This window comes from Cryptosporangium arvum DSM 44712 (assembly GCF_000585375.1).
Taxonomy (GTDB): Bacteria; Actinomycetota; Actinomycetes; order Mycobacteriales; family Cryptosporangiaceae; genus Cryptosporangium; species Cryptosporangium arvum.
Genome location: NZ_KK073874.1, coordinates 8,091,677 through 8,148,072 on the forward strand (window position 1 = coordinate 8,091,677; position 56,396 = coordinate 8,148,072).

At 69.7% G+C, this 56,396-nt stretch carries 55 protein-coding genes, 3 tRNA genes and 1 pseudogene (2 of these 59 running past the window's edge); 16 read left to right on the top strand and 43 right to left on the bottom strand.

Going from position 1 to position 56,396, the window contains the following annotated elements:
- The 19 genes from rpsQ to rpoB all read right to left on the bottom strand — a co-directional run.
- Positions 1 to 43 carry the 5' portion of a 30S ribosomal protein S17 gene (gene rpsQ / locus CRYAR_RS36925; RefSeq protein WP_035857818.1) on the bottom strand. 236 nt of this gene lie to the left of the window's left edge, so only the first 43 of its 279 coding nucleotides appear in the window; it begins with the start codon at positions 41 to 43; the stop codon falls past the left edge of the window.
- Positions 40 to 279: a 50S ribosomal protein L29 gene (rpmC, locus tag CRYAR_RS36930; RefSeq protein WP_035857819.1), complete on the bottom strand. Its 240-nt coding sequence runs from the start codon at positions 277 to 279 to the stop codon at positions 40 to 42. The genes rpsQ and rpmC overlap by 4 nt, the downstream gene beginning before the upstream one ends.
- The gene (gene rplP, locus CRYAR_RS36935) at positions 276 to 698 is read right to left on the bottom strand and encodes a 50S ribosomal protein L16 (protein WP_035857820.1); all 423 of its coding nucleotides are present in this window, start codon (positions 696 to 698) and stop codon (positions 276 to 278) included. Before rplP ends, rpmC begins: the two co-directional genes overlap by 4 nt.
- A gap of 3 nt (positions 699 to 701) precedes the next feature.
- Positions 702 to 1,619 carry a 30S ribosomal protein S3 gene (rpsC, locus tag CRYAR_RS36940; RefSeq protein WP_035857821.1) on the bottom strand — a complete coding sequence of 306 codons (918 nt, stop codon included), beginning with the start codon at positions 1,617 to 1,619 and terminating at the stop codon, positions 702 to 704.
- Entirely contained in the window at positions 1,619 to 2,089 is a 471-nt protein-coding gene (rplV, locus tag CRYAR_RS49935; protein ID WP_084701442.1) for a 50S ribosomal protein L22, read from the bottom strand. The genes rpsC and rplV overlap by 1 nt, the downstream gene beginning before the upstream one ends.
- A gap of 57 nt (positions 2,090 to 2,146) precedes the next feature.
- Positions 2,147 to 2,428 carry a 30S ribosomal protein S19 gene (gene rpsS, locus CRYAR_RS36950; RefSeq protein WP_035857823.1) on the bottom strand — a complete coding sequence of 94 codons (282 nt, stop codon included), beginning with the start codon at positions 2,426 to 2,428 and terminating at the stop codon, positions 2,147 to 2,149.
- A gap of 11 nt (positions 2,429 to 2,439) precedes the next feature.
- Entirely contained in the window at positions 2,440 to 3,276 is an 837-nt protein-coding gene (rplB, locus tag CRYAR_RS36955) for a 50S ribosomal protein L2 (RefSeq protein ID WP_035857824.1), read from the bottom strand.
- A 42-nt stretch (positions 3,277 to 3,318) separates the two neighbouring features.
- On the bottom strand, positions 3,319 to 3,615 hold the full coding sequence (rplW, locus tag CRYAR_RS36960; protein WP_035857825.1) for a 50S ribosomal protein L23: 297 nt from the start codon (positions 3,613 to 3,615) through the stop codon (positions 3,319 to 3,321).
- On the bottom strand, positions 3,612 to 4,301 hold the full coding sequence (gene rplD / locus CRYAR_RS36965) for a 50S ribosomal protein L4 (RefSeq protein ID WP_035857826.1): 690 nt from the start codon (positions 4,299 to 4,301) through the stop codon (positions 3,612 to 3,614). The genes rplW and rplD overlap by 4 nt, the downstream gene beginning before the upstream one ends.
- On the bottom strand, positions 4,298 to 4,966 hold the full coding sequence (rplC, locus tag CRYAR_RS36970) for a 50S ribosomal protein L3 (protein ID WP_035857827.1): 669 nt from the start codon (positions 4,964 to 4,966) through the stop codon (positions 4,298 to 4,300). The genes rplD and rplC overlap by 4 nt, the downstream gene beginning before the upstream one ends.
- Positions 4,967 to 5,094: 128 nt before the next feature.
- Positions 5,095 to 5,403, bottom strand: a complete 309-nt coding sequence (gene rpsJ, locus CRYAR_RS36975; protein WP_035857828.1) for a 30S ribosomal protein S10 — start codon at positions 5,401 to 5,403, stop codon at positions 5,095 to 5,097.
- Between the two features lie 108 nt (positions 5,404 to 5,511).
- Positions 5,512 to 6,705, bottom strand: a complete 1,194-nt coding sequence (tuf, locus tag CRYAR_RS36980; RefSeq protein WP_035857829.1) for an elongation factor Tu — start codon at positions 6,703 to 6,705, stop codon at positions 5,512 to 5,514.
- A gap of 79 nt (positions 6,706 to 6,784) precedes the next feature.
- Positions 6,785 to 8,884: an elongation factor G gene (gene fusA, locus CRYAR_RS36985; protein ID WP_035857830.1), complete on the bottom strand. Its 2,100-nt coding sequence runs from the start codon at positions 8,882 to 8,884 to the stop codon at positions 6,785 to 6,787.
- Positions 8,885 to 8,920: 36 nt separating this feature from the next.
- Complete coding sequence (rpsG, locus tag CRYAR_RS36990; protein WP_035857831.1) at positions 8,921 to 9,391, bottom strand: 30S ribosomal protein S7; 471 nt, start codon at positions 9,389 to 9,391, stop codon at positions 8,921 to 8,923.
- A 1-nt stretch (position 9,392) separates the two neighbouring features.
- Entirely contained in the window at positions 9,393 to 9,767 is a 375-nt protein-coding gene (gene rpsL, locus CRYAR_RS36995) for a 30S ribosomal protein S12 (protein ID WP_035857832.1), read from the bottom strand.
- 493 nt (positions 9,768 to 10,260) lie between these two features.
- The gene (locus tag CRYAR_RS44135) at positions 10,261 to 11,445 is read right to left on the bottom strand and encodes a DUF4190 domain-containing protein (RefSeq protein ID WP_051571426.1); all 1,185 of its coding nucleotides are present in this window, start codon (positions 11,443 to 11,445) and stop codon (positions 10,261 to 10,263) included.
- A 54-nt stretch (positions 11,446 to 11,499) separates the two neighbouring features.
- The gene (locus CRYAR_RS37005; RefSeq protein WP_211247820.1) at positions 11,500 to 11,982 is read right to left on the bottom strand and encodes a hypothetical protein; all 483 of its coding nucleotides are present in this window, start codon (positions 11,980 to 11,982) and stop codon (positions 11,500 to 11,502) included.
- A gap of 121 nt (positions 11,983 to 12,103) precedes the next feature.
- A complete protein-coding gene (locus CRYAR_RS37010; protein WP_035857833.1) occupies positions 12,104 to 16,000 on the bottom strand; it encodes a DNA-directed RNA polymerase subunit beta' in 3,897 nt (1,298 codons plus the stop codon).
- Positions 16,001 to 16,102: 102 nt separating this feature from the next.
- A complete protein-coding gene (gene rpoB, locus CRYAR_RS37015) occupies positions 16,103 to 19,534 on the bottom strand; it encodes a DNA-directed RNA polymerase subunit beta (protein WP_035857834.1) in 3,432 nt (1,143 codons plus the stop codon).
- Between the two features lie 778 nt (positions 19,535 to 20,312).
- On the opposite strand from rpoB, the pseudogene CRYAR_RS51380 reads away from it, so the two are divergent.
- Positions 20,313 to 20,480, top strand: a pseudogene (locus CRYAR_RS51380) (PRC-barrel domain-containing protein); the annotation flags it as partial.
- Between the two features lie 696 nt (positions 20,481 to 21,176).
- On the opposite strand, the gene CRYAR_RS49940 reads toward CRYAR_RS51380, so the two are convergent.
- The 3 genes from CRYAR_RS49940 to CRYAR_RS49950 form a co-directional block, all read right to left on the bottom strand.
- The gene (locus CRYAR_RS49940) at positions 21,177 to 21,509 is read right to left on the bottom strand and encodes a hypothetical protein (protein WP_051571428.1); all 333 of its coding nucleotides are present in this window, start codon (positions 21,507 to 21,509) and stop codon (positions 21,177 to 21,179) included.
- A 378-nt stretch (positions 21,510 to 21,887) separates the two neighbouring features.
- Positions 21,888 to 22,142 carry a hypothetical protein gene (locus CRYAR_RS49945; RefSeq protein WP_035857835.1) on the bottom strand — a complete coding sequence of 85 codons (255 nt, stop codon included), beginning with the start codon at positions 22,140 to 22,142 and terminating at the stop codon, positions 21,888 to 21,890.
- A 680-nt stretch (positions 22,143 to 22,822) separates the two neighbouring features.
- Positions 22,823 to 23,314, bottom strand: coding sequence for a hypothetical protein (locus CRYAR_RS49950; protein ID WP_245620754.1), 492 nt, complete (start codon positions 23,312 to 23,314; stop codon positions 22,823 to 22,825).
- 401 nt (positions 23,315 to 23,715) lie between these two features.
- Between CRYAR_RS49950 and CRYAR_RS37035 the strand changes: the two genes are divergently transcribed.
- From CRYAR_RS37035 to gmd, 4 genes are all read left to right on the top strand, one after another.
- Positions 23,716 to 24,423 (top strand): phosphocholine cytidylyltransferase family protein, encoded by a 708-nt coding sequence (locus CRYAR_RS37035; protein WP_035857837.1) that lies wholly within the window; start codon positions 23,716 to 23,718, stop codon positions 24,421 to 24,423.
- A gap of 515 nt (positions 24,424 to 24,938) precedes the next feature.
- Positions 24,939 to 25,640 (top strand): CDP-alcohol phosphatidyltransferase family protein, encoded by a 702-nt coding sequence (locus CRYAR_RS49245; RefSeq protein WP_051571429.1) that lies wholly within the window; start codon positions 24,939 to 24,941, stop codon positions 25,638 to 25,640.
- Between the two features lie 21 nt (positions 25,641 to 25,661).
- On the top strand, positions 25,662 to 26,933 hold the full coding sequence (locus CRYAR_RS37045; protein WP_035857838.1) for an MATE family efflux transporter: 1,272 nt from the start codon (positions 25,662 to 25,664) through the stop codon (positions 26,931 to 26,933).
- Positions 26,934 to 26,973: 40 nt separating this feature from the next.
- A complete protein-coding gene (gene gmd / locus CRYAR_RS37050) occupies positions 26,974 to 27,981 on the top strand; it encodes a GDP-mannose 4,6-dehydratase (protein WP_245620584.1) in 1,008 nt (335 codons plus the stop codon).
- A gap of 77 nt (positions 27,982 to 28,058) precedes the next feature.
- Here gmd and CRYAR_RS37055 read toward each other — a convergent pair whose 3' ends face one another.
- Together CRYAR_RS37055 and CRYAR_RS37060 are read right to left on the bottom strand one after the other, a co-directional pair.
- Entirely contained in the window at positions 28,059 to 29,735 is a 1,677-nt protein-coding gene (locus CRYAR_RS37055) for an O-antigen ligase family protein (RefSeq protein WP_035857840.1), read from the bottom strand.
- A 168-nt stretch (positions 29,736 to 29,903) separates the two neighbouring features.
- Positions 29,904 to 31,082, bottom strand: coding sequence for a glycosyltransferase family 4 protein (locus tag CRYAR_RS37060; RefSeq protein WP_035857841.1), 1,179 nt, complete (start codon positions 31,080 to 31,082; stop codon positions 29,904 to 29,906).
- 66 nt (positions 31,083 to 31,148) lie between these two features.
- Between CRYAR_RS37060 and CRYAR_RS37065 the strand changes: the two genes are divergently transcribed.
- Positions 31,149 to 32,099, top strand: coding sequence for a GDP-L-fucose synthase family protein (locus tag CRYAR_RS37065; RefSeq protein WP_035857842.1), 951 nt, complete (start codon positions 31,149 to 31,151; stop codon positions 32,097 to 32,099).
- 27 nt (positions 32,100 to 32,126) lie between these two features.
- Entirely contained in the window at positions 32,127 to 32,891 is a 765-nt protein-coding gene (locus CRYAR_RS37070) for a WecB/TagA/CpsF family glycosyltransferase (RefSeq protein WP_035857843.1), read from the top strand.
- 51 nt (positions 32,892 to 32,942) lie between these two features.
- Here the strand turns inward: CRYAR_RS37070 and rplL are convergent, their stop codons facing one another.
- The 7 genes from rplL to CRYAR_RS37105 form a co-directional block, all read right to left on the bottom strand.
- Positions 32,943 to 33,332, bottom strand: a complete 390-nt coding sequence (rplL, locus tag CRYAR_RS37075; protein WP_035857844.1) for a 50S ribosomal protein L7/L12 — start codon at positions 33,330 to 33,332, stop codon at positions 32,943 to 32,945.
- Positions 33,333 to 33,374: 42 nt separating this feature from the next.
- Complete coding sequence (gene rplJ, locus CRYAR_RS37080; RefSeq protein WP_035857845.1) at positions 33,375 to 33,953, bottom strand: 50S ribosomal protein L10; 579 nt, start codon at positions 33,951 to 33,953, stop codon at positions 33,375 to 33,377.
- 271 nt (positions 33,954 to 34,224) lie between these two features.
- The gene (gene rplA, locus CRYAR_RS37085) at positions 34,225 to 34,941 is read right to left on the bottom strand and encodes a 50S ribosomal protein L1 (protein WP_035857846.1); all 717 of its coding nucleotides are present in this window, start codon (positions 34,939 to 34,941) and stop codon (positions 34,225 to 34,227) included.
- A 69-nt stretch (positions 34,942 to 35,010) separates the two neighbouring features.
- Positions 35,011 to 35,445 (bottom strand): 50S ribosomal protein L11, encoded by a 435-nt coding sequence (gene rplK / locus CRYAR_RS37090; protein ID WP_035857847.1) that lies wholly within the window; start codon positions 35,443 to 35,445, stop codon positions 35,011 to 35,013.
- A gap of 53 nt (positions 35,446 to 35,498) precedes the next feature.
- On the bottom strand, positions 35,499 to 36,206 hold the full coding sequence (gene nusG / locus CRYAR_RS37095; RefSeq protein ID WP_035857848.1) for a transcription termination/antitermination protein NusG: 708 nt from the start codon (positions 36,204 to 36,206) through the stop codon (positions 35,499 to 35,501).
- 96 nt (positions 36,207 to 36,302) lie between these two features.
- Positions 36,303 to 36,656: a preprotein translocase subunit SecE gene (gene secE, locus CRYAR_RS44725; RefSeq protein ID WP_157018351.1), complete on the bottom strand. Its 354-nt coding sequence runs from the start codon at positions 36,654 to 36,656 to the stop codon at positions 36,303 to 36,305.
- A 63-nt stretch (positions 36,657 to 36,719) separates the two neighbouring features.
- Positions 36,720 to 36,792: transfer RNA gene (locus CRYAR_RS37105), tRNA-Trp, on the bottom strand.
- Between the two features lie 188 nt (positions 36,793 to 36,980).
- Between CRYAR_RS37105 and CRYAR_RS37110 the strand changes: the two genes are divergently transcribed.
- The gene (locus CRYAR_RS37110) at positions 36,981 to 38,204 is read left to right on the top strand and encodes a pyridoxal phosphate-dependent aminotransferase (RefSeq protein ID WP_035857849.1); all 1,224 of its coding nucleotides are present in this window, start codon (positions 36,981 to 36,983) and stop codon (positions 38,202 to 38,204) included.
- Positions 38,205 to 38,333: 129 nt separating this feature from the next.
- On the opposite strand, the gene CRYAR_RS37115 is transcribed toward CRYAR_RS37110, so the two are convergent.
- The 9 genes from CRYAR_RS37115 to CRYAR_RS37155 form a co-directional block, all read right to left on the bottom strand.
- Positions 38,334 to 39,758 (bottom strand): DHA2 family efflux MFS transporter permease subunit, encoded by a 1,425-nt coding sequence (locus CRYAR_RS37115; protein ID WP_035857850.1) that lies wholly within the window; start codon positions 39,756 to 39,758, stop codon positions 38,334 to 38,336.
- Positions 39,759 to 39,835: 77 nt separating this feature from the next.
- Complete coding sequence (locus CRYAR_RS37120) at positions 39,836 to 40,390, bottom strand: TetR/AcrR family transcriptional regulator (RefSeq protein ID WP_051571430.1); 555 nt, start codon at positions 40,388 to 40,390, stop codon at positions 39,836 to 39,838.
- Positions 40,391 to 40,461: 71 nt separating this feature from the next.
- Complete coding sequence (locus tag CRYAR_RS37125; protein ID WP_035857851.1) at positions 40,462 to 40,890, bottom strand: MaoC family dehydratase; 429 nt, start codon at positions 40,888 to 40,890, stop codon at positions 40,462 to 40,464.
- Positions 40,890 to 41,342 (bottom strand): MaoC family dehydratase N-terminal domain-containing protein, encoded by a 453-nt coding sequence (locus CRYAR_RS37130; protein WP_035857852.1) that lies wholly within the window; start codon positions 41,340 to 41,342, stop codon positions 40,890 to 40,892. Before CRYAR_RS37130 ends, CRYAR_RS37125 begins: the two co-directional genes overlap by 1 nt.
- Before the next feature lie 1,296 nt (positions 41,343 to 42,638).
- Positions 42,639 to 42,770 carry a 50S ribosomal protein L33 gene (gene rpmG, locus CRYAR_RS37135; protein ID WP_240746576.1) on the bottom strand — a complete coding sequence of 44 codons (132 nt, stop codon included), beginning with the start codon at positions 42,768 to 42,770 and terminating at the stop codon, positions 42,639 to 42,641.
- Positions 42,771 to 42,864: 94 nt separating this feature from the next.
- Positions 42,865 to 42,937: transfer RNA gene (locus CRYAR_RS37140), tRNA-Met, on the bottom strand.
- Between the two features lie 48 nt (positions 42,938 to 42,985).
- Positions 42,986 to 43,058, bottom strand: a tRNA-Thr gene (locus tag CRYAR_RS37145).
- Positions 43,059 to 43,147: 89 nt separating this feature from the next.
- Positions 43,148 to 45,703 (bottom strand): putative bifunctional diguanylate cyclase/phosphodiesterase, encoded by a 2,556-nt coding sequence (locus tag CRYAR_RS37150; protein WP_035869310.1) that lies wholly within the window; start codon positions 45,701 to 45,703, stop codon positions 43,148 to 43,150.
- Between the two features lie 105 nt (positions 45,704 to 45,808).
- Positions 45,809 to 46,096 carry a hypothetical protein gene (locus CRYAR_RS37155; RefSeq protein WP_157018353.1) on the bottom strand — a complete coding sequence of 96 codons (288 nt, stop codon included), beginning with the start codon at positions 46,094 to 46,096 and terminating at the stop codon, positions 45,809 to 45,811.
- A gap of 148 nt (positions 46,097 to 46,244) precedes the next feature.
- On the opposite strand from CRYAR_RS37155, the gene CRYAR_RS37160 reads away from it, so the two are divergent.
- On the top strand, positions 46,245 to 46,955 hold the full coding sequence (locus tag CRYAR_RS37160) for a M50 family metallopeptidase (RefSeq protein WP_035857855.1): 711 nt from the start codon (positions 46,245 to 46,247) through the stop codon (positions 46,953 to 46,955).
- Between the two features lie 233 nt (positions 46,956 to 47,188).
- A complete protein-coding gene (locus CRYAR_RS37165; protein ID WP_169745139.1) occupies positions 47,189 to 47,731 on the top strand; it encodes an ANTAR domain-containing protein in 543 nt (180 codons plus the stop codon).
- A gap of 12 nt (positions 47,732 to 47,743) precedes the next feature.
- On the opposite strand, the gene CRYAR_RS37170 is transcribed toward CRYAR_RS37165, so the two are convergent.
- Positions 47,744 to 49,969 carry a putative bifunctional diguanylate cyclase/phosphodiesterase gene (locus CRYAR_RS37170; RefSeq protein ID WP_169745140.1) on the bottom strand — a complete coding sequence of 742 codons (2,226 nt, stop codon included), beginning with the start codon at positions 49,967 to 49,969 and terminating at the stop codon, positions 47,744 to 47,746.
- 310 nt (positions 49,970 to 50,279) lie between these two features.
- On the opposite strand from CRYAR_RS37170, the gene CRYAR_RS37175 reads away from it, so the two are divergent.
- From CRYAR_RS37175 to CRYAR_RS37190, 4 genes are all read left to right on the top strand, one after another.
- Positions 50,280 to 50,657, top strand: coding sequence for a hypothetical protein (locus CRYAR_RS37175; protein ID WP_035857857.1), 378 nt, complete (start codon positions 50,280 to 50,282; stop codon positions 50,655 to 50,657).
- Positions 50,657 to 51,760, top strand: a complete 1,104-nt coding sequence (locus CRYAR_RS44145; RefSeq protein ID WP_051571433.1) for a hypothetical protein — start codon at positions 50,657 to 50,659, stop codon at positions 51,758 to 51,760. Before CRYAR_RS37175 ends, CRYAR_RS44145 begins: the two co-directional genes overlap by 1 nt.
- Positions 51,757 to 52,272, top strand: coding sequence for a roadblock/LC7 domain-containing protein (locus tag CRYAR_RS37185; RefSeq protein WP_245620585.1), 516 nt, complete (start codon positions 51,757 to 51,759; stop codon positions 52,270 to 52,272). The genes CRYAR_RS44145 and CRYAR_RS37185 overlap by 4 nt, the downstream gene beginning before the upstream one ends.
- A gap of 67 nt (positions 52,273 to 52,339) precedes the next feature.
- Complete coding sequence (locus tag CRYAR_RS37190) at positions 52,340 to 52,711, top strand: hypothetical protein (protein WP_035857859.1); 372 nt, start codon at positions 52,340 to 52,342, stop codon at positions 52,709 to 52,711.
- 40 nt (positions 52,712 to 52,751) lie between these two features.
- On the opposite strand, the gene CRYAR_RS37195 is transcribed toward CRYAR_RS37190, so the two are convergent.
- Positions 52,752 to 53,345 carry a TetR/AcrR family transcriptional regulator gene (locus CRYAR_RS37195; protein ID WP_035857860.1) on the bottom strand — a complete coding sequence of 198 codons (594 nt, stop codon included), beginning with the start codon at positions 53,343 to 53,345 and terminating at the stop codon, positions 52,752 to 52,754.
- A gap of 75 nt (positions 53,346 to 53,420) precedes the next feature.
- On the opposite strand from CRYAR_RS37195, the gene CRYAR_RS37200 reads away from it, so the two are divergent.
- Both CRYAR_RS37200 and CRYAR_RS37205 read left to right on the top strand, forming a co-directional pair.
- Positions 53,421 to 54,296: an SDR family oxidoreductase gene (locus CRYAR_RS37200; protein WP_035857862.1), complete on the top strand. Its 876-nt coding sequence runs from the start codon at positions 53,421 to 53,423 to the stop codon at positions 54,294 to 54,296.
- Positions 54,286 to 55,209, top strand: coding sequence for an alpha/beta hydrolase (locus CRYAR_RS37205; RefSeq protein ID WP_035857863.1), 924 nt, complete (start codon positions 54,286 to 54,288; stop codon positions 55,207 to 55,209). The genes CRYAR_RS37200 and CRYAR_RS37205 overlap by 11 nt, the downstream gene beginning before the upstream one ends.
- 3 nt (positions 55,210 to 55,212) lie before the next feature.
- Here CRYAR_RS37205 and CRYAR_RS37210 read toward each other — a convergent pair whose 3' ends face one another.
- Positions 55,213 to 56,396 carry the 3' portion of an FAD-dependent oxidoreductase gene (locus CRYAR_RS37210; RefSeq protein ID WP_084701456.1) on the bottom strand. The gene runs 316 nt beyond the window's last position, so only the last 1,184 of its 1,500 coding nucleotides appear in the window; its start codon lies off the right edge, out of view; the stop codon is at positions 55,213 to 55,215.

The window sequence follows — 56,396 nt, forward strand, 5'->3', positions numbered from 1 at the left end:
TACGGTCGCTGCGAACCTCGCTCACGGTGTCCTCACTGCTCATGCCGTCACCTCACTCGGCGCCTGCTCGATGCCGAGCTCACGCGACCGCATGATCGTGTAGATCCGGGCGATGTCCCGGCGGACGACCTGGAGTCGGCGGTTGTTGTCCAGCTGACCGGTCGCGTTCTGGAAGCGGAGGTTGAAAAGCTCCTCCTTGGCCTCCCGCAACCGGGTGACGAGCTGCTCGTCGTCGAGCTCGCGCAGCTCGGCAGCCTTGTCGTTCGGGCCGCTGCTCACGCTGCCTCACTCCCCTCGCGCTTCACGATCCGGCACTTCATCGGCAGCTTGTGGATCGCGCGGCGCATGGCCTCGCGAGCGATCTGCTCGTTCGGGTACTGGAGCTCGAAGAGCACCCGCCCCGGCTTGACGTTCGCGATCCACCACTCCGGCGAACCCTTACCGGAACCCATGCGGGTCTCGGCCGGCTTCTTGGTGAGCGGACGGTCCGGGTAGATGTTGATCCAGACCTTGCCACCACGCTTGATGTGGCGGTTGATCGCGATACGCGCCGACTCGATCTGCCGGTTGGTCACGTAGGCCGGCTCCAGAGCCTGGATGCCGTACTCGCCGAAGGTGACCGCAGTGCCGCCCTTGGACGCGCCACGACGCGTGGGGTGGTGCTGCTTACGGTGCTTGACCCTGCGGGGAATCAGCATGGGTCAGCCCTCCTGACCTGCGTTGTCCTGCGTCGGGGCAGCCTCGGGCGCCTCGACGGCCGGCGTAGCGGCCGGCTCAGTTGCTACCGGCGCCTCGACCGGAGCCTCGGTCGCCCGAGCCTCGGTCGCCACCGGGGCCTCGGCCTCGGTGCGCTCGGCACCCCGGCCGCCGCCCTGGCGCTCGCCACGGTTACGGCCACCGCCGCCACCGCCACCGGCGCCACGACGACGCTCGGGACGGTTACCGCGGTGCTGGCGCAGCGCGGCCTCGGCCGCCTCACGCTCGGCGCGGCTCTGCACGACGTCGCCCTTGTAGATCCAGACCTTGACGCCGATGCGGCCGAACGTCGTGCGGGCCTCGTAGAAGCCGTAGTCGATGTTCGCGCGGAGCGTGTGCAGCGGCACCCGGCCCTCGCGGTAGAACTCCGACCGCGACATCTCGGCACCACCGAGACGACCGGCGCACTGCACCCGGATGCCCTTGACGCCCGGCGACTTCATCGCCGACTGCATGGCCTTACGCATCGCGCGACGGAAGCTCACCCGGGAGGAGAGCTGCTCGGCGACACCCTGAGCAACCAGCTGCGCGTCGGCCTCGGGGTTCTTGACCTCGAGGATGTTCAGCTGCACCTGCTTGCCGGTCAGCTTCTCGAGCTGACCACGGATGCGGTCGGCCTCCGCACCGCGACGGCCGATGACGATGCCCGGCCGGGCGGTGTGGATGTCGACACGGACCCGGTCGCGGGTGCGCTCGATGTCGACCCGGGCGATGCCGGCGCGCTCCATACCGCGCGACATCATCTTCCGGATCGCCACGTCTTCACCGACGTAGTCCTTGTACAACTTGTCCGCGTACCAGCGGGACTTCCACTCGGTCGTGATGCCGAGTCGGAAGCCGTGCGGGTTGACCTTCTGACCCATTACTCGGCGCTTCCCTTCGTGGCTGCCGACCGGCCGCCGCTCGCCTTCTTCGGCGCCCGCTTCGGCTTCGCCGTCGGGGCCACACTCTCCACCACGACAGTGATGTGGCAGGTGCGCTTCCGGATCCGGTAAGCGCGCCCCTGGGCGCGCGGCCGGAACCGCTTCATCGTCGGGCCCTCGTCCACGAAGGCCTGCGTCACGAGCAGCGAGTCGGGGTCGAGCCGCTCGTTGTGCTCGGCGTTCGCGATCGCGCTCTCCACGACCCGGTAGACCTGCTCGCTGGCGGCCTGCGGGGCGAACTTGAGCACGGTCAGTGCCTCTTTGGCGGGGAGACCCCGGATGAGGTCGACCACCCGCCGGGTCTTCATCGCCGTCGTCCGGACGTACCGCGCCTCGGCGAATGCGCCCGGGGCGTCCCCGAGCAGCGCCACGCGTCGCGGATTCACGCGCTTGCCGTCGATCACTGCCATCTGTCTGCTCTCTCGTCTATCCGCGCGCGGCTAGCCGTGCGCAACCTGGAATCCGCGTCAGCGGCGGCGGCTCTTGCGGTCGTCCTTCTCGTGACCCTTGAACGTGCGGGTCGGCGAGAACTCGCCCAGCTTGTGCCCGACCATCGCCTCGGTGACGAACACCGGCACGTGCTTGCGTCCGTCGTGGACGCCCAGCGTGTGGCCGATCATCTCCGGCGTGACGGTCGAACGACGCGACCAGGTCTTGATGACGTTCTTGGTTCCCCGGGCGTTCTGCGCGTCCACCTTCTTGATCAGGTGGTCGTCGACGAAGTAGCCCTTCTTCAAGCTGCGGGGCATGGCCTACAACCTCAGCGCTTCTTGTTGGTCTTGCGGCGGCGGACGATGAATTTGTCGCTGGCCTTGTTGGCCCGGCGAGTACGCCCCTCGGGCTTGCCCTTGGGGTTGACCGGGTGACGACCACCAGAGGTCTTGCCCTCACCACCACCGTGCGGGTGGTCGATCGGGTTCATCGCGACACCGCGGACGGTCGGGCGCTTGCCCTTCCACCGCATACGGCCGGCCTTACCCCAGTTGATGTTCGACTGCTCGGCGTTGCCGACCTCGCCGACCGTGGCACGGCAGCGGGCGTCGACGTTGCGGATCTCACCGGACGGCATACGCAGCTGGGCGTAGGGGCCGTCCTTCGCGACGAGCTGGACGCTCGCGCCGGCGGACCGGGCGATCTTGGCGCCGCCACCGGGCCGGAGCTCGATCGCGTGCACGACCGTACCGACCGGGATGTTCCGCAGCGGCAGGTTGTTGCCCGGCTTGATGTCGGCGCCCGGACCGGTCTCGATCCGGTCGCCCTGCTTCAGCTTGTTCGGCGCGACGATGTAACGCTTCTCGCCGTCCACGAAGTGCAGCAGCGCGATGCGCGCGGTGCGGTTCGGGTCGTACTCGATGTGCGCGACCTTGGCCGGCACACCGTCCTTGTCGGCCCGGCGGAAGTCGATCAGCCGGTACGCACGCTTGTGCCCACCGCCCTGGTGGCGGGTGGTGACCCGACCGTGCGCGTTCCGGCCGCCCTTGCTGTGCAGCGGCCGGACCAGCGACTTCTCGGGGTGGTCACGGGTGATCTCGACGAAGTCGGCGACGCTCGACCCACGCCGGCCCGGCGTAGTCGGCTTGTATTTGCGGATGCCCATCTGTATCCCTCAGCTCTCGATCCTCGATGTGGTCCGGCCCCGTCAGGAGACCGGCCCCCCGAAGATCTCGATGCGGTCACCCGGCGCGAGGCTCACGATCGCGCGCTTGGTGTCCTTCCGCTTACCAGTGCCGAACTTGGTCCGCTTACGCTTCCCCTGCCGGTTCTGCGTGTTGACCGCCGTGACCTTCACGTTGAAGACCTGCTCGACCGCGATCTTGATCTGCGTCTTGTTCGCGTCGGTCCGGACGAAGAACGTGTACTTGTTCTCGTCCAGCAGGCCGTAGCTCTTCTCCGAGACGACCGGAGCGAGCAGGATGTCGCGCGGGTCGGGAATCACTTCTCGTTCTCCTCGGTGTCGAGCTCCGCCGAGCTGGCCTTCGCGGTCGCGCCGCGACCGGAGATCGGGCCCGCCACGAACTCGTCGTATGCGTCCTTGGTGAACACCACGTCGTCGCTGATCAGCACGTCGTAGGTGTTGAGCTGGTCCGGCGCCAGCACGTGCACCTCGGCGACGTTGCGCACCGACAGCCAGCTGTTGCGGTCGCCGCGGGCGACCACGACGAGCACGTGGCGGGAGGTGGAAACGTTCGCCAGCGCCTTGACGGCGTCCTTGGTGGACGGCACGTCGCCGGAGATCAGGGCGTCGAGCACGTGCACACGGCCACCGCGAGCCCGGTCGGAGAGCGCGCCCCGGAGGGCAGCAGCCTTCATCTTCTTGGGCGTCCGCTGCGAGTAGTCGCGCGGCTGCGGGCCGTGGACGACGCCACCGCCGGTGAACTGCGGCGCGCGGGTCGAGCCCTGACGGGCGCGGCCGGTGCCCTTCTGCTTGTAGGGCTTGGCCCCACCGCCGGACACCTCCCCGCGGGTCTTGGTCTTGTGCGTGCCCTGGCGGGCCGCCGCCTGCTGGGCCACCACGACCTGGTGGATCAGCGGGATGTTCGTGGTCACGTCGAAGATCTCGGCGGGCAGATCGGCGGTACCGGTCTTCTTGCCGCCGGCGTCGACGATGTCAATGGAGGTCACTTCGCCACTCCGCCCTTACCAAGCTGGGTCTTGGCGGCGGTGCGGATGAGCACCAGGCCGCCCTTGGGCCCGGGCACAGCGCCCTTGACCAGGATCAGGCCCTTCTCAGCGTCGACGCGGTGCACGCTGAGGTTCATCGTCGTGGTGCGGACGCCACCCATGCGGCCGGCCATGCGCAGGCCCTTGAAGACACGACCCGGGGTCGCGCAGCCGCCGATCGAACCCGGCGCGCGGTGCTTGCGCTGGGTGCCGTGGCCGGCGCCGAGGCCCTTGAAGCCGTGACGCTTCATGACACCCGCGTAGCCCTTGCCCTTGCTGGTGCCGACCACGTCGACCTTGATGCCCTGCTCGAAGATCTCCGCGGAGACCTCCTGACCGACCTCGTACTCAGCCGCGTCAGTGGTGCGGATCTCGACCAGGTGACGCCGCGGGGTGACGCCGGCGACCTTGAAGTGGCCGCTCTCGGGCTTGTTCACCTTCCGCGGGTCGATGCCGCCGAAAGCGACCTGGACCGCGGAGTAGCCGTCACGTTCCGGGGTGCGCACCTGGGTCACGACATTCGGCCCGGCCTGAACGACGGTCACCGGAACGATCCGGTTGTTCTCGTCGAAGACCTGGGTCATGCCGAGCTTCTCGCCCAGGATCCCCTTGATCTGCCTGTCCATCTCTTCTTTCCGACTCTCTTTGGTCCGGATCCTCTCCCGACCTGGATGACTCCGGCCGGGCGTGTCCTTCAAGTGGTGTCGTAATGCGTTGTCGGGCCCTGAGTCCGAACCCGAGCGCGATTACGTCCTTAGAGCTTGATCTCGATGTCGACGCCGGCCGGGAGGTCGAGACGCATGAGCGAGTCGACGGTCTTCGGCGTGGGGTCGAGGATGTCGATCAGCCGCTTGTGGGTCCGCATCTCGAAGTGCTCGCGGGAGTCCTTGTACTTGTGCGGCGAGCGGATCACGCAGTAGATGTTCTTCTCGGTCGGCAGCGGCACCGGGCCCGCAACCGACGCGCCGGTACGGATCACCGTGTCGACGATCTTCCGCGCCGAGCTGTCGATGACCTCGTGGTCATAGGCCTTGAGCCGGATGCGGATCTTCTGTCCCGCCATGGAACCTTCAGTCCTGTCTATTACGCCGGGGGTCGGGTGGCTGCCGGTTAGTAACCGCGCGGAGCGGCGGTCGGATCGATCACGACCCGACCGCCGTCACACGAATTACTACTTGTTGATCTTGCTGATGCGGCCGGCGCCGACGGTCCGACCACCCTCGCGGATCGAGAACCGCAGGTTGTTCTCCATGGCCACCGGCTGGATGAGCTTCACCGACATGTCGGTGTTGTCACCCGGCATGACCATCTCCGTGCCCTCGGGAAGGGTCACGACACCGGTCACGTCGGTGGTGCGGAAGTAGAACTGCGGCCGGTAGTTGTTGAAGAACGGCGTGTGGCGGCCACCCTCGTCCTTGCTGAGGATGTAGACCGTCGCCTCGAACTCCGTGTGCGGAGTCGTCGTGCCCGGCTTGATGACGACCTGGCCGCGCTCGACGTCCTCGCGCTTGATGCCGCGGAGGAGCAGACCGACGTTCTCGCCGGCACGCGCCTCGTCGAGCAGCTTGCGGAACATCTCGACGCCGGTGACCGTGGTGGTCTGCTTGGTCTCCTTGATGCCGACGATGTCGACGGTCTCGTTGACCTTCAGCACACCCCGCTCGACACGGCCGGTGACGACCGTACCGCGACCGGTGATCGTGAAGACGTCCTCGATCGGCATGAGGAACGGCTTGTCCAGGTCCCGCTCGGGCTCCGGAATGGTCTCGTCGACCGCCGTCATCAGCTCGATGATCTTCTCGCCCCACTCGGCGTCGCCCTCGAGCGCCTTCAGCGCCGAGACACGCACGATCGGAGCGTCGTCACCCGGGAACTCGTACTGGTTGAGGAGCTCACGGACCTCGAGCTCGACGAGCTCCAGGATCTCCTCGTCGTCCACGACGTCGGCCTTGTTCAGGGCGACGACGATGTACGGAACGCCGACCTGGCGGGCCAGGAGCACGTGCTCCTTGGTCTGCGGCATCGGGCCGTCGGTCGCCGAGACGACCAGGATCGCGCCGTCCATCTGGGCGGCACCGGTGATCATGTTCTTGATGTAGTCCGCGTGACCCGGGCAGTCGACGTGCGCGTAGTGCCGCGCCTCCGTCTGGTACTCGACGTGCGCGATCGAAATCGTGATACCGCGCTGCCGCTCCTCCGGCGCCTTGTCGATCTGGTCGAACGGCGTGAAGGGGTTGATGTCCGGGTACTTGTCGTGCAGGACCTTGGTGATCGCCGCGGTCAGCGTCGTCTTGCCATGGTCGATGTGACCGATGGTGCCGATGTTGACGTGCGGCTTGGTCCGCTCGAACTTCGCCTTCGCCACTGGTCTTTCCTCCTGTGGACTGAATATCTAGTGGTACGCCGTGCGACGTGGGGTCGGGTATCGCTGTTCCGCCGGCGAATTACTCGCCGGTGGCCTTCGCGATGATCTCCTTCGCGACGTTCGTGGGAACCTCGGCGTAGGAGTCGAACTGCATGGAGTAGCTCGCCCGGCCCTGGGTCTTCGACCGGAGGTCTCCGACGTAGCCGAACATCTCGGAGAGCGGAACCAGGGCCCGAACAACGCGGGCACCGCCACGCTCTTCCATTGCCTGGATCTGGCCGCGCCGCGAGTTGAGGTCGCCGATCACGTCGCCCATGTTCTCCTCGGGCGTGGTGACCTCGACCGCCATCATCGGCTCGAGCAGCGCCGGGTCGGCCTTGCGGGCCGCCTCCTTCAGCGCCATCGAACCGGCGATCTTGAAGGCCATCTCCGAAGAGTCGACCTCGTGGTACTGACCGTCGACAAGCGTGAACTTGATGCCGACGAGCGGGTACCCGGCCAGAACGCCGTACTGCATGGCGTCCTGGGCGCCGGCGTCGACCGAGGGGATGTACTCCCTCGGCACCCGACCACCGGTGACCTTGTTGTCGAACTCGTAGGTCGGCGCGTCGCCGTCCTGCGGGATCGGGTCCAGGTTGATCTTCACCTTCGCGAACTGACCTGAACCACCGGTCTGCTTCTTGTGGGTGAAGTCGTAGCCCTCGACCGAGCGACGGATCGTCTCGCGGTAGGCCACCTGCGGCTTGCCGACGTTGGCCTCGACGTTGAACTCGCGCCGCATGCGGTCGACGAGCACCTCGAGGTGCAGCTCGCCCATGCCGCCGATGACCGTCTGACCGGTCTCTTCGTCGTTGTGGACCTTGAACGTCGGGTCTTCCTGCGCGAGCTTCTGGATCGCGGTGCCCAGCTTTTCCTGGTCAGCCTTGGTCTTCGGCTCGATCGCGACCTCGATGACCGGGTCCGGGAACGTCATCGACTCGAGGATGATCGGGTTCGCCGGGTCGCTCAGCGTGTCACCAGTGGTGGTCTGCTTGAGGCCCTGCACCGCGACGATGTCGCCGGCGCCGACGCTCGGCAGCTCCTCACGCTTGATCGCGTGCATCTGGTAGATCTTCCCGACCCGCTCCTTGCGGTCCTTGGTCGAGTTGATCACCTGGGTGCCCGCGTCCAGCCGACCGGAGTAGATCCGGAGGTAGGTCAGCGTGCCGAGGTGCTTGTCGGACTGGATCTTGAACGCCAGGGCGCTGAAGGGCTCCTTGTCGTCCGAGTGCCGGGCGGCCGGGGTCTCGCCGTCCATCTTCGTCCCGTCGATCGACGGGAGGTCGAGCGGGCTCGGCAGGAAGTCGACGACCGCGTCGAGCATGGGCTGGACGCCCTTGTTCTTGAACGCGGAACCGCAGACGACCGGGTTGACCTTGTCGGCCAGCGTGGCGCGACGGATCGCGGCCTTCAGCGTCTCGACCGAGATCTCTTCGCCCTCGAGGTAGGCCTCGGCGATCGAGTCGTCGACGTCGGACATCGTCTCGAGGAGCTTCTCGCGCCACTCGTTGGCCTGGTCGACCAGGTCGGCGGGGATCTCCTCGACGGCGTAGTCCTCGCCCTTCTGGGTCTCGCCGCGCCAGGTCAGCGCGCGCATACCCACCAGGTCGACGACACCGATGTGGTCGCCCTCGAGCCCGATCGGGATCTGCAGGACGGCCGGGGTGGAGTTCAGCCGGTCGATCATCATCTGGACGCAGCGGAAGAAGTCCGCGCCCGTGCGGTCGAGCTTGTTGACGAAGCACATCCGCGGGACGTGGTACTTGTCCGCCTGGCGCCAGACGTTCTCGGTCTGCGGCTCGACGCCGGCAACACCGTCGTAGACCGCCACCGCACCGTCGAGCACTCGCAGCGACCGCTCCACCTCGACCGTGAAGTCGACGTGGCCCGGCGTGTCGATGATGTTGATCCGGTGGTCGTGCCAGTAGCAGGTCGTCGCGGCGGACGTGATCGTGATGCCGCGCTCCTGCTCCTGCTCCATCCAGTCCATGGTGGCTGCGCCATCGTGGACTTCACCGATCTTGTAGTTGATACCGGTGTAGAACAGGATCCGCTCGGTCGTGGTGGTCTTGCCCGCGTCGATGTGGGCCATGATCCCGATGTTGCGGACCTTGGCCAGGGCGGCGTTGTTGCCAGCCATCAATCTTGCCTTTCAGCTTCGAGTGCGGGACGCGGATTACCAGCGGTAGTGCGCGAAGGCCTTGTTCGACTCGGCCATCTTGTGCGTGTCCTCGCGGCGCTTGACGCTCGCGCCGAGACCGTTGCTCGCGTCCATAAGTTCGTTCATGAGGCGCTCGGTCATGGTCTTCTCACGACGGGCGCGGCTGTACTGGATCAGCCAGCGCAGCGCGAGCGTGGTGCTACGACCGGGCCGAACCTCGACCGGGACCTGGTAGGTGGCGCCACCGACACGGCGGCTGCGCACCTCGAGGGCCGGCTTCACGTTGTCGAGCGCGCGCTTCAGCGTGACGACCGGGTCGTTGCCGGTCTTCTCGCGGGCGCCCTCGAGAGCCCCGTAGACAATGCGCTCCGCGACCGACCGCTTCCCGCTCAACAGGACCTTGTTGATCAGCTGAGTGACGAGCGGCGAGTTGTACACGGGGTCGATGACCACCGCGTGCTTCGGAGCGGGACCCTTGCGGGGCATATCAGCTCTTCTCCTTCTTCGCGCCGTATCGGCTGCGGGCCTGCTTGCGGTTGCGGACACCCTGGGTGTCCAGCGAGCCGCGGATGATCTTGTAGCGGACGCCGGGCAGGTCCTTCACACGACCGCCGCGGACCAGAACGATCGAGTGCTCCTGGAGGTTGTGTCCAACGCCAGGGATGTAGGCGGTGACCTCGACGCCACTGCTCAACTTGACACGCGCCACCTTCCGCAGAGCCGAGTTCGGCTTCTTGGGCGTGGTGGTGTAAACACGCGTGCACACGCCACGGCGCTGCGGGCTGCCCTTGAGCGCAGGAGTCTTGGTCTTTTCGACCTTGTCCTGCCGGCCCTTGCGGACCAACTGCTGGATCGTGGGCACCGGGTCTCCGCTTTCTTCTCGACTAATGTCCTCGTGTTGAGCCAGATGTCCGGCTCCTCCGACCCCCGCGGTCGGGCGTGTCGCGCCGGCCGCAGGCCCAGAGTCTGCGAGCAGACCCCAGGGGAGGCCGTGCTCCCGGTAGCGGGCGCACGTGCATGCCCAGGCGATACCTAGGCACGAAAAGCAAGACTACCTACGGCCCGACCACAGGTCAAAACGACTACCGCTACCGCTCTTGCCGCGGCCTAGTAGTGCGTGTTACCGCCGGTTCTGTCTCTGCTCCACCGAGTTCTCGGCGAACCGACGACCCGACGTTCCTGAGGCTCCGCCCGCCCCGCGACTCTCACCGCGGGTAGGCACCGCTCGTAACGGTACCTCGCCGTTCCCCGAACGGCCACATCCGGCCATCGGCCGAAGGTATGCCGGCCGGGAACGGAACGGCCCGGCTCCACTCGTTCGGGGAGCCGGGCCGTGTGTCCGGACGGTTAACGCGTCACGGGCTGGTGCTGCTCGCGAAGATCACGATGTTCACGATCGCGAAGATGATCGCCAGCCCGATGCCGACGCCTCCGCCGATCAGGCCGATCATCGTCTGCTGCTTGCCGCCGAGCACACCGCCGGAGGCAGCGATCTTCTTGTTGGCCATGATGCCGGTCGCGATCGCGACGCCGCCGGCGATGATCGGCAGGAACGCGCCGAAGATGCCACCGCAGCAGGCCAGCAGCGACGCGACCCCGGACACGATGCCCGCGATCATCGAGACCAGCGCGAGCTGCTCCTTCTGCGGCTGCGCCGGCCCACCGAAACCGCCGGCCGGGGGGTAGCCGGAGGCGGGGTAGCCCGGAGCGCCGTAGCCGGAGGTCGGCTTGTCGGCACCGTAGCCGTAGCCCGAGGTGGGCGCGGCGGGGTTGTTCGGGTCGTAGCCGTAGCCCGAGGTGGGCGCGGCGGGGTTGTTCGGGTCGTAGCCGTAGCCCGAGGTGGGCGCGGCCGGGTTGTTCGGGTCGTAGCCGTACGCGGGCTGGGCCCCGTACCCGGAGGTCGGGTTGGCTCCGTAGCCCGACGTCGGCGCGGCGCCGTAGCCCGAGGTGGGAGCGGCGGGACCGGGACCGTAGCCCGACGTGGGAGCCGCACCGTAGCCCGAGGTGGGGGCGGCGGGGCCGGGACCGTAGCCGGAGGTGGGGTTGTTCGGGTCGTAGCCGGAGCCCTGGTCGGCGCCGGCGCCCCACGGCGAGCCGAAGCCCGACGTCGGCGCGGACGGCGGCTGCCCGTAGGACGGCGGCTCGTACGACGGCGGGTTGCCGTACTGGCCGTGGGTCGGCGGAGTCCCGTACGGGTCGTTGCTCGGCGGCGTTCCGTAGGGGTCGTTCGTCGGCGTGCTGCCGTACTGGCCCGCCGGCGTGCCGTAAGGGTCGGCCGGAGCGCCGTACTGCCCGGCCGGAGCGCCGTACTCCCCGCCGGGGGTGCCGTACTGCGACGGCGGTGGCGTCGCCGGCTGACCGTACGGGCTGTCGGGCGCCTGCCCGTAGTCGGGCGTGCTGAAGTTCGGGGTCTGCGGGGTTCCGGACGGATTGTTGTAGTCGGGGAAACTGAAACCGCTCGGCGGCTCCTCCCCAGGGCGACCCGGGCGATCCCGCGGGTCGTAGGGCTGGGCCGGCTCAGAGCCAGGTCGGTCGGTCATCTCTCTCCTCGTTGAACGCGGTCGCGTACTCCTACCGCGCTTACCGCTGCACCGTCAGTTGACGTTCTCGTCGTAGTGCGGCCCGTCCCCCACGGACCCGATCAGCAGCCCGACCACGACCACGACGATCACGATCGCGCTCACCGCCACCGCGATCCAGCTCAGGATCTCCCCGGCGCGCAGCGCCTTCCCCCCGGTGAGAAATCCCGCTGCGGCGGCGATCTCGGTGCGGGCCGGACGCACGAGGGCGAGGCCCGCCAGACCCGGCACCAGCCCTCCCCCGCAGAACATCAGCAGCACTCCGACGACGCCGAGCGTGAGAACCGCCCACGCTTTGCTGGACGGCGCCTCGTCGGGATCGGCCGGGTGCCGCTCGCCGGGAACCCGGAGATCACCGGGGACCTGCGGTACCGGCGGCGGAGCGGCGACGGCGTTCGGCGAGGCGAGAACCTCCGGCACCGCCGGGGTGGCGAGACCGATCTCGGCCGGAGCCTGACCGGGAGCGGGCCGCGCCCACGGCGACGTGCGCTCGCTCATCGTCACCTCCCACCGAGCATGAACACCGGAAACTGCATCGTGCCATCATCCCCCGACATTCCGGGAACACGGGCGCGGGCCGCCCGGGAAACCCGAGCGGCCCGCGGTGTTACGGCTGCGATCAGCGGTTGAACGACCCGTAGTCGAAGTCGTCGAGCGGAACGGCCTGGCCGGAGCCGGTGCCGAACCCGCCGTACTCGACGTCGTCGTACGGCGTCATCGAGTACACCTGAGCCCGCGCTTCCTCGGTGGGCTCCACCCGGATGTTGCGGTACCGGGAGATGCCGGTACCGGCCGGGATCAGCTTTCCGATGATCACGTTCTCCTTGAGACCGATCAGCGAGTCGCTGCGCGCGTTGATCGCCGCGTCGGTGAGTACCCGGGTGGTCTCCTGGAAGGAGGCCGCCGAGAGCCACGACTCGGTCGCCAGCGACGCCTTCGTGATACCCATCAGGATCGGACGACCCGAAGCCGGCTCGCCGCCCTCGGCCACCACCCGACGGTTCTCGTTCTCGAACATCGGCCGCTCGATCGGGGCACCGGGCAGGAACTCGGTGGCACCCGAGTCGATGATGATCACCCGGCGGAGCATCTGCCGGACGATGATCTCGACGTGCTTGTCGTGAATCGGCTGGCCCTGCGACCGGTACACGTTCTGCACCTCGTTGACCAGGTGCAGCTGCACGGCACGCGGGCCCATGATGCGCAGCACCTCGTGCGGGTCGACCACACCGTCGGTGAGCTGCTGGCCCACCGTGACGTGCTCGCCGTCGGCCACCCGCATGCGCACGCGCCGCGAGAGCTTGTCGTAGGCGATCTCCTCCGACCCGTCGTCCGGGACGATGACGATCTTCCGCGACTTCTCGGTCTCCTCGATCCGGATCCGACCGGCCATCTCGGCGATCGGAGCCTTGCCCTTGGGGACCCGGGCCTCGAACAGCTCGACCACACGCGGCAGACCCTGCGTGATGTCGTCACCGGCCACACCACCGGTGTGGAAGGTACGCATCGTCAGCTGGGTACCGGGCTCACCGATCGACTGGGCGGCGATGATGCCGACCGCCTCGCCGACGTCGACGAGCTTGCCGGTCGCGAGCGAGCGCCCGTAGCAGTACGCGCACACACCCATCGCCGACTCGCAGGTCAGCACCGAGCGGACCTTGACGTCCTGGACGCCGGCCTTGACCAGCGCGTCGATGAGCACGTCACCCAGGTCGGAGCCGCCGGGGGCGACCACGACACCGTCGGGGCTCTTCGCGTCGGTCGCGAGCGTCCGCGCGTAGGAGTTGGTCTCGACGTGCTGGTGCTTGGTCAGCGTGCCGTCGGCGCCCTGGGTCGCGATCGGGACCATGACACCACGCTCGGTGCCGCAGTTCTCCTCGCGGATGATCACGTCCTGCGAGACGTCCACCAGACGACGGGTCAGGTAACCCGAGTCGGCGGTACGCAGGGCGGTGTCGGCCAGACCCTTACGGGCACCGTGGGTGGAGATGAAGTACTCCAGCACCGACAGGCCCTCGCGGAACGAGGACTTGATCGGACGCGGGATCGTCTCACCCTTGGGGTTGGCGACCAGACCACGGATACCGGCGATCTGCCGGACCTGGATCATGTTTCCTCGGGCACCCGAGTTGACCATCATCCAGATCGGGTTCGTCTCCGGGAAGTTCGCCTCCATGGCCTTGGCGACCTCGTTCGTCGCCTTGGTCCAGATCTCGATGAGCTCCTGACGGCGCTCTTCCCCGGTGATCACACCGCGCTGGTACTGCTTCTCGATCTTGTCGGCGTCCTTCTCGTACCGGTCGAGGATCTCCGGCTTGGTCGGCGGCGTCACGACGTCGTCGATCGAGATGGTGACACCGGCCCGGGTGGCCCACCGGAAGCCGTACGCCTTGAGGGCGTCGAGCGTCGCGGCGACCTGCACCTTCGGGTAGCGCTCGGCGAGGTCGTTGACGATCGCCGAGAGCTGCGGCTTGCGCACCTCGTAGTTGACGAAGCGGTAGTCGGTCGGGAGCGTCTCGTTGAAGAACACCCGGCCGAGCGTCGTCTCGACGAGCAGCGGCGAGCCCGGCTCCCAGTCCTCCGGCGCCGTCCACGGCTCCTTGCCGGGGCCGTTGTCGACCGTCGGCGCACCGTCGATGCGGATCCGGACCGGGGTCTGCAGGTTGAGCTCGCCCAGGTCGTACGCCATCACGGCCTCGGCGTCGGAACCGAAGACCCGGCCCTCGCCGACGCGACCCTCGCGGACCGCGGTGAGGTGGTAGAGACCCAGCACCATGTCCTGCGTGGGCGACGTGATCGGGCGACCCGACGCCGGCGACAGGATGTTGTTGCTCGAGAGCATCAGCACCCGGGCCTCGGCCTGGGCCTCGGCCGACAGCGGCAGGTGCACCGCCATCTGGTCACCGTCGAAGTCCGCGTTGAACGCGGTGCAGACGAGCGGGTGGATCTGGATGGCCTTACCTTCGACCAGCTGGGGCTCGAAGGCCTGGATGCCCAGACGGTGCAGGGTGGGTGCGCGGTTGAGCAGCACCGGGTGCTCGGAGATGACCTCTTCGAGCACGTCCCAGACGACCGGGCGCGCACGCTCGACCATCCGCTTGGCCGACTTGATGTTCTGCGCGTGGTTCAGGTCGACCAGACGCTTCATCACGAACGGCTTGAACAGCTCGAGCGCCATGTAGCGCGGCAGGCCGCACTGGTGCAGCTTGAGCTGCGGGCCGACGACGATGACCGAACGGCCGGAGTAGTCGACGCGCTTGCCGAGCAGGTTCTGGCGGAACCGGCCCTGCTTGCCCTTGAGCATGTCCGACAGCGACTTCAGCGGGCGGTTACCCGGGCCGGTGACCGGCCGGCCGCGGCGGCCGTTGTCGAACAGTGCGTCGACGGCCTCCTGCAGCATCCGCTTCTCGTTGTTGACGATGATCTCCGGCGCACCCAGGTCGAGCAGGCGCTTGAGCCGGTTGTTCCGGTTGATCACCCGGCGGTACAGGTCGTTCAGGTCGCTGGTGGCGAAGCGGCCACCGTCGAGCTGGACCATCGGCCGCAGGTCCGGCGGGATCACCGGAACGCAGTCGAGCACCATGCCCATGGGCGAGTTACGGGTGTTCAGGAACGCCGCGACGACCTTGAGCCGCTTGAGCGCCCGGATCTTCTTCTGGCCCTTGCCCGATCGGATGGTCTCGCGCAGGCTCTCCGCCTCGGCGTCCAGGTCGAAGCCTTCGAGCAGCTTCTGCAGCGCCTCGGCGCCCATGCCGCCGACGAAGTACTCGCCGAACCGGTCACGCAGCTCACGGAAGAGGAGCTCGTCCGGGATCAGTTGCTTGACCTCGAGCTTGCGGAACGTGTCGAGGACCTCGTCGAGACGGTCGATCTCCCGCTGCGCACGGTCGCGCAGCTGGCGCATCTCGCGCTCGCCGCCCTCCTTGACCTTGCGGCGGACGTCGCTCTTCGCGCCCTCGGCCTCGAGCTCGGCCAGGTCGCCTTCGAGCTTCTTGGCGCGCGCGTCGATGTCGGCGTCACGGCGCTCCTCGACGCGACGACGCTCGACGGCGATCTCCGCCTCGATCGTCGACATGTCGCGGTGACGGGCCTCGGTGTCGACCTGAGTGATCAGGTAGGCCGCGAAGTAGATGATCTTCTCGAGGTCCTTGGGGGCCAGGTCGAGCAGGTAGCCCAACCGGCTCGGGACGCCCTTGAAGTACCAGATGTGGGTGACCGGAGCGGCCAGCTCGATGTGGCCCATCCGCTCACGGCGCACCTTGGCCCGGGTCACCTCGACGCCGCAGCGCTCACAGATGATGCCCTTGAACCGGACGCGCTTGTACTTACCGCAGTAGCACTCCCAGTCCCGGGTGGGGCCGAAGATCTTCTCGCAGAAGAGCCCGTCCTTTTCCGGCTTCAGGGTGCGGTAGTTGATGGTCTCCGGCTTCTTCACCTCGCCGTGCGACCACTGCCGGATGTCGTCGGCCGTCGCGAGGCCAATACGCAGCTCGTCAAAGAAGTTGACGTCAAGCACGTGTTTCAGTCCCTCTTCTAGAGGTTCGTTACTGCCTTTGGGTGTAGCTGTTGACCCTCGTTACGAGCCGGCGGCGGCTGCTGTCGCCGCCGGCCCGGAACCTCACACCTCTTCGACGCTGCTCGGCTCGCGACGAGACAGGTCGATGCCCAGCTCTTCCGCGGCCCGGAAGACTTCGTCGTCCGAGTCACGCATCTCCAGTGCCACACCGTCGCTCGAGAGCACCTCGACGTTCAGGCAGAGCGACTGGAGTTCCTTCAGCAGAACCTTGAACGACTCCGGAATGCCCGGCTCCGGGATGTTCTCGCCCTTGACGATGGCCTCGTAGACCTTCACGCGGCCGAGCACGTCGTCGGACTTGATCGTGAGCAGTTCCTGCAGCGCGTAGGCCGCGCCGTAGGCCTGCATCGCCCAGCACTCCATCTCACCGAAGCGCTGGCCACCGAACTGCGCCTTACCACCCAGCGGCTGCTGCGTGATCATCGAGTACGGGCCGGTCGACCGGGCGTGGATCTTGTCGTCGACCAGGTGGAGCAGCTTCAGGATGTAGATGTAGCCGACGCTCACCGGCTCCGGGAACGGCTCGCCGGAGCGGCCGTCGAACAGCCGCGCCTTACCACCGGCGTTGACCATCCGGTCGCCGTCGCGGTTCGGGATCGTCGAGGCGAGCAGCCCCGTGATCTCGTGCTCGCGGGCACCGTCGAACACCGGGGTCGCGGTGTTGACGTTCGGCTCGGCCTCGTCGGCGCCGATGCGCTTCAGTTCCTTCATCCACGGCTCGTCGCCGTCGACCTTCCAGCCCTGGGAGGCGATCCACCCGAGGTGGGTCTCCAGGACCTGGCCGAGGTTCATACGTCCGGGGACACCGAGCGGGTTGAGCACGATGTCGACGGGCGTGCCGTCCTCGAGGAACGGCATGTCCTCGGCCGGGAGGATCTTCGAGATGACGCCCTTGTTGCCGTGACGGCCGGCGAGCTTGTCACCGTCCTGGATCTTCCGCTTCTGGGCGACGTACACCCGGACCAGCTCGTTCACGCCCGGCGAGAGCTCGGCGCCCTCGTCCCGGCTGAACACGCTGACGCCGATGACCTTGCCGGACTCGCCGTGCGGCACCTTGAGCGAGGTGTCGCGGACCTCGCGCGCCTTCTCACCGAAGATCGCGCGGAGCAGACGCTCCTCCGGGGTCAGCTCGGTCTCGCCCTTGGGGGTGACCTTGCCGACCAGGATGTCGCCGGTGGTGACGTCGGCACCGATCCGGACGATGCCCCGCTCGTCGAGGTCGGCCAGGACCTCCTCGGAGACGTTCGGGATGTCCCGGGTGATCTCCTCGGCGCCGAGCTTCGTGTCGCGGGCGTCGACCTCGTGCTCCTCGATGTGGATCGAGGTGAGGACGTCGTCCTGAACCAGACGCTGGCTCAGGATGATGGCGTCCTCGTAGTTGTGGCCCTCCCACGGCATGAACGCGACGAGCAGGTTCTTGCCGAGCGCCATCTCGCCTTCGTCGGTGCAGGGACCGTCGGCGATGACGCCGCCCTTCTCGATCCGCTGCCCCTCCTCGACCAGCGGGCGCTGGTTGATGGCGGTGCCCTGGTTCGAACGGCGGAACTTGTGCAGCAGGTACGTGCGGCGGGTGCCGTCGTCGTGCATCAGCGTGACGTAGTCCGCGCAGACGTCCTCGACCACACCGGCCTGCTCGGCCAGCACGACGTCACCGGCGTCCTGCGCGGCGCGCGCCTCCATACCGGTGCCGACCAGCGGCGACTCGCTACGGAGCAGCGGCACGGCCTGACGCTGCATGTTCGCGCCCATGAGCGCGCGGTTGGCGTCGTCGTGCTCGAGGAACGGGATCATCGCGGTCGCGACCGAGACCATCTGCCGCGGCGACACGTCCATGTAGTCGACCTCGGTGCCGGGCACGTAGTCGATCTCACCGCCCTTACGGCGGACCAGGACGCGGTCTTCCGTGAAGCGGCCGGAGGCGTCGAGGATGGCGTTGGCCTGGGCCTTGACGTACCGGTCCTCCTCGTCCGCGGTCAGGTAGTCGATCTGCGACGTCACGACGCCGTTGTCGACCTTGCGGTACGGGGTCTCGATGAAGCCGAACGGGTTGACCCGCGCGAACGTCGAGAGCGCACCGATCAGACCGATGTTCGGGCCTTCCGGGGTCTCGATCGGACACATCCGGCCGTAGTGGCTGGGGTGCACGTCGCGGACCTCGAAGCCGGCACGCTCACGGGACAGACCACCGGGGCCCAGCGCCGAGAGCCGGCGCCGGTGGGTGAGGCCACCCAGCGGGTTGGTCTGGTCCATGAACTGCGACAGCTGGCTGGTGCCGAAGAACTCCTTGATGGAGGCGACGACCGGCCGGATGTTGATGAGCGTCTGCGGCGTGATGGCCTCGACGTCCTGGGTGGTCATGCGCTCGCGCACGACCCGCTCCATGCGGGAGAGGCCGACGCGGACCTGGTTCTGGATCAGCTCGCCGACCGTGCGCAGGCGCCGGTTGCCGAAGTGGTCGATGTCGTCGGGCTCGTAGCCCTCCTCGGCCACGTGCAGCTTCACCAGGTAGTCGATCGTCGCGACGATGTCTTCCTCGGTGAGCACGCCGGTCGTGATCGGGACCTCGACCTCGAGCTTCTTGTTCACCTTGTAGCGACCGACCTTGGCCAGGTCGTACCGCTTCGGGTTGAAGAAGAGGTTGTCCAGCAGCGTCTGGGCGTTCTCGCGCGTCGGCGGCTCGCCCGGGCGCAGCTTGCGGTAGATGTCGAGCAGCGCCTCGTCCTGAGTCTGGACGTGGTCCTTCTCGAGCGTCGCTAGGACGATCTCCGAGTGCGCGAAGCGCTCGCGGATCCGCTCCGGGGTCCAGCCCAGCGCCTTCAGCAGGACCGTGACGGCCTGCCGGCGCTTACGGTCGATCCGGACGCCGATCGTGTCGCGCTTGTCGACGTCGAACTCCAGCCAGGCGCCCCGGCTCGGGATCACCTTGACGTTCGTGACGTCCTTGTCGGAGGTCTTGTCGGGCTGCCGGTCGAAGTACACGCCCGGCGAACGCACGAGCTGCGAGACGACGACGCGCTCGGTGCCGTTGATGATGAACGTGCCCTTGGGCGTCATCATCGGGAAATCACCCATGAACACCGTCTGGCTCTTGATCTCACCAGTGGTGTTGTTCGTGAACTCCGCCGTCACGAACAGCGGGGCGCAGTAAGTGAGGTCCTTCTCCTTGCACTCCTCGATCGAGGCCTTGACCTCTTCGAAGCGAGGGTTGGAGAAGGACAGGGACATCGACCCCGAGAAGTCCTCGATCGGGGAGATCTCCGTCAGAATTTCATCCAGACCGGCGACCGACGACGGGTCGCCAGTGACCCGGGACCGCCAGGCGTCGTTGCCGACCAACCAGTCGAACGAGTCCGTCTGGAGTGCCAGCAGGTTCGGCACCTCGAGCTGTTCGGCGATCTTCCCGAACGAGATGCGTTGTGGCTTGCCGGCGGCGGTACGGGGAGGAGTGTTTGTGCCGGGGCGGGAGACTGCCAAGATGCGTCCTTCCGAGGACCTGCGGATCCGAACGGTCGTCGTGCGCGCACTCCTATCGACCCCCAGCAAACTGGAGGTGCGAAAGGCAGAAGGCAGCGCAAACTAGCAGTGTAGCCGCAAGGCACACTACTGTCGAATCCCCAGGCAGGCGGCTTGACACCCCGTACGTCAACCACCTCGAACCCAACTCCCGGTTGAACCGTGTTCCCCGCAGACTGCGTCTGCTGAAACATCGGGGGGACGACGGGAGCCGGCCCGACCACGCGCCCTGCCGGGCACCTCGGCAGAACGAAATTACCGGGCTCGAATTACAAGCCCGTACTTCAGGTACTCGATCACGCACAGCCACCGAGCATGTGCACTAGCTGCGCGCTACGAGAAGAGCGTGCCTGTGTGGGTCCGCCACGTCAAGAGGCGCGCCCCAGGTGGGGCGATACCTCACTGGATGAACCCCGCCCTGGCCAGGTGGAGGATGAGCAGGAGGGACACCACGAGTCATGCGCGAATCCCGGGTCACGAGTGGGTGATGCACCACTTCGCCACGGTTGTGACGGTAGTGACTGGGGATGACTCCTGACTCACTGTGTCCCTCGCGCGAACCATGAGGGCTCGATGAGCGTTTCACCTCACACCAGGCACACGGATTGGACTTTCCGAGGATGGGTACCTTGTCCGGCTGGACGCGAGTCCCCGTTCGAATCCTTCCGGCGCCGAGCGGCGACTGACGAAGACCGCGGAGGCAAGGACTGTGTTGACCCAGGAGCATGCGCAGGCCCTTGTGCATGCGACGGCCTATGACGCCACAGGTAGCAAACTCGGCAAAATCGGCCAGGTCTACCTCGACAACCGGACGCAGGCCCCGGAGTGGGTCACGGTGCACACCGGGCTCTTCGGCACCAAGGAGTCGTTCGTCCCGGTGCGGGACGCGGAGCTCGACGGCGACCGGCTGCAGCTGCCGTTCGAGAAGCACCTCGTGAAGAACGCACCCGACCTCGACCCGGCCGGCCCGTTCGGCGCGCTGCTGCCGGAGCAGGAGCTGGAGCTCTACCAGCACTACGGGGTGCGGCCGCCGGCTCTTCCGAAGGTGTCGGACGCCATCGACGAGGACACCGGGCGGTTCAGCTCGTTCGGCGGAGCTACCGCGCTCGACGGCCTGGCCGACGACACGCCGCACGGCGAGCAGGCACCGGCCCGCCCGGCGCGGCCCGATCTGCCGCCGGACGATCCGTTCGGAGATCCGTACGGTCCGTACGACGAGGATCCGGATGATGTGGGACGGGGGTCGGTCGGCTCGTTGGGGGTTCCCGAGGGCGGTGAGCCGTTCCGGGAGGAGCCGTTCCGGGAGGGGCCGTTCCGGCGCCGGGAGGATTCCTTTGGCGCCCAGGGTGGGGGTGACGATCCGCTCCGTGACCGTTCCGGGCGGGGGGACGCGGAGGGTCCGTTCGGCGACCGTGGCGAGCAGGAGAATCCCTTCGGCGGGCGGTCAGAGCCGCCGTTCCGCGAGCGGCCGGAGCGCGATGATCCTTTCCGCAGCCGGGGTGAACGTGAGGACCCTTTCAGTAACCGGCCGGAGCACGAGGACCCTCTCCGTAGCCGGGGCGAACGCGAGGACCCTTCCCGTGGCCGTGGTGAGCGCGACGGATTAGAACGCGAACCGGCGGACCGTGACGGGCCTTACCGGGAGCGGACCGAGCGGGACCGGCCCGAGCTGGGGCGGACCGAGCTGAGGCGGAGCGAGCTGGGGCGGACCGAGCGCGACCGGACCGAGCGCGACCGGACCGAGCGCGACCGGACCGAGCGCGACCGGACCGAGCGCGACCGGACCGAGCGCGACCGGACCGAGCGCGACCGGACCGAGCGGGACCGGACCGAGCGGGACCGGACCGAGCGGGACCGGACCGAGCGGGACGAGACCGGGCGGGACGGGCCCCGCCGCGAGTGGGCTGATCGGGACGAGCCGTATCGGCGGCCACATAACGACGGGCCGGACACCGGTGGCTTCGGGGGTGGCACGCCCAATGCACCGCGCGCCGAGGCTTCGAGCGCGCCCACATCACCGGCGCCGCGGTGGGAGGCGCCCACCGAGCAGCAGCGGGATTCCACGACTCGGGAGTCCGCACCGCACGCGACCCCGAGACCGTTCGGCGCGCCGTCCACGGAGTCGTCGGATCGCCGCGCCGCCCCTGAGCCGTCGGAGTTCCGCCCGTCACCGACGCTGTCCAGCTTCCGTCCGCCCACCCCCGCACCCCGACCCACGCCGGTCCCGGACCACCGCCCGGAACCACCGTCACGCCCCGAGCAGCCACGCTCCGACCGGCCAGCCCCGGACGAGACGCGGCCCGACCAGATGCGCTTACGCGGGCCCGAGCAGGCGCGACCTGACCAGGCGGAACCCGACCAGGCGCGGTTCGGCGGCCCCCACTCCGAGCAGCGCCGCTCCGAGCAGCCCCGCTCCGAGCAGCCCCGCTCCGAGCAGCCCCGCTCCGAGCAGCGCCCCTCGGACCTCTCCGGCGCCGAGCAGCCGCGCCCCCAGGCGCGACCCGACCAGGCGCGCCTCGACCAGGCGCGACCCGACCAGAGGCGTCCCGACCGGGCGGATATTGACCATGCGCGTTCCGGTGGGCCGCGATCCGATCCGCCGGGCTTCGGAGGGAGCCGCTCCGACCGGGAGCGCTCCGACCGTGCGGGTTTCGACCAAGGTCGCTCTGAGCCGGCGCGTCCCGACGGGCCCGGACGTGAGCAGGCGCCTTCGGAGAGGTCTCGCTCCGAGCAGTGGCGTTCCGAGCGAGCCCCGACTTCCGGGGCGGGCGGCGGGCGGCCGGGTGCTCCGCGGCCCGACGGAGCTCGTCCGGACGACGGACAGTCGGACGGGCCCTACCCTCCCGGCCCCGTCTCGCTGGATTTCCGGCCGACGACTCTGCACATGCCTCCGCGGCCCGTGGACGCTCCCTCCGAGCCGCTTCCGCCGGTAGCACCCGTTTCACCGGCGGGCACCTCCTGGCCGGCCCGCCAGGTCTGGCCAACCACTCCCACCGGCCGAGCGGCACCCCCGCCAGCCGCACCGATGCCAGCCGCAGCGGTGCCACCCGCAGCGGTGCCACCCGCGCCGATGCCACCCGCACCGATGCCAGCCGCACCGATGCACAACGCAGCCGGAGCCGCAGCCGGGGCCGGGGCCGGGGCCGGGGCCGGGGCCGGGGCCGGGGCCGGGGCCGGGGCCGCCGAGCCGATGCCCGCCACGCCGATGTCCACCACAGCGAAGCCCGCCGCAGGTCAACCCACCGCAGGTCAGCCCGCCGCAGGTCGGCCCGCTCCCAGCAGGCCCGACCCAACCGCTCCCGCCGCCGACAAGCCCGTCTCAGCCACGCCCGCCGCAGGCAGGGCCGGCTTGTTCACACCCCCTGTCGCCACGCCCGGCTCAGCCACGCCCGGCTCAGCCAGACCCGACTCAGCCACACCCCCCGCCGGCACGCCCAGCGCGGCGACCCCACTCACCGGCAGGTCCGGCTCGGCGACCTCCAGTGCCGGCAGGTCCGGCTCGGCGACCTTCAGTGCCGGCAAGCCGGGGTCGGCCACCTCCAGTGCCGGCGAACCCGGCTCCGCCGAGAACGACTCCGCCGCACCCATCGCACGCAAGCCCGCACCGACCAGGCCCGCTGCGCCATCCGACCGGGATCCTGCCGGAACCCGACCGGCCAACTCCCCCACTACGAACCCCACCAATTTGTCGTCCTCGGCAACAAAAGCGCCATCACCGGCAAAACCCCAGGCCAACACCACCAAAAACCCCTCGGAGCAAGCCACGAACCCCAACGAGAACGCCCCGGTCGAAGACCCGAACGACACCGACGCCGACACCGTTCGGCCGGCCAACGTCTTCGCTCAGCGCGCCGGCGAGAGCTCACCCTTCCCGGCAGCGACGACGAGCCCTCTCGTCCCGCTCACCCCGGCCTCCACGGCCGAACGTGGGCCGTCCGATCACGTGGGACGCCACCGTCGACGGGGCTGAGGAAGACCGACGTTCCCGCGTGCACCGCGCGGGAACTCGGGATGATCACTACCTGTCGGCACGGTGACCACCGGGTATCCACAGCCTGGCTTCCGACCGGAAGTGGATCGATCCCGGGACGCTATTCTCCCCGCGGGAGTAGCGGAGAGATGAACGAGGAGTTGATGGCTTGATGGCGCCGCAGGTGGTGATCCTCGCGGCCGGGCTGGGCACGCGGCTCGGACGACCGCACCCCAAGACCTTGACTCCGTTGCGCGACGGCAAGAGCATCCTGCGGCACCAGCTAGACCGGATCGAGGCCGCGTTCGGTGGTGAGGCTCGGGTCACCATCGTCGTCGGCTTCAAGATGAACCTCATCATGGAGGCCGCGCCCGAGGCGCTGTTCGTCTACAACGAGGTCTACGACCAGACGAACACCAGCAAGAGCCTGCTCAAGGCGCTGCGGCTCTCCGCGCCGGGCGGCGTGCTGTGGCTCAACGGTGACGTCGTGTTCGTCGACGGGCTCCTGGAGGCCGTGGCTGAGCAGGTCGCGGCCGGGCCGAGCTTTATCTGCGTGAACACCGAGTCGGTGGCCGACGAGGAGGTCAAGTACACCCTCGACGGCGACGGGTTCGTCAAGGACCTCTCCAAGCAGGTCCGCGAGGGTGCGCTGGGAGAGGCCATCGGCATCAACTACGTCGCCGCCGACGACAAGGCCACGCTCATCGAGCACCTGGACGCGGCCGACGACCAGGACTACTTCGAGCGCGGCGTCGAGACCTCGATCGCCGACGCCGGTAGCCGGTTCCGAGCCGTCGACATCTCCCGCTTCGGCGTGGTGGAGGTCGACTTCGACGCCGACCTCGCCCGCGCCAACGAACTGGACGTCGAGACCCGATGACTTCGCCGACTTCCCCGGCCACCGCACCCACGAACGCCACCCCCACAGACACCGCCGCCGCGGCCACCCCCACCGCGGCCACCAACGCCGCCACCACCAACGCCGCCACCACCACCAACGCCACCACCAACGCCACCACCACCAGTGCCGCCACCACCAACGCCGCCGCCACCAACGCCGCAGCCATCAATGCCGCGGCCACCCCACCGGGCACGCACCCCACAGTCACACCACCGAGCACAACCCCCACGGCCACGGCACCGAACGTTGATCCTGCGGCCACGCCCCCCGGCACGAATCCCGCGGCCACACCCCCCGGCACAAAAACCGCGGCCAACCCACCAGCCACAAACCCCACCGCCCCAGACACAGATCCCGCGGCCTCAGACACAGCTCTCGCGCCCCCGCACACAGCTTCCGCGCCCCCGCACACAGCTTCCGCGCCCCCGCACACAGCTCCCACACCCCCGGCCCCGCTACCGCGCCCGAGTACACCGCCGACCGCGGCCGACTTCTTGGCCCGCCACCGCGGCGGAGGGCTGTTCACCGAGACCGTGAACCAGCGCGTCGGCTCCTACCTGGCCGTCGCCGCCCACCGGCTGCGGCTGGCGCCGTCCGCGCTCACGCTCATCAACCTCGTCCTCGGCCTCGCCGCCTCGGTCGCGGTCGTGATGCTCGCGCCGGCGGCCGCCCGTGGCGACGTGCCGGCCTGGGCCCTGGGACTCGGCGCCCTGTTGCTCTGGCAGCTCGCGTACAGCCTCGACTGCTCCGACGGGCAGCTGGCCCGGGTGACGGGCATGGCCGGTCCGGCCGGCGCCCGGGTCGACATCCTGTGCGACGTGGCGGTGCAGATCTCGCTCGTCGCGGCGATCTCGGCCACCGCGCTGGCGCACGCGCCGGAGACGCCGATCTGGTTGGTCGCGGTGTTCGCGGGCACCTGGATGATCAACCTCGTCACGTCGGTGCTGGCCTCGTCGAACACCGCGTCGGCGAGCCTGATGACGTCCACCTCCCTGCCCGTGCGCGTCGTCAAACTGGTGCGCGACTACGGTGCAGTCGTGACCGTGTGCGGGGTGGTGATCGCGTTCGTGCCCGGCTTGACGCCGTGGCTGATGGCCGCTTTCACCGCGGTGAACGGGTTGTTCCTGCTCGCCAGCATCGGCCAGTCCGCACGCAAGGCCGGCCTGGTCGCGCCGCCGCACCACCCCGAAGCCTGACGACCCGAAACCTGACGAACCGTGAAGAAGCTGCGGGGCAACGCCGCTGCCGGCCTCGCCGACCAGCTGGTCAGCGCCGGGGCGAACGCGGCGACCGGCCTGCTCGTCCTGCCGTTCCTCGGCCCGGCGCGGGCCGGGCCGGTGCTGTTCGCGATCGGCGTCGGCTTCTTCGTGATCGGTGTCGCCCGGGCGCTCGTCGGCGACGTGTTGCTCACCTACTCCGCCCGGTACGGCGACGCCGATCGGGCCCGGCAGGCCGCTGACGCCACCAAGACGGCGGTGGCGTTCGGGCTGGCCGCCTCGCTGGTGGTCGTGCTCGCGTGGGCGGTCGGCCCCGGGTTCTTCCGCGAGCTGATCTGGCTGGCGCCGTTCCTGCCGTTCGTGCTCGTCCACGACGCCGGGCGGTACTACTTCCTCGCCGAGCGGAACCCGGCCCGTGCGCTCGTCGCCGACCTGACCTACGTCGGCGTGCAGGCGGTGGTTCTGGTCGTTCTGCTCGGGCTCGGCCACCTCGACGGTGCGGTGTTCCTGTGCGCGTGGGGCCTCGGCGGCATCGCGGGGTCGGCGTCGTTCCTGCTCCGCACCCGGATCAGCCCGTGGAGAGGCGACCTGCGGGGGTGGATCCGGGAGACCCGGCACCTGTCCGGATGGCTGACGCTCACCGCGCTGCTCGGTCAGGCCCAGGTGCAGTTCGTCTCCACGCTCGTCAGCGGCCTGCTGACACCGTCCGCGTTCTCGTTGCTGCGTGCCGCCCAGTACGGGCTGCTGATGCCCGCACAGAACCTGCAGATGGCCGTCTCGAGCCTGCTGACGCCGCGGATGTCGCGGCTCGCCGGTGCCGGTGACGCGGCCGGGATCAGCCGGCTGCTCCGGAAGGCACTCCTCGCGACCGCGCTGTGCGGGCTGGTGCCGGTCGCGATCTCCCCGCTCGCCGGGCCGGTGCTCGACGCGATCCTGCCGCAGTACGCGCAGGCGAGCACGATCGCGCTCCCGGTGGCGATCCAGGCCCTGATCTACCTCGTGCAGGTGCCGTTCACCGCGGCGCTGCGCGGGATGCAGCGCGTCCGCAGCCTGTTCGTGCAGTACGTCGTGTTCGTCGCGGCGCAGGCGGTCGCGTTGGTCGTCGGCACGCTGGCCTACGACCTGCGTGGGGCGGCGTGGGGCATGCTGGTCGGCTCGGCGATCGGCTTCGTGGCGATGATCGTGCTCTACCGCGACGCGCACCGCCGGCTCGAACCCGCGGAAATCCCGCCCGCCGACGACGCCCGTACGATGAGCCCCGACCCCCGATGACAGAAATGGAAGATACGTGACCGACCCGACCCCCAGGCGTGTGGCATTCGTTACCGGCATCACCGGGCAGGACGGTTCGTACCTGGCCGAGTTGCTGCTCGCGAAGGGTTACGAGGTCCACGGCATCATCCGCCGCGCGTCGATGTTCAACACCGAGCGGCTCGACGCGATCTACCAGGACCCGCACGAGGCGCACCGCCGGTTGTTCCTGCACTACGGCGACGTCACCGACGCCAGTGGGCTGGTCAACTCGATCCGCGACATCCAGCCGACCGAGGTGTACAACCTGGCGGCGCAGAGCCACGTGCGGGTGAGCTTCGACATCCCGGAGTACACCGGCGACACCACGGGGCTGGGCACCGCGCGGCTGCTCGAAGCGATCCGGGCGGCCAAGATCGAGACGCGCTTCTACCAGGCGTCCACGTCCGAGCTGTACGGCTCGACGCCGCCCCCGCAGAACGAGCAGACGCCGTTCCACCCGCGCAGCCCGTACGGCGTCGCGAAGATGTACTCGTACTGGTTGACGGTGAACTACCGCGAGTCGTACGGGATGTACGCCACCAACGGCATCCTGTTCAACCACGAGTCCCCGCGCCGCGGCGAGACGTTCGTGACGCGCAAGATCACCCGGGCGGTGGCCCGGATCGCCAAGGGGCTGCAGGAAGACCTGTTCCTCGGCAACCTCGACGCGGTACGCGACTGGGGCTACGCCCCGGAGTACGTCGAGGGCATGTGGCGGATCCTGCAGCAGGACGAGCCCGACGACTTCGTGCTGGCCACCGGCGTGCCGGCCACCGTGCGCGACTTCGTCGATGCGGCGTTCTCGCACGCCGGGCTCGACTGGGAGAAGTACGTCAAGCACGACTCGCGGTACGAGCGCCCGGCCGAGGTCGACGCGCTGATCGGTGACCCGGGCAAGGCCGAACGGCAGCTCGGGTGGAAAGCGAGCACCGATTGGCGTCGGCTCGCCCAGATCATGGTGGACGCCGACATCCAGCAGCTCGACGACCAGCTCTCCGGCCGCTCCGTCCGCCTGGACGACCGCTGAGCTGACCCGAGCACCCCAGCCCGACGACGAAGGCCGCGCCCCCGGGGGAGCGCGGCCTTCGTGGTGTCAGACGCCGCTCAGCGGCCGGCGGAAGCGCCGGCCTGCCCGGGCACCGGCTCCCGGGGCGCCGCCGGCGCCGGCGCGTCGACCGGAGCGGACCCCGGCGACGACGACGCGGGCGCGACCGGAGGGACCGCCGGGGAGGCCGGCCTAGCCGCGGCCTCCGATGGAGCCGTGGGACGCCGATCAGTGCCCTGCGCGGCCGAGCCGAACGCGATCCAGGCCTCGGCCGCGAGCAGGAAGATCCAGAACGTGCCGCCGACGCCGCCGAGCAGCCAGTCGGCCCAGGGGATCGTGGCCAGCGACGCCACGACCGTGATCGTGAACCATGCCGGCGCCCCCCGCCGAAGCCCGCGCCACAGCAGCAACCCGAGCCCGAACAGGAACGCGACGCACCCGAGGACGCCCGCGCGACGCAGCGCGCCGATCGCCGAGTTGTCGGTGGTGAGCTCCGGCCGCTCCCCCACCGGGCCGGTGTCGTCCCGGACCACCGCACCGCGCGGGTCGGAGTTGTTGCCGAACAGCTTCGCGACCACGGAGTCGGTGTCGAACTCGTCGATCACCTGCTTCCAGGTGTCGAACCGGCCGCTGGTGTAGTCCTTCACCTCGGTCGCGGTGCTCGGCGTCGTCACCGTGTTGTCGTAGCGGCTCTGGAAGAGCGAGGACACCCCGCCCATCCCGATGAACACCATGCCGACGAGCACGATCGGCACGACCGCGGCCACCACGGCCTCGCGGAACGAGGAGCGCTCCGGCAGCCCGTCGTCGGGCACCACCGCGCCACGGCGCGCCCACCATTGCTTACGGGCCAGCACCAGCAGGTGCACGCCGGCCGCGCAGACCAGGAACAGCCAGGCCGTCCGCGAGTTCGTGAGCAGGATGACCAGCCCGGTGACGCCCATCACCGCCCACCGCTGCCAGCGGGCGAACGACCGGTCGGGCGCGATCCGCAACGTGACGAGTACGCCGATCAACGCGAGCGAGTTCGGGTGGTACAGCAGGCCGGGGCCGCCCCAGAACCGACCGGTCATCGCCGATCCCCAGGGCCCGTCGGGCACCGCGTGGGCGTCGTCGAGGAGGTTGCCCGAGCCGACCAGGAACAGCGCGGCGATCGCGAACAGGAACGCGGTGACGACGCCGATCGACGGGTCACGCCCGGTGCGCCGCAGCGCCACCAGGATGCCGAGCGCGGCGACTGCCGACACCCCGAAGTACGCGACGCGCTGGCCGGCGATCGAGACGTTGGCGGTCAGCAGGGCCGAGATGATGCCCAGCGGCCAGTACGCCAGGCCGAGCCACGACGCACCGAGGCGCGGGAGCCGGACCGCGTCCCGGACCCAGGGGAACGTCCACGCGATCAGCAGCAGCGCGCCGATCACGTAGACCGACCAGGTGACCTCGCGTGTGGTGGTCCAGGTCCACGACATGATGCCGCTGAACACCACGAATCCGCCGACGGCCAGGCCCGACCAGGTGACTCCGCGCAGCGTCAGCGCCAACCCGGCGACGGTCACCGCGAGGGCGGCTCCGACCGCGGCGCGCGTACCGTTCGCGGCGTTGTTCTGGGCGGCTTCGAGCAGCCAGGCGATCGCGACGATCACCGCGCCGATCGTCGCGAAGCGGGTGTGGCGGCTCGTCCATCGATCGGGATCGAGCACCGGAAAGGCGGGGCTGACGCGCTGCTGGTTCACCACGGCTGTGCTGAATCCTCCGGGTCGCTGTGCGTACGTGTACTGCTGAACGGCAGCGCCGTTGCCCCGTAGCGCTACCGCACAGTGGACGCGATGCTTCTGCATCGGTCCCGTTGATTCTCGCATTGCGTTGTCCGAGCTACTGACGGTACTCGCCAGCTATATCCACTCTTATCCTGTGAACTTCGAAGGAAACTTCGAAGCCAGCTCCTCGTACACGCTGATCAGCGCGGCCGTGGTGACTTTTGTGGAGAACTTCTCTTCGTACCGGGCCCGAGCGCCGTCGGCCAGACCCGGCGCCTCGGCCACCACCCGCGGGAGGATCGACGCAAGCGCGTCCGTTTCCGGCGGAACGGTCCACCCCCCGGTGTCCCCCACCAGATAGGGCAGGCCGCCCATCGCGGTGGCCAGCACCGGGCGGGCGTTGGCCAGCGCCTCCACCACCACCATCGGGCAGACCTCGTCCCACGTCGAGGGCGTCACCAGGGCCGCCGACGTACGCATGGCCTCCTGCACCTCGTCGTGCGTGCGGCGCCCCAGGAGCTCGATGTCGCTGCGCCCGGCCGCCGCGGCGGCCACCGACGAGGCCAGCGGTCCGTCGCCGATCAGCCGGAGGGTGCCCAGTGACCCCTCGGCGTGCCGCTGCCAGGCGTCCAACAGAAGCGTGAGGCCTTTTTCGGCCGAGAACCGGCCGACGAACAGCAACCCGTTCCCGGCCCCGGAGTGCCGGCCAGGGTCGGGGACGCCGTTGGGCTTCACCGTGATGTGCGAATCCTCGATGCCGAACGACCGCAGGTGCTCGGCGATCGCCGGGGTGAGCGCCAGATACCGGTCGACGGAGTGCCACGTGCCGCGGTGCACCGAGAGCGTGGTCGCCATCAGCGCGCTCTGCGCCTTGGAGCCGCGGTAGCAGGAGTGCTGCACCGCCGGGTACGGGAACGACTTGCCGAAGCAGTCGTGGCAGGCGTGCCCGTCCCGGAAGTACAGGCCGTTGGCGCAGACCTGCCGGAAGTTGTGCACGGTATGGACGACCGGCACACCGTGGGCGTGCGCGGTACGGATCACCCACGGCGACAGCAACGGGTACGGGTTGTGCAGGTGCAGGACGTCCGGCTTCTCGGAGGTCAGCAGAGCGGAGAGCGAGTGCTGCGCCTGCCGCGCGTAGATCGGCGAGATCGGCAGGAACGCCTTCTGGCCCTTGGAGAGGGATGCGATCTCGTCGGAACTGCGCTGGAACGGCAGCACGGTGACGCCGGCCTCGGCGAGCAGCCGTGATTCCAGGTCGACGACCGTGTTCTCACCCGACGGATTGGCTGAGACGTAGCGGTTGTGCGCGATCACGATCTTCACGGCGAGTGGCTCTCCACAGGCTTGGATACGCTGGCGCCAGACGTTACTACCCGGAGAGGACACGCCTTGTTCCACCACCCGGTCCCCCGTGACGCTCGGGTCTACATCGCCGGCCACGGCGGGCTCGTGGGCTCGGCGCTCTGGCGGTACTTCGAGTCGGTCGGCTTCACCAACCTGGTCGGACGCCGGTCGAAGGAGCTCGACCTGCGTGACCGCGAGTCGGTGCGGGCGTTCTTCGACGAGGTGAAACCCGAGTACGTCATCGACGCCGCCGCGAAGGTCGGCGGCATCTTCGCGAACTCGACGTACCCGGCGGAGTTCCTCTCCGACAACCTGCGGATCCAGACCAACCTGCTGGACGCCGCGAGCGAGTTCGGTGTCACGCGCTTCCTGTTCCTCGGCTCGAGCTGCATCTACCCCAAGTTCGCGCCGCAGCCGATCCGGGAGGACTCGCTGCTCACCGGGCCGCTGGAGGAGACGAACGACGCCTACGCGATCGCGAAGATCTCCGGCGTGATGCAGGTGCAGGCGATCCGCCGCCAGTACGGCCGGAGCTTCATCTCCGCGATGCCGACGAACCTGTACGGGCCGGGTGACAACTTCGAGATCCCCGGCGCGCACGTGATGCCGATGGTCATGCGTCGTATGCACGAGGCCCGCGACGAGAAGTCCTTCACGATCTACGGCACCGGCACACCGCGGCGCGAATTCCTGCACACCGACGACCTGGCCCGTGCCTGCCTCGTGCTGCTCGAGCGCTACGACGACCCGGCGCCGATCAACATCGGGGTCGGCGAGGACGTGACGATCGACGAGCTCGTGCAGATGATCGCGGACGTCGTCGGCTACGAGGGCGAGTTCACCCACGACACGTCGAAGCCCGACGGCACGCCGCGCAAGGTGCTCGACGTGTCCCGGATCAAGGCGCTGGGCTGGGAGCCCACCGTCGAGCTCCGCGACGGCATCCGCGGCGTCTACGAGTGGTTCCTGGAGCACCAGGCGACTTTTCGTCGCTGAGGCTCGGGCAACTAAGCTCCGATAGCTATGACGACGTCTACGCGGCCGGGCACGTTCGTGTGCTGCGGTGTCCATATCGAAGCAGTCACCCGTCAGCCGGCGGCTGATCTGGTCGTCGACTCGCACTACGGCCAGGCCCGGGCCACGCACCTGTGCAACGCGTACACGCTGTCGCTGGCGGTCCGGGACGAGAAGTTCCGGGCCCTGCTCAACGACGCCGACATCAACTTCGCCGACGGTCACTACGTCGCGATGGTTGGCCGGCGCCGCGGGTACCCCGACATGAACGCGCGTACCTACGGTCCGGACCTGATGGCCGACGTGATCGACCAGGGCCGCACACGCAACCTCAAGCACTACCTCTACGGGGCCTCGCCCTCCACGGTGCAGCAGCTGGCGGAGAAGCTGGGTGAGCGCTTCCCCGGCGCGGAGTTCGTCGGGGTGGAATCCCCGCCGTTCCGGGCACTGACCCCGGAGGAAGCCGACGAGCTGGTGGCTCGCGTCGAGGAAGCCAAGCCGGACGTGTTCTGGGTCGGGCTCGGCACGCCCCGGCAGGACGAGTTCGTCGCCGCGTACACCAAGCGGCTGAACTGCACGGTGGTACCGGTGGGCGCCGCGTTCGACTTCCACGCGGGGAACAAGCCCTCGGCGCCGGCGGCGGTGCAGAAGTACGGCATGGAGTGGGCGTACCGGCTGGCCACCGAGCCGCGCCGGCTCTGGAAGCGGTACCTCGTCGGTAACCCGATCTTCGTCTACGGGGCGTTGACCGATCGCTGGCGCAAGCAGGCATGAAAAAACGCCCGCCCCGGAGAACCGGGGCGGGCGTTCTTGTGTACGGCAGACTTACTTGACCGACACCGTGGCGCCGGCGGCCTCGAGCTGAGCCTTGGCCTTGTCCGCGGTCTCCTTGTTGGCCTTCTCCAGGACGGGCTTGGGCGCGCCGTCAACCAGGTCCTTGGCCTCCTTCAGGCCGAGGCTGGTGAGGGCACGCACCTCCTTGATGACCTGGATCTTCTTCTCGCCGGCCGACTCGAGGACGACGTCGAACTCGTCCTTCTCCTCGGGGGCCTCAGCGGCGGCACCGGGGCCGGCCGGGCCGGCAACGGCGACGGCAGCCGGAGCGGCGGCCTTGACGTCGAAGGTCTCCTCGAAGAGCTTCACGAACTCGGAGAGCTCGATGAGCGTCATTTCCTTGAACGACTCGAGCAGGTCGGCCGAGCTGAGCTTCGCCATGTCAGGCGGTTCCTTTCAGGGTTGAATTCGATGGGGCGAGGCTCACGCCTCGGGAGCGGCCTCTTCGGAAGCAGCCGCTTCGGAAGAGCCGCCTTCGGCGGCCTTCTTCTCTTGCAGCGCCAGGGCGAGCCGGGCGAGCTGAGTGGGCAGCGCGTTGAACGTCGCGGCCGCCTGGGCCATCTTCGCCTGCATGGCGCCCGCGAGCTTCGCGAGCAGAACCTCGCGCGACTCGAGGTCGGCCAGCTTCTTGATGTCGTCGGCGGAAAGCTTCTTCCCGTCGAGGACACCACCCTTGACGACAAGCAGCGGGTTCGCCTTCGCGAAGTCCCGCAGGCCCTTGGCGGCCTCGACCGGGTCACCCTTGACGAACGCGATCGCGGTCGGACCGGTCAGCAGCTCGTCGATGTCGGTGATACCGGCGTCGCGCGCGGCGATCTTGGCCAGCGTGTTCTTGGTCACCGCGTAGGTCGTCTCGCGACCGAGCGAGCGACGCAGCTCGGTCATCTGCGCCATCGTCAGACCGCGGTACTCGGTGAGCACCGCTGCGGACGAGTCGCGGAATCCACCGGCGAGCTCAGCCACCGCGGACGCCTTGTCGGGGCGAACCTGCGTGTCAGCCATGGGCCTCCTCTCTCGTAACTCGGGCTGGTCACACCCGCCTGAAACGAGAGACGCCCCGGCGCAGGGCGCACGGGGCAGCACACAGGATTAAGAAGTCCTACGAGCGACCGTCCGGCCTGCGCGGGTCGCCCGCGTTCAGCGGGACCTTCGGCTGCGCGAGCGCAGCGACCAGCGGTCTTCGGTGGAATGTCGCTTCAAAGCGTACCTGAACTCCAGCGAAACACGAAAAAGGGCGACCCCCGCTGGGGCCGCCCTTTTTCGCTCAGGGAATTCAGACCGCGGGGTCTTCCTCGGTGAGGTTGCGCGCGCGGTTCGGGTCGACCGGGATGCCCGGGCCCATCGTGGTGGTGAAGGTGACCTTCTTCAGGAACTTGCCCTTCGCCGCCGACGGCTTCGCCCGGTTGATCTCGTCGAGCGCGGCCGCGTAGTTCTCGACCAGCTTCGTGTCGTCGAAGCTCGCCTTGCCGATGACGAGGTGCAGGTTGGCCTGCTTGTCGACGCGGAAGTTGATCTTTCCGCCCTTGATCTCGTTCACGGCCTTGGTGACGTCCGGCGTGACCGTGCCCGTCTTCGGGTTCGGCATGAGGCCGCGCGGGCCCAGGATCCGCGCGATCTTGCCGACCTTGGACATCTGGTCCGGGGTCGCGATGGCGGCGTCGAAGTCGAGCCACCCGCCCTGGATCCGCTCGATCAGGTCGTCCGAGCCCACCGCGTCGGCGCCGGCGGTCTCGGCCTGCGCGGCCTTGTCGCCCACCGCGAACACGATGACCCGAGCGGTCTTACCGGTGCCGTGCGGCAGGTTGACCGTGCCACGCACCATCTGGTCGGCCTTGCGCGGGTCGACGCCCAGCCGGATCGCGACCTCGACGGTCGCGTCGTACTTGGTGGTACTGGTGCTCTTGGCCAGCCGCGCCGCCTCCAGCGGGCTGTAGAGCTTGGTCTTGTCGATCGTCTCCGCGGCTGCGCGGTACGCCTTGCTGCGTGGCATTTCTGCTCCTAGTGGCTATGGAGTCCGTGGTTAGTGAGCCGCGCCCGGCTCTCCCACGACTTCTTCAGTTCAGTCCTGGACCGTGATGCCCATGGACCGGGCAGTGCCGGCGATGATCTTCGCGGCCTGGTCGATGTCGATCGCGTTGAGGTCGACCATCTTGGTCTCGGCGATCTGCCGGACCTGCTCCTGCGTGACCGTGGCGACCTTCGTCTTGTGCGGCTCGCCCGAGCCCTTCGGCACACCGGCGGCCTTGAGCAGCAGCCGCGCAGCCGGCGGGGTCTTGGTGACGAACGTGAACGACCGGTCCTCGTACACCGAGATCTCGACCGGGACGATGTCGCCCCGCTGCGACTCGGTGGCCGCGTTGTAGGCCTTGCAGAACTCCATGATGTTCACGCCGTGCTGACCCAGCGCGGGGCCGACCGGCGGGGCCGGCGTCGCGGCGCCGGCCTTGATCTGGAGCTTGATGATCGCGGAAAGCTTCTTCTTCTTGGGAGGCATCTTCCTGGGCTTCCTGGGCTTTACTGCAGACCCCCGGTATCTCCGGAGGAAACTTAGATCTTCGAGACCTGGTTGAAGTTCAGCTCGACCGGCGTCTCGCGGCCGAAGATCGAGACCAGCACCTTCAACTTCTGGGCGTCCGGATTAATTTCGCTGATCGACGCCGGCAGCGTGGCGAACGCGCCCTCGGTGACCGTGACCGAATCGCCGACCTCGAAGTCGACGACCTTGACCGGCGCCTTGACCTCTTTCTGCACGGTCGGCGCGAGGATCTTCACGACCTCTTCGAGGCTCAGCGGGCTCGGCCGGTCGGCACGCGAGGTGGCGCCGACGAAACCCGTCACGCCCGGCGTGTTGCGCACCGCGGACCAGGACTCGGGCGTCAGCTCCATCCGCACCAGCAGGTAGCCGGGGAAGACCTTCGACTGGACCTGCTGCCGCTTGCCGTTCTTGACCTCGGTGACCTCCTGGGTGGGCACCTCGATCTGGAAGATGAAGTCTTCGACGTTCAGCGAGTTGATGCGGCTCTCGAGGTTCGTCTTGACCTTGTTCTCATAGCCCGCGTAGGAGTGCACGACGTACCACTCGCCGGGGGCCATCCGCAGAGCGCGGCGCAGCTCCTCCACGGGGTCTTCGTCAACCTCAGCCACGGGAGCCGGAGCCTGGACCGCCTCGACGTCGGCCGACGCCTCGGCGTCATCGGACAGGGCTTCGGTCTCGCCTCCCTCGGGAAGGCGGTATTCCTCGTCGTAGTCGGGCACGCGATGGCTCTTCTCTGTCTGTGGGTGTTGATCCATTGTTCCGCACGCGGACGCAAGACGAGGCCAACCCAGGTAGCGGGCCGGCCTCGGACTTACCTAGGAGTCGCTGTTGGCTCCGAACGCCCACATCACCAGCTTGGCAACACCGGCGTCCAGACCCCACACGATCGCGGTCATGACCGTCACGAAGACGACGACGACCGACGTGTAGGTGATCAACTCTTTGCGCGTCGGCCAGATGACCTTGCGCAGCTCGGCCACGACCTCGCGGATGAAGCGGATCAACCGGGAGATGGGGTTGGGGCGACGCTCTTTGGTGCCCTTGCGCGGGCCGTTGTCACCCGGACCCTTGCCGCCGCCTCGTGGCGTCTTCGGCGGCTTCGGCGTGTCGTCGGATGCAGACCGCTCTTCGGCAGCGACATCCTGGGCGCTGCCCTTACTGTCCGCCACCGGATCTGCCTTCTTCCGTCGTCGGTCGTTCCCAGCCAAGTCCGTCGTCACGTGTGTTCTGCGCAGGGGTGACAGGACTTGAACCTGCAGCCTGCGGTTTTGGAGACCGCTGCTCTGCCAATTGAGCTACACCCCTTTGTGCCCCACCAGAGTGGCGCACGTACATCCTTGCCTGAAGGCAAGCGCGACGACAACCCGCCGTCCAACCGTGGGTGGCGGGTCGGGCGTCAGCGCGCCCCAGAACGAAGAGTCTACGGGGTGGGCGACGTTTATCCCAAACCGGTGCCCCGCAACGCGGGTGACGCGTCTGCCAGAGTAAGAGACATGACCGCAGCAGACACCAGCCCCGCCCGCCGCATCTCGAGCAAGGTGGGCGCCATCGCCGAATCCGCCACCCTCGCCGTTGACGCCAAGGCCAAGGCCCTGAAGGCGGCCGGGCGTCCGGTGATCGGCTTCGGCGCCGGTGAGCCCGACTTCCCCACCCCCGACTACGTCGTCCAGGCCGCGATCGCCGCCTGCAGCGACCCGGCGAACCACCGCTACACGCCGGCCGCCGGGCTGCCCGACCTGAAGAAGGCGATCGCCGCCAAGACCCTGCGCGACACCGGCGTCGAGGTCGCCCCGAACCAGATCCTGGTCACCAACGGCGGCAAGCAGGCCGTCTACGAGGCGTTCGCGACGCTCGTCGACGACGGTGACGAGGTCATCCTGCCCGCGCCGTACTGGACCACCTACCCGGAGGCGATCCGCCTGGCCGGCGGCGTCCCGGTCGACGTGATCGCCGACGAGACCCAGGACTACCTGGTGACCGTCGCGCAGCTCGAGGCCGCCCGCACGCCGCGCACGAAGGCGCTGCTGTTCTGCTCGCCGTCGAACCCCACCGGCTCGGTCTACACCGCCGCGCAGGTCGAGGAGATCGGCCGCTGGGCGCTCGAGCACGGCATCTGGGTGATCACCGACGAGATCTACGAGCACCTCGTCTACGGCGACACCGAGTTCGTCTCGATCGTGAAGGCCGTCCCGGAACTCGCCGACCAGACCGTGATCCTCAACGGCGTCGCGAAGACCTACGCGATGACCGGCTGGCGCGTCGGGTGGCTCATCGGCCCGGCGGACGTCGTGAAGGCTGCTTCCAACCTGCAGTCGCACGCCACCTCGAACGTCTGCAACGTGGCGCAGCGGGCCGCGCTGGCCGCCGTTTCGGGTGACCTGTCCGCCGTCGACGAGATGAAGGTCGCGTTCGACCGGCGCCGCCAGACGATCGTCCGCATGCTCAACGAGATCGACGGTGTGTTCTGCCCGGAGCCCAAGGGCGCCTTCTACGCGTACCCGTCGGTGAAGGGGCTGATCGGCCGCTCGCTGCGCGGCGTGACGATCGAGTCGTCCGCGCAGCTCGCTTCGGTGGTCCTCGACGAGGCCGAGGTCGCGGTCGTCCCCGGCGAGGCGTTCGGCACGCCCGGTTATCTCCGGCTGTCCTACGCGCTCGGCGACGACGACATCGTCGAGGGCGTCAGCCGCCTCCAGAAGCTTCTCGCCGAAGCTCACTGACCTGCCGAAGGCCCGGTGCGTCGACACCGGGCCTTCGTTGTTCACGCCGATCCACTGAACACCGTGGGACGGGCGCCGTGCGGGGCCAGCGGCAAGCACTCATTCCGTGACCACCGCACGGGGCCCGCTTCAGGCCGGGATCGGCGCGGGCGCGGGTGCGGGGGCGGGCGCCGCGGGCTCGGGGGCGGATCGCTTCAGGCCCGGCACGAAGAGCGCGGCGACCGCTCCGGCCAGCACCACGCCGGCGCCGACCCAGGTCGCGACGCTGGTGCCGTCGGAGTACTCCTGCGCCGAGGCGTAGCTGCCGGTGTGCGAGAACACCGCGGCCAGCACCGCCACCCCGAACACCCCGCCGATCTCGCGGATCGCGTTGTTCGCACCCGACGCGACGCCGGTGTCCTGCTGCGGCACCGAACTGAGCACCACGTTGGCGATCGGGACGAAGAACAGCGCCATCCCGATGCCGGAGACCACGAACGCCGGCCACTGCATCGAGTAGGCGGTGTCGGCCGACATGTTCGCGGCCAGCCAGGCGAGCCCGGCCGCCTGCATGAGCAGCCCGACGACGAGCAGCGGACGCCCGCCGATGCGGTCGGACAGCGGCCCGGCCAGCGGCGCGACGAGCATCGGCATCGCCGTCCAGGGCAGCATCTTCAGACCGGCCTCGAACGGCCCGGAGCCCTGCACGGTCTGCAGGAACTGCGCGAGCAGGAAGATCGATCCGAACATCCCGAAGCTGAACAGCAGCGCGGTGACGTTGCTCGCGGCGAACCCACGGTCGCGGAACAGGCGCAGCGGCAGCATCGGGTGCTCGGTGCGCGCCTCCCAGGCGACGAACAGCGCCGTGACGACCCCACCGACGATCAGCGAGCCGACGACCTCGAGGCTTCCCCAACCGGCCGCGTTGCCCCGGACGAGCCCCCAGACCACGCCGAACAGACCGACCGTGACGAGCGCGAGGCCGGGCAGGTCGAGCCGCTGCGCGACACCGCGGTCGGGCGACAGGCGGCGCAGCGCGATCGGCGCCAGCGCCAGGCCCACCGGGACGTTGATCCAGAAGATCCACTGCCACGCCCAGCCGTCCACGATCGCGCCGCCGACGAGCGGCCCGAACGCGACGCCGAGCCCGGACACCGCGCCCCAGACACCCAGCGCTGCTCCCCGTCGTTCCGGCGACACCGCGGCCGAGAGCATCGTCAGCGTGAGCGGCAGGATCATCGCGCCGCCGACACCCTGCACCGCGCGGGCGGCGATCAGCGTGCCGATGTTCGGCGCGACCGCGGCCAGCGCGGACGCCACCGTGAACAGCGCGATGCCCAGCCCGAGGATCCGGCGCCGGCCGAAGCGCTCACCGAGCGAGGCTCCGGTGAGCAGCAGGACGCCGAACGTCAGCGTGTAGGCGTTGACGGTCCATTCCAGATCGGCGAGGTCGGCGTCGAGCGCGGTGCGGATCGCCGGCAGCGCGGTCGTCACGACCAGGTTGTCCAGCGACACCATGAACGCGGCGAGCGTGGTGACGAGGAACGTCCAGCGGGTGGTGGTGCTGGATGGCATTCTCGGCTCCCAAGTAGTGATCGGTCACTAACTTCAACGATCAAAGAAAAGTCCCGGGCGGGCCGGGACTCGTCGGACTACGCGAACTTCAGCTGCCCACGCATCTCCTCGGGCAGACACATCTGCGCCCACGGTGCGTCGTGGTCGTGCAGCTGCATCGCCGCGACGACGTTCCAGAGCATGCCGCGGGCGAAGAACTCGCGGATCGAGTCCTCGTCGCAGCCGCCGATACGCGCGACGGCTTCCCAGAGGTGGCCGTAGCCGTCGCGGGTCGCGTCGCGGATTTCCGGTACGTCGCAGCGGGCGTAGGCCTGCATCTGGAGCATCAGGAGGTCGCGGTCGGCGATGAGCTTGCCGTAGGCCTCCCCCATCGCCACCATCGCGTCCTCGCCGGCGAGGTTCTCGGTGACCTGTTCGAACGTGTCGAGGACGAGCCGGAAGCACTGCTCGACCGCGGCGACGAACAGAGCCTTCTTGTTGGGGAAAAGGCGGAAGAGGTAGGGCTGGCTGATACCGGCCCGGTGGGCGATCGTCTCGGTGCTGGTGCCGTCGAACCCAGCGCGGGCGAACTCGCTCAACGCGGCGCTGAGCACCATCTTGCGTCGCTCGTCGGCGCTCAGTCGCGTTGTCATGCGGCCTAAGTTATTGACCAATCACTACTTAGTCAAGCCCCGAAGGAGCCCCGCCGTGGCGGGGCTCGTCGTCAGGCGAGCTGAAGGATCGCCTTGGCTCGGCCGAGGACCTTGTCGTTGCCGGCGCGGGCGGTGAGGTCCACGCTCACGCGCCGGTCGTCGAGCTTCTCCGAGACCTTCGCGGTGACCTCGAGCGTCGCGCCCAGGTCGTCGTCCGGCACCGGAACCGGCTTGGTGAACCGCACGCCGTAGTCGACCACCGCGCCCGGGTCGCCGACCCACTCGGTGAGGATGCGGCTCGCCTCGGCCATCGTGAACATGCCGTGCGCGATGACGTTCGGCAGCCCGACGGAGACCGCGACCCGCTCGTTCCAGTGGATGATGTTGAAGTCCCCGGAGGCCCCGGCGTACTGCACCAGGTTCGACCGCTGGATCGGGAACGTCTTGGGCGGCAGCTCCGTGCCGACCTCGACGTCGTCGTAGGAGACGGACGCGGCCATCAGCCCTCCTTCTCGGCGGCGCGGGACACGATCAGCGCGTACGCGGCCAGCACCGGTTCGCCGTCCTCGGTCGTGACGTCCGTGCGCATCGACAGGAAAACGCTGCCGGCGCGGAGCTTCACGTCCTCGATCTCCGTCTCGCACACCAGGCGGTCCCCGGCCCGAACCGGCCGGGTGTACACGAACCGCTGCTCCCCGTGGACGACGCGCGCGTAGTCCATGCCGACCTCCGGATCGAACACCGCCGGCCGCGTCGACCGCATCGTGAAAATGATCGGAAACGTCGGCGGCGCGATGACGTCGGGGTGGCCGAGTTTCTGAGCGGCGGCTGGTTCCAGGTAGGCCGGGTTGGTGTCCCCGATGGCTTCGGCGAACTCGCGGATCTTCTCGCGTCCGACCTCATAGGGAGCGGACTTCGGGTACCTGCGCCCGATCGCATCCACGGCGCTCACGAAGCGCCCACCAGCGCTACGTCGATCCGGTCGCCCACGGCGCCTCCTTCGGGGTCGGTTTTCACGCAACCTACCGGTAACCCGAGCGGGTCCGTCCCGTTCGAGCAGGAACGGAGGCGCAGCCCACACCGTGTTGTGATTCGCCGGGAGGGCGCGGTTGCCGGTCGGACGGAGGGGTGCCGACATCGGGTGTGGGTGCGGGCTCGGAACTGCGACGTAGTCATGGCGCGTCGATGTATGTGCGGCCCACTCAGGCGTGGGACCGAAGGGCGTAGGGCGCGGCAGGGCACGGAGCAGTAGGGCACCGGAGCGGTAGCGCGCAGGGAGGGGCGCGGGGGTCGGTGGGTGTCGGGCCGGGCGAGGCTCCGGCGATGGCACCTGAGGCGCGCAATGCGGCGTACAGGGCGCAGAACGCGCGAGAGGGAGAGGTCGCAGAGCACGCAAGACATGAGGTGCTCGCGGTAGCCAGACGTACCTCAGCCTGGTTCGGAACCACGATGCCAGCGCTTGGTGCGACCTGAGAGGAGTGCGTGCCAACTGGGACGCAAGATGACCCCAGGGGCGGAGAAGACCGGGGCACGTGGGACACCAAGAAGCACGGAACGTGGAGGGCCGAGTCATGTGCGAGGCACGGCACTCGGGAGGCCAGCGGGCCATGCGGTCGTGATGCGCAAGGGAAGCCGGGGAAACGAGACGATTAAGGAGCCGCGCGCAGAAGTACGGCGCGCAAGATCACGAGTCGTGACACGGCGCCGTGCGCGATGACATCGCCCGCTCGTCACCGGCTCGACCTCGTAGACGCACCCGCTCTTCGACCTCGCCAACTGTGTACCTCTGTCGGCCGCGTTAGGTCAGGGACGGACGAGGCGCGAGATGCACAAGACCCGGAGCAGGCAGGGCCGCCTGGAGGTCTCGCGGAAGCCGGACCAGAAACCATGCGGCGCCGAGCAGCAGTGCACGCAGTGCTAGGTCGCGTGGGCGGCGGGGCCGATGCATGGACAGCGGGGCTAGGTGGCGTGGGCTCCAGGTCAGGCGGCGGGGGCCCGGTCGGAGCCCAGGGCGGGAGGTAAGGCGCGGACAGGAACGCGGCGCGGAGGTCAAGCGCCGAATCGGACGGCACGTGCTACCAACGACCCGCGCGATCCACGGCCCGCGCACCCATAGCGCGCACCTAGAAGCGTGGACCCAACAGCGCGCGAGCACCGCGCCCAGCACAGGCGCCACCACGCGCGAATGGCGCCGACCCCAGAGGGGCGGCGCCATTCGGGACGCTTGGGCGCTGAGCCGCGCGGAAAGTCAGCGGGTCTCGCGGTGAGGCTGGTGCTTGCCGCAGTTCGGGCAGAACTTCTTCACCTCGAGGCGGTCGGGGTCGTTCCGCCGGTTCTTCTTGGTGATGTAGTTGCGGTTCTTGCACTCCACGCAAGCCATCGTGATCTTCGGTCGGACGTCGGTGGCGGCCACGGAAGTGCCTCTTTCTACGTAATCGGGTTCGGTGCTCGACCTACAAGCTTACCTGGCACGGTAGCGGTGGCCGGACTTGAACCGGCGACACAGCGATTATGAGCCGCTTGCTCTGCCATCTGAGCTACACCGCCATTGGCAGCGAGCTTCACTGCCGGGCAACCGACCTAGGTCGGGATCGGAGCCCCCTTACGGAATCGAACCGTAGACCTTCTCCTTACCATGGAGACGCTCTGCCGACTGAGCTAAGGGGGCCTTGCGAGCCGCTGCAAAGATTACACGGCCGCCCCACCGGATGCGAAATCGGTATCGCTCGTCGTGCGGAAAACCGCGTCGACCAGCACTTATCCGTGTTGGCCGACGACGCGCAACCGGCGCGTCGCCTCGTCGGCGTCGGTGGAGGGGTCCGCGGACGCGGTCCGCGCCGTCACCCAGGCCTCGAGCCGGTCGGGCGGCAGCGGCCGGGCGAACAGGAAGCCCTGGGCGATGTCGCAGCCCATCTCCTCGAGATGGACCAGGGCCCGCTCGCTCTCGACGCCCTCGGCTACGACCGAGAGGCCCAGGTGCTGTCCGAGCCCGACGATCGAGCGGACGATGCCCAGGTCGGCCGCGTCGGTGTTCATGCCGAGCACGAACGAGCGGTCGATCTTGATCTCGTGCACCGGGATCGTGCGCAGGTAGCTGAACGACGACGTGCCCACACCGAAGTCGTCGAGGGAGAGGCGCACGCCGCGCTCGGCCAGCCGCCGCAGGGTGACCAACGGACGCTCGGCGTCGGTGAGCGCACCACCTTCGATGATCTCGAGCGTCAGCTGCGAGGCCGGGACGCCGGCCTCGTCGAGCAGCGCGTCCAGGTCGTCGGGGAAGTCCGGGTCCTCGAGCGTGCGGGCCGAGAGGTTCACCGACACCCCCAGCGGGCGGCCGCGCTCCTGCCAGCGCCGGCACTCGGCGAGGGCGGCACGCAGCACCCAACGGGTGAGCGGCCCGATCAGCCCGGTGTGCTCGGCGACCGGCACGAACTCGCCCGGCATCAGCAGGCCCTGGTCGGGATGCTCCCAGCGCACCAGGCACTCCACGCCGATCAGCTCGCGCGACGAGAGCGCGACCTTGGGCTGGTAATGCACGGTCAGTTCGTCCTGCTCGATCGCGCGGCGCAGCTCCGGCACCAGGCTCAGCCGGTGGACGCTGCGCGACTCCATCGTCGTCGCGTACACCGCGACGCCCCGCGGGGACGCCTTGGCCGCGTCGGTGGCCGCGTCCACCCGGCGGAACAGCGACTCGCTGTCGTCGCCGTGATCGGGGAACAGCACTACGCCGACCGCGGCGCCGACCTCGATCGTGAAGTTCTCCAGCGGGAACGGCTCGATCGCGACCCGGCGGAGCTCGGCGGCGAGCGCCACCACGCTCTCGACGCCGGAGGCCCGGAGCAGGACCGCGAACTCGTCGCCGCCCAGCCGCGCGACCAGGGCCCCGTCGGGGGCGTGCGACCGGAGCCGGCCACCGACCTCGGCGAGCAACCGGTCACCCGCTTTGTGCCCGAGCGTCTCGTTGACACCGCGCAGCGCGTCGATGTCGAACTCCAGCAGCGCGACGACCTCGTCGGGCACCGGGTCGACCGCGATCGCGGCCTCCACCGCCTCGACCAGGCGCCGCCGGTTGGGCAGCCCGGTCGTCGTGTCGTGGTAGGCGTCGTAACGCAGCCGCTCGACCAGCCGCGAGTTCTCCACCGCGACGGCGGCGTGCGCGGCGAGCGTCTCCAGCAGACGGACGTCGGCCGCGCCGAACGTCGCCAGGTCGTGGAGCCGGTCGGCCACCTCGAGGCAGCCGACGACGGCGGTCCCGGAGCGCAGTGGGACGACGATGAGGTCCTTGACCTCGCGTCCGCGTAGCGCCCGGCGCAGACGCAGGTCGGCGTTGGTGCCGCGGGGGCCGAGGTGCACGGTGACGCCGGTGTCGAGCACGCGGCGGCGGATCGGGTCCTCGCCGATCTGCTCGTCGATCAGGCCGGCCTGGTCGACCCGGGCCACCAGCGCGGTCTCGGGGTGGCGGCCCAGTGCGGGCATCCACAGCGTGGCCGACTCGGCCGACAGCAGCTCGCGAACCCGCGTGAGCATGGTGTCGGCCAGGCTGTTCTCCTGGCGGGCCGTCGAAACCGCCCGGGTGAACCCGTACAGCTCGCCCAGGCTCTTGTGCTGCGCCAGGAACTGGGCGTACGCGCGGTAACCGGCAACCAGCACCACCGCGAGCACCACGAGCAGCGCCAGCGCCGCCATGTTGACCTTGAGCACGATCAGGACGACGAGGCCGACAGTGGTGTTGAGCACACCGACGGAGATCGACGCGATCACCAGGCGGGTGACCGCGACCGGCGCCGGTCGCCCCTCGTAGAGCGTGATCGCGGCCAGGATGCCCGCGAAGCTGACCAGGTCGGCCAGGCCCACCGCGAGCAGTACCGACACCCAGAGCAGCGGTTTCGTCGTGTCGAGCGGGCTCATGTACGCGAACACCGCGACCGCGACGCCGGTCTCGGCGGCGGCCACGGTGCAGTTCGTGACGAACTTGTGCGGCGTGGTGCGGCGGACCGCGTTGACCACGATCACCGCGGTGAGCCGGCTGATGACGAGCGCCAACGGCGAGAGCCAGTAGAGCCCCAGCACGAGCGGGATCTCGGAGATCGAGAACGAGTGCGTCTCGCGGCGGAGCTGGACGTGCAGCTGGGTGGCCTCACCGACCAGGAACAGGCCGATGAACACCGGGATCAGCCAGCCCGGGGCGAGCCGGGCACCGGTGACCGTGATGGCCGCTTCGGTGCCGGCGATGCCGACGGCGCCCGTGACGAGAACCAGCGGCCAGAGCCGGGTCGGAACCCCGGCGATGCGCCGCCTCGTCACTTCGGCCACGCGCACCTCCCCGGCAGTGTCGTCCCAGCTTGGGCGATCACATCATGCAGGACCCACTGAGCGCTCTTCCCGGAAAGGTGCACAGATTCGGCGCAACGGTCAGGTTCAGCTGGACCCATCGGCCATGTCGGCATCGCCCGACCCGGAGTCGTTGTCATGGTCCGGTGCAACCGTCACGGTCACCGTTACTTCTCCGCTGCGACGCAGCGTCCAGCTACTGCCGAGGACGGGCACGGTTTCCGGCCGGACCACCCCGGCGTCGCCGGTGCCCGTCGCCCGGTCCGAGGCGGCGTCGGCGGCCGGAGCCCAGAGCAGGCCGCCGGCCAGGGCGGCGAACAGCCCCACGACGGCGATCCGGCCGCCGGTCGCGCCACCGGCGGAATGTTCCCGCATCATTTCCCCCTCGAACCCCGAAAGCCCTAATACCACTGAAAAAGGATTATCTCACGCTAAAGCCACCCGGTCATCAAGGCCGCTCGCCCGTGAGTGGTGGGCATGTGCGACCCTGCCCGCGACGGCGTACGCGACAGACGGGGACCGGGTGGACGAGCGGAGCCTGAGCGAGGTCTGGAACAACGTTCTCGGCACGCAACCCGATCCACCGCGCTGGCTCGTCCTCACCGCCGCGGTACTCGCGCTGGTCGCCATCGTCCCGCACGCCGTCTGGCGGATCTCCCGCAACGTCGTGACGATCGCCCACGAGGGTGGGCACGCGGCGGCGGCCGTCCTGTCCGGCCGGCGCCTGACCGGCATCCGCCTGCACTCCGACACGTCCGGCGTCACGGTCTCCAAGGGCAAGCCGTACGGGCCGGGCATGGTCGCCACCGGCGTCGCGGGCTACATCACGCCGTCGCTGCTCGGCCTGCTCGGCGCGGCCCTGCTCACCGCCGGGCACATCACCGCGATGCTCTGGCTCGCCATCGTCGGCCTGGTCGCCCTGCTGGTGATGATCCGCAACTTCTACGGTGTGCTCTCGGTGGCGGTCACCGGCGGGCTGGTGTTCGTCGTCTCCTGGTTCGGCACGCCCGAGGTGCAGGCCGGGTTCGCCTACGCGTTCACCTGGTTCCTGCTGCTCGGCGGCGCCCGCCCGGTGGTGGAGCTGCAACGGCTCCGCCGTCGCGGACAGGCCCCCCATTCCGACGCCGATCAGCTCGCCCGGCTCACCGGGCTGCACCCTCTGCTCTGGGTCGCGCTCTTCGCGTTCGTCGCCCTCACGTGCCTTCTGCTCGGGGTCCGCTGGCTGCTGAACTGAGGTTCGCGACCGTCGACCGGGGACGGTTGCACCACCACTCGACCTCGGTCGGCATAATGGCAGCGCACATCTTCGGGAACACGGTTGAGCAGCCAGCCGCCCTATTGGGGAGGGGTGGCTGGGTAGTGGTTTCAGCGGGTCCTGCGGGCGATCCCGCAATCCCGGGCGACGTCACAAATTTGCGCGACGAGTTGTTGAAAGTCCGAGCCGAGCTCGACGGCCTCCGCGAAGCAATGAGTCGCCGAGCCGTCATCGAACAGGCCAAAGGCGTGTTCATGGAGCGCTACGGCGTCGACGACGAGGGCGCGTTCGCGCGGCTCGTCAGCCTCTCGCAGAGCACCAACGTGAAGCTCGTACAGATCGCGGCCGACGTCGTGGCTCGATCCGGGATCGGCGGCGCGGAGAACGGCCGGGCGCACTGGATCGACCGGGCGCTCGACGCGTTCGGCGACCCGGCGCTCGTGCTGAGCCCGGTGCCGACCGACCGGGGCGCGGTGGCCGACTTCCAGGTCGACCACGCCAACCGGTCCGCGCTGCGCTGGCTCGGCCGGCCACGGGACCGGGTCGTGCGCGGTACGGCCAGTGAGCTCTTCCCGGCCGCGGCCGGGACGCTGCTCGTCAACGCGTGCCGCCGGACGCTCGCGACCGGCACCGCGGTGGCCGGTCCGTGGCTCACGGCCGAGGACGATCCGGAGAAGCGTGGGGTGCGCCTGCACGCCGCCCGCATCGCCACCGTGGTGCTCGTCACATGGCAACGCACGACGAGCGAGGGCTAGGCCACCTGGGCCTCACCCGAGCGAGGCGGCGAACTCGTCCGGGGCCATCGGGCCGGCGAAGTACCAGCCCTGCCCGGCGTCGCAGCCCAGGGCGCGGAGACGGTCGGCCTGTCCGGCCGTTTCCACGCCCTCGGCGGTGACGCTCAAGCCGAGCGCGTGGGCGAGCCCGACCAGCGCGCCGACCACGTCGACGTCCATGTCGTCGGTGCCGACGCCGCTGGTGCCGGCCAGCTTCAGCTCACGCACGGGCAGGTGACGCAGCGTCGAGAGGTTCGAGTACCCGGAGCCGAAGTCGTCGATCGCGATGCCGACGCCCTCACCGGCCAAGGCCTGGAGCACCTCGGTGGGCGCCTCGGCCCCGCCGACGATCGCGCTCTCGGTGATCTCCAACTGCAGCGCCTCCGGCGGGAGACCGGACCGGCTCAGCGCCACCGCGACGTCGTTGAGCAGCGACCGGTCGGCCACCTGCCGCGCGGCGATGTTGACGCTCACCAGCGGCGGCCTGCTCCCGACGCTGGGCCAGCGGGCGGCCTGCCGACAGGCCTCGGAGAGCACCCAGCGCCCGAGCGGGACGATGAAGCCGGTCTCCTCGGCCAGCGGGATGAACTGCGCCGGCTCGAGAATGCCGAACCGGGGATGGTTCCAGCGCACCAGTGCCTCGGCGGCGCGGACGGAATCGTCCGGGAACCCGACGATCGGCTGGAACTCGAGCTGGAACGCCCCGCTCTCCAGCGCGGCCGGCATCGCGGCGGCCAGGCGGCGCCGGGCGGTCTCCTGCTCGCCGCGGCCGGCCTCGAACGCCGCCCAGGAGCGAGTGGGGTCGGCCTTCGCCCACTCCAGTGCGGTCTGGGCGGCGCGCAGCAGGCCGGACGCGTCCACCCCGGCCGCGTCGACCTCGGCCACGCCGATCGTCGCGGTGACCGGGATCGCGTGCGCGCCGACCGCGAACGGGCGGGCGAGCACGGCCAGCACCCGGCGGGCCAGCGCGTCGGCCGAGCCTCGGTACCCGCCGGGGCCGACGAGCACCGCGAAGTCGTCGCCGTCGATGCGGGCCACCAGGTGACCGGCGCGGGCCACCTCCTCGGACAGGCGGTCGGCGACCGACGCGAGGATCTGGTCGCCGGCCTCGTGCCCGAGGCTGTCGTTCACCGCCGCCAGCCCGTCGATGTCGATGACGAGCACACCGACCGGGTCACGCGGCGCGGTGCGGACCAGTACCTCGCGGAGCCGGTCGAAGAACAACGCCCGGTTCGGCAGGCTGGTGAGCGGGTCGTGCAGCGCCTGGTGCACCAGGCGGGCCCGCATCCGGCGCCGCTCGGTGACGTCCTCGACGACCGTGAGCTGGTACCGGGTGCGCTTCGGGTCGTCGAGGAGGGCCAGCGCGGTACCCGGCTCGCCGTCCTCGGCCGTGGTCTCCCCCGGTGTGATGACCGACGTCGTCAACTGCACCCAGATGACGCCACCGCCGTTGACGACGAGCGGCCGCTCACCGGTCACCGGCACCACCGCGTCGCCGCGCAACCCCACCTCGGTCGGGCCGGCGAACGCGCCGTCGCGGTGCACCAGGTCGTCGAGCCGGCGCTGACGCAACTGCTTGAGCGTGTAGCCGAGCATCCGGCGCAACGCCGGGTTGGCCTCCAGGATCGTGCCGTCCCACTCGCTGATCGCGATGCCGACGCCCGCGTTGTCGAACACGGCGCGGAAGCGGGCCGCGTGGGCCCGGGACGCCGCCTCCAGATCGGCCCGCGCCGCCAGGTCGGCCCGGCGCAGCTCCTCCTGCTGAGCGAGCGTCTGTGAGCGCAACGCCTCGGTGTAACCGGCCACCAGGGCCGCGCGCAGCGCCGAGAGCCGCGACGACCGGTCGACGGCGCCCGGTCGCACCAGACCGTCCGATCCGGACGGCGCGGCCGGACGGCGGGCCCGCGAGGCGGTCGGGACGCCCAGCGGCGCGAGCACCGCATCGTCGAACAACTCGACCGTGCGTCCGATGAACTCGGGCGCGGCGAAGTGCCGGGCGACGAGCGCGGCGCCGACCTCCCGGGCGGGCTCGCTCCGGAACGGCACCGTCGAGAGCGACCGGAGGAGGCGCGCGGTGTGCCCGCGGAGCTCGGCCTCGACCTCGGCGGAGCTCATCGGGACGAAGCAGGTCTCGTCGGTGATCTGCCACCAGCGGTGGGCCACGGCGTCGACAACTGCCGGAGCCGCCAGGACCCCGGTGCCGCCTGCGCGTACCGCCACGCGCGAGCCTCCGCTGAGCGTCGTCGGACAATCCTTGCCGATCGCCGAGCATACGGGCGGTACGGAACACCTGGTACCAGGCGTCCGTCCGAGGTGTGCCCCCAGCCGGACAGGTGTCGCTCGAATACACGGGTGCAAATCGATACCTGAAGGTATAAACCCGAACCTCATAGAATACGTGCCGCACCCACATCACCGCTCGCTGTAGTCGTAAGATCCCTGCGGGGCGCACGACCGGCTGGCCCCGTTCGGTTACTGGCTGCTCACCAGTTCCGCGCGGGCCGGCCTCACCGGCAGGGAGAGGTGACGTGTGCCCGGGATCGACGAGAGCCTCCGCCACGCCATGTCCATTCCGGGCGTGCTGGGCGCCGGGTTGGTCGATTACGCCTCGGGGCTCGCGATAGGCAGCGCCGGTGATTGGCCCTGCGGCGAGGAGCCGGCCGCCGCCGGTGCCACCGAGGTGGCCAGGGCCGCGCTGGAGAACGCCACGTTCGCGGTGTCGGCCGCCGGTGACGTCCTCGAGGACATCGTGGTGGCCTCGGCCGCCCGGTACCACGTACTCCGCTTCCTCAACGCCCGGCTGGACAGCCGCCTGTTCCTCTACCTGTGGCTCGACCGGGAGCACGCCAACCTCGCCATCGCCCGGCACCGGCTGGCCGGGCTCGCCTCCGACCTGGTGCTCGGCTGATGGCCACGCACGCGACGGCGGCCCACCGGGAAGGGCTCGATTCGGGAACCTGGCGCTCGGTCACCGAGGCGCTCGACGAGTCGACGACCAACCGCGTGACCGGCGCCCTGCACGTCGACGGCCCGGTCAGCGGCTCGATCTACCTGATCGACGGCGAGGTGTACTACGTCCACACACCCGCGGCGCCCGGCGTCGACTGCCTGTTACAGGCGTCCGGCACGGTGCCGGCCGCGGCCTTCCAGAGCGCCTGGACGACCGGCGCCGCCGGCGGACAGGTCGGCGACGTGCTGATCAAGTCCGGTGCGCTCAGCCGCGGCGAGGCCGAGCTGTGCACCGCGGCGGCGATCACCGACGGGGCGTACGCCCTGCTCACCGCGGCGCCGGCGGAGACCGGGCCGGTGCGCTACGCGGCCGGCGAGGGCCACTGGTGGGGGCCGGTCCGCCGGGTCGGTGGCGCCGCGCTCGACGTCCAGATCCGAAAACGCAAACGCCTGCTCGAACGGACGCCACCGGGGAACGTGGACGACCAGCCGGTGGTCGCCGCCGGGCGGCTCGGGCGTCACCACGTCGTCCTCACTGACCTGCAGTGGGAGTTGATCGTCCACGCGAACGGGCGCCGCTCGCCCCGCGAACTGGCCCGGCTGCTCGGCCGGTCGGCGTTCAGCGCGATCCTGGAGTCGCGCCGGTTGATCACCGCCGGGCTGATCCAGGTGGTCCGCCCGGAGCCCGCGCCCCGACCGGCGGCACCCGAAACGGCCGCTCGACCGACGTCGGCACCGGAAGTGAGCAGCGCCACCGAGCCCGCGCCCGCGGACGGCGCCGACGGACCACCCGAGGGCTGGCGGAACGGCTTGCGAGCCGCCGGGCGCGGCCGCCGCAGGCCGGAACTGCCGGCCCGCAAGCCCGAGCTGCCGACCCGCAGGCCCGACCCGGCCCATCCGATGCCGCTGCCCCGGCGCCAGCCCGGCGCCGCGCTGCGCGGCGTGGTGCCGGTGCCGCCGCCACGCGCGGAGAAACCCCGGGAACCGTCGGTCCTCGACGTCCCGGAGCCGGACCACAGCCTGCTCACGCGGGTGCGCAACGCCCTGGAGGGGCTGCGGTGAGCGCCCGCTGGCCGCTCGGGCCGCGCCGCGTTCCGGTCGGGCCCGGTCCGCGCCCCAACGGCGTGGTCCCGGCCCGACGGCCGTCCCGGTTGATCGGCAAGAAACTCGATGGAGGCAGTGCGGTGGAGCTCGAGGCGGACGTCCTGGCCCAGATCAGGGGGTTACGCGACCGCGTGCGCCACGTGGCCGGGAGCCTGGTCGCCAGCGTCGACGGACGGCTGGTCGCGCACGACACCCACGGCATCGAGCCCGACGGGATGGCAGCCCTCTCGGCGGCGGTGCTCGGGCTGAGCCAACGGCTGATCGAGACGGTCGGCCCGGGGCAGTTCGCCGAGACCGTCACCCGGGGGACACACGGCTACGTGGCGACCTACGCCGCCGGGCCGCGCGCCGTGCTGACGGTCGTGACCGGCGAGGAGACGAACATCGGCCGGCTCCATCTGGAGGCCAGACAGGTCGCGAATCGCCTCGCGGACCTGCTGGAGGCCGTCACCGCGGCCGAGCGCCGATGAGGAGGTGGTCACCGAACTGACTACGCCAGCACAACCACTCGATCCTTCGGAACAAGGAGCACAGCAAATGGCAAGTGTGGACACCGCGTTAAAAGAGGCCATGACGATCGAGGGATCGATCGGCGTGGCGCTCGTCGACTACAACAGCGGGATGGCGCTCGGCACCCTGGGCGGCACGAAGGACTTCGATCTCAACGTCGCCGCGGCCGGGAACACCGACGTGGTCCGCGCGAAGATGCGCACGATGGAGATGCTCAACCTCGGTGACAGCATCGAGGACATCCTGATCACGCTGCGGAACCAGTACCACCTGATCCGCCCGGTGCAGTCGCGCTCGGGCAAGGGCCTGTTCCTCTACCTCTCGCTGGACCGCGGCCGGGCGAACCTGGCGATGGCCCGGCACATGCTCTCGCGGGTCGAGAGCGACCTGGAGGTCTGACGTTCCCGGGCCTGGCCCGGGGGGACGCCTCTCCCCCGGGCTAGGCCATCAGCGCGGCTCGGACGAAGTCGGTGGCCTCGCCGGACAGGTCGGTGAGACGGTCGGCCCGGCCGTCCTCGACGGCTTCCAGCACCAGTTCGTTGAGCCCGCCGATCACGGCGGTGGCCATCGCCGGGGAGAGCTGCCTGGCGCCCTGCTCGACGCGCTCGAGCAGGAGCGCGGCGAAATCCTGCTGGCCCCGGCGACGCAGCCGGAGCGCTTCCGGCCCCGCCGACGGCAGCTCGAGCAGCATCGCGCGGGTGAGCGCGGGATCGGACTGGAGCGCCGACAGATACGCGTGCACCGCGGTGCGCACCTGATCGCGCCAGTCCATCTCCGGCCGCGCGGCCTCGCCGACCACGCGCAGCAGCCGGTCGCTGGCCGCGGCGTACACCGCGAGGAAGCACTCCTGCTTGTCGGCGAAGTGCTCGTAGAAGGTCCGCTTCGAGACGCGGGCGTGCCGGGCGATGTCGGCGATCGTGACCGCGCCGTACCCCTTCTCGACGAGCGCCGAGCCCATCCCGGACAGCAGGCGGCCCCGGTGCCCGCCCGCTGTGTCGTCGGGGTTGGTCGCCCGCACTGCCGCAGTAGTCAACGCTTCACCCTCCTCGCCCGAAATGGTACCGTCACCCCATTCTGGTACGCGCCGGTACCACACTGGGGGGATGCTGTGACTCGACGGCCGACCGTGTTGATCACCGGGGCCGCCCGCGGCATCGGGGCCGAGCTCGCGCGCCAGGCCACGGCCGCGGGTGCCCGGGTGGCGCTGGTGGGGCTCGAGCCCGAGCGGTTGGCGGCGCTGGCCGCCGAGCTGGACGGCGCGAGCTGGTTCGAGTGCGACGTCACCGACCAGGCGGCGCTGTCGGCGGCGGTCGAGCACACGCTGGCCGCGCACGGCGCGATCGACGTCGTCGTGGCGAACGCCGGGATCGCGAACCACGGCACGGTGGCCGTGACCCCGCCGGAATCCGTCGTCAAGGTCATCGAGGTGAATCTGCTCGGCGTGGTCCGCACGGTGACCGCGACGCTGCCCGCGATCACCGCCGGCCGCGGCCACTACCTGCTGATCTCGTCGGCGGCCGCGTTCGCGATGCTGCCCGGCCTGGCGCCCTACGCCGCGGCCAAGGCCGGGGTGGAGCAGTTCGCCAACTGCCTGCGGCTGGAGCTGGCCCACAAGGGTGTGACGGTCGGCTCGGCCCATCCGATCTGGATCGACACCGACATGGTGCGCTCGCTCGCCGCCGACCTGGGCACGTTCCGCGACGGGCTGCGCCGGGTGCCGGGGCCGCTCGGCCGCACGGTCTCGGTGGAGGACTGCGCGTCCGCGCTGCTCGACGGCATCACCCGGCGCTCCCGGAAGGTGTACGTCCCACGTTCGGTGGCGGTCCTGTCGGCGTTGCGGACGCTGATGCTGGGGCCGCTGGCCGACCGGATGATCATGGCCCAGGCGAAGGCCATGGTGCCGCAGTTCGAAGCCGAGGTGGCGGCGAGCGGCCGCTTCTTCGGGAGCCACAGCACGGCCCTGGGAGGCGACGATGCCCGTTGACCCGTCGATCGAGCCGATCCTGGCGCTCATCAACTCGCCGGGGATGCCCGCGCTCGGGGCCGGAACGCCGGAGGAGGCCCGGCGCAACTTCCGCGGTATCACCATCGACGTCCGGGACCCCTCGACGCTCGTTCCGGTGGCGTCGATCTCGGACGTGACCGTCGGGTCGCTTCCCGGGCGGGTGTACCGGCCGGACGGCGACGGTCCGGTGCCGACGGTCGTGTTCTTCCACGGTGGCGGGTTCGTGCTCGGCGACGTCGACACCCACGACGACCACGCGCGGTGGATCTGCCGTGAGGTCGGCGCGGTCGTGCTCAGCGTCGGCTACCGGTTGGCGCCGGAGTCACCGTGGCCGGGGCCGGTGGACGACGCGCTCTCGGCCGTGCGCTGGGCGTCGGAACACATCGACGCGCTGGGCGGGGACGCGTCCCGGATCGCGGTCGCCGGCGACAGCGCGGGCGGGAACCTGGCCGCGGTCGTCGCGCAGGACTGCCGGGACGCCGGTGGCCCGGCGATCGCCGCGCAGCTGCTCATCTACCCCGCGACCGACTTCGTCGAGGAGTTCCCGTCGCTGGCGCAGAACGCCCACGGCTACTTCCTGACCGGCACCGACATGGCGTGGTTCAGCGCGAACTACCTCCCGCCGACGGCCGAGAAGGCCGACCCCCGGCTCTCGCCGCTGCGCGGGCGCCTGGAGGGGCTGCCGCCCGCGGTGGTCGTCACCGCGGAGTTCGATCCGCTGCGCGACGCCGGCGAGGCGTACGCGACGGCGCTGGCCGCGGCCGGCGTACCGACCAGGGCGCACCGCTTCGACGGACTGATCCACGGGTTCTTCGGCCTGGCGGCCGCGTCCCCGGCCGCGGAGAAGGCGCTGCGTACCTCGTGCGCCTCGCTCCGCGAGCTGCTGGGGTGATGCTCACACCGGCGTGAGCTCGGGAGCGACGCGCTGGGTGGGGATGGTGACCGGGCCCGCGAGCGCCACCAGGACGTCCTCGCGGGTGGGGACGGCGTCGGCATCGGGACGCCAGCCCGACGCCCGCGTGGCCTGGACGACCGCCATCACGTCGGGGTCGTTGAGCACCGCCGAGGGCACGACGAGCAGGTTCTGCATCCGCGTGTACGCCGACCACACCAGCGGGTCGCGCTGGGCCGCCCGCGCGAGCTCGGCGTGCGTCGTCGACCCGGCGTCGAGCGCGGCGGAGTCGCGGAACCACGGCGCGATCTCCGCGCCGATCGCGGCGTCCATGGCGAGCGTGCGCGCGGTCGCGTCGGCCGGGGCGAGGCCCGGGTTGGCGTCGACGGCCTGCACGAGCCGCACCGCCGAGAGCATCGCCAGCGTGACGCCCCGGCCGTGCCCCGGCGACGTGGCGCACACCGCGTCGCCGACCGGCAGCAACCCGACGACGAGCGGTCTCCCGTCCTTGGTCAGCCGTTGGAGCCGGTTGTCGGCACTGGTCAGACGCGCGACCCGGGTCAGGCGCCGACTCGCGTCCGGATCGGTCCACTCCGCGAAGCCGGGGACGGCGGCGGCCGCCCGGTCGAACGCCCGGCCGTCGACGAGCGCGTCGAAGGCACGATCGTCGGCGGGCACCTCGAACGTCACCGCGAACACCCCGGCCTCGGCCGGCACCAGCCGGCTGGTGAAGCCCTCGTAGACCCCGCCGAGCACCGCGGGCGGTCCGGGTTCGCCGCCGCGCGTCTCGTAGAAGCGGGTGTGCGACGTGACCGCGCCCGGCGTCTCCTCGGCGGTCAGCGGTGGTCCGCCGGCCGCCAGCAGCCAACCGGGTACCGGCGAACGCCGGCCGGCCGCGTCCACGACGAGGTCGGCCGGGAGGAACTGCCCGCCGGCCAGCCGGACCGCGGTGACCCGCTGGTGCTCGCTCTTACCCAGCACCAGCCCCACCGCGGGCAGCCCGGAGAGCAGCGTGACGCCACGCTCGCCGAGGACCGCCCGGCGCAGCACCCACTCGAACACCGACCGCCGGGCCGCCAGCCCGACCAGCCGGGGGTCGTCCTCGACCGGACCGGTCAACGTGGAGGGTGCGTGCTGCGTCAGCCGGATCTCGGCGACCTCGGCGCGACGCAGCGCGGCCAGGACGT

Coding starts and splice junctions, on each gene's coding strand:
- CRYAR_RS37115 (WP_035857850.1), bottom strand. CDS start 39,758: ATGCCATCCAGCACCACCACCCGCTGGACGTTCCTCGTCACCACGCTC.
- CRYAR_RS37035 (WP_035857837.1), top strand. CDS start 23,716: ATGGCGCCGCAGGTGGTGATCCTCGCGGCCGGGCTGGGCACGCGGCTC.
- rplL (WP_035857844.1), bottom strand. CDS start 33,332: ATGGCGAAGCTCAGCTCGGCCGACCTGCTCGAGTCGTTCAAGGAAATG.
- CRYAR_RS37190 (WP_035857859.1), top strand. CDS start 52,340: ATGGCAAGTGTGGACACCGCGTTAAAAGAGGCCATGACGATCGAGGGA.
- CRYAR_RS49945 (WP_035857835.1), bottom strand. CDS start 22,142: ATGGTCAATATCCGCCCGGTCGGGACGCCTCTGGTCGGGTCGCGCCTG.
- rpsC (WP_035857821.1), bottom strand. CDS start 1,619: ATGGGTCAGAAGGTCAACCCGCACGGCTTCCGACTCGGCATCACGACC.
- CRYAR_RS37070 (WP_035857843.1), top strand. CDS start 32,127: ATGACGACGTCTACGCGGCCGGGCACGTTCGTGTGCTGCGGTGTCCAT.
- CRYAR_RS37155 (WP_157018353.1), bottom strand. CDS start 46,096: ATGCGGGAACATTCCGCCGGTGGCGCGACCGGCGGCCGGATCGCCGTC.
- rpmG (WP_240746576.1), bottom strand. CDS start 42,770: ATGGCTTGCGTGGAGTGCAAGAACCGCAACTACATCACCAAGAAGAAC.
- rplA (WP_035857846.1), bottom strand. CDS start 34,941: ATGCCACGCAGCAAGGCGTACCGCGCAGCCGCGGAGACGATCGACAAG.
- CRYAR_RS37125 (WP_035857851.1), bottom strand. CDS start 40,890: ATGGCCGCGTCCGTCTCCTACGACGACGTCGAGGTCGGCACGGAGCTG.
- CRYAR_RS37120 (WP_051571430.1), bottom strand. CDS start 40,390: ATGACAACGCGACTGAGCGCCGACGAGCGACGCAAGATGGTGCTCAGC.
- CRYAR_RS49940 (WP_051571428.1), bottom strand. CDS start 21,509: ATGTGGCCGCCGATACGGCTCGTCCCGATCAGCCCACTCGCGGCGGGG.
- CRYAR_RS37165 (WP_169745139.1), top strand. CDS start 47,189: ATGAGTCGCCGAGCCGTCATCGAACAGGCCAAAGGCGTGTTCATGGAG.
- rplV (WP_084701442.1), bottom strand. CDS start 2,089: ATGGCAGTGATCGACGGCAAGCGCGTGAATCCGCGACGCGTGGCGCTG.
- rpsS (WP_035857823.1), bottom strand. CDS start 2,428: ATGCCCCGCAGCTTGAAGAAGGGCTACTTCGTCGACGACCACCTGATC.
- rplC (WP_035857827.1), bottom strand. CDS start 4,966: ATGGACAGGCAGATCAAGGGGATCCTGGGCGAGAAGCTCGGCATGACC.
- CRYAR_RS37110 (WP_035857849.1), top strand. CDS start 36,981: ATGACCGCAGCAGACACCAGCCCCGCCCGCCGCATCTCGAGCAAGGTG.
- CRYAR_RS44145 (WP_051571433.1), top strand. CDS start 50,657: ATGGCCACGCACGCGACGGCGGCCCACCGGGAAGGGCTCGATTCGGGA.
- CRYAR_RS37005 (WP_211247820.1), bottom strand. CDS start 11,982: ATGAGCGAGCGCACGTCGCCGTGGGCGCGGCCCGCTCCCGGTCAGGCT.
- rpsG (WP_035857831.1), bottom strand. CDS start 9,391: ATGCCCCGCAAGGGTCCCGCTCCGAAGCACGCGGTGGTCATCGACCCC.
- rplK (WP_035857847.1), bottom strand. CDS start 35,445: ATGCCTCCCAAGAAGAAGAAGCTTTCCGCGATCATCAAGCTCCAGATC.
- rpsJ (WP_035857828.1), bottom strand. CDS start 5,403: ATGGCGGGACAGAAGATCCGCATCCGGCTCAAGGCCTATGACCACGAG.
- fusA (WP_035857830.1), bottom strand. CDS start 8,884: ATGGCTGGCAACAACGCCGCCCTGGCCAAGGTCCGCAACATCGGGATC.
- CRYAR_RS37205 (WP_035857863.1), top strand. CDS start 54,286: ATGCCCGTTGACCCGTCGATCGAGCCGATCCTGGCGCTCATCAACTCG.
- rplB (WP_035857824.1), bottom strand. CDS start 3,276: ATGGGCATCCGCAAATACAAGCCGACTACGCCGGGCCGGCGTGGGTCG.
- CRYAR_RS44135 (WP_051571426.1), bottom strand. CDS start 11,445: ATGACCGACCGACCTGGCTCTGAGCCGGCCCAGCCCTACGACCCGCGG.
- rplP (WP_035857820.1), bottom strand. CDS start 698: ATGCTGATTCCCCGCAGGGTCAAGCACCGTAAGCAGCACCACCCCACG.
- rplJ (WP_035857845.1), bottom strand. CDS start 33,953: ATGGCTGACACGCAGGTTCGCCCCGACAAGGCGTCCGCGGTGGCTGAG.